This is a genomic window from Exiguobacterium sp. s64 (assembly GCF_018618035.1).
Taxonomy (GTDB): domain Bacteria; phylum Bacillota; class Bacilli; order Exiguobacteriales; family Exiguobacteriaceae; genus Exiguobacterium; species Exiguobacterium mexicanum_A.
The window spans coordinates 56,157-111,260 of sequence record NZ_JACSLH010000005.1; the positions used below are offsets into that span (position 1 = coordinate 56,157).

Annotated in this window: 63 protein-coding genes, 1 riboswitch and 1 other annotated feature (2 of these 65 running past the window's edge); of the genes, 30 read left to right on the forward strand and 33 right to left on the reverse strand. The window is 52.8% G+C overall.

What is annotated here, in order from left to right; genetic code table 11:
• Together KNP64_RS09025 and KNP64_RS09030 are read right to left on the reverse strand one after the other, a co-directional pair.
• Positions 1–40 carry the start of a sensor histidine kinase gene (locus KNP64_RS09025; protein ID WP_214788338.1) on the reverse strand. It extends 1,340 nt beyond the left edge of the window, so 40 of the gene's 1,380 nt are visible here — the first part of the coding sequence; it begins with the start codon at positions 38–40; the stop codon falls past the left edge of the window.
• Positions 37–729: a response regulator transcription factor gene (locus KNP64_RS09030; protein WP_034780802.1), complete on the reverse strand. Its 693-nt coding sequence runs from the start codon at positions 727–729 to the stop codon at positions 37–39. The genes KNP64_RS09025 and KNP64_RS09030 overlap by 4 nt, the downstream gene beginning before the upstream one ends.
• Before the next feature lie 123 nt (positions 730–852).
• Here KNP64_RS09030 and KNP64_RS09035 point away from each other — a divergent pair, with 123 nt between their 5' ends.
• Both KNP64_RS09035 and KNP64_RS09040 read left to right on the forward strand, forming a co-directional pair.
• Positions 853–1,674: a Cof-type HAD-IIB family hydrolase gene (locus KNP64_RS09035; RefSeq protein ID WP_034780799.1), complete on the forward strand. Its 822-nt coding sequence runs from the start codon at positions 853–855 to the stop codon at positions 1,672–1,674.
• Between the two features lie 36 nt (positions 1,675–1,710).
• Positions 1,711–2,700, forward strand: a complete 990-nt coding sequence (locus tag KNP64_RS09040) for an alpha/beta hydrolase (protein WP_214788332.1) — start codon at positions 1,711–1,713, stop codon at positions 2,698–2,700.
• Between the two features lie 40 nt (positions 2,701–2,740).
• Here the strand turns inward: KNP64_RS09040 and KNP64_RS09045 are convergent, their stop codons facing one another.
• The 4 genes from KNP64_RS09045 to KNP64_RS09060 form a co-directional block, all read right to left on the reverse strand.
• Positions 2,741–4,303 carry an aromatic amino acid hydroxylase gene (locus tag KNP64_RS09045; protein WP_214792993.1) on the reverse strand — a complete coding sequence of 521 codons (1,563 nt, stop codon included), beginning with the start codon at positions 4,301–4,303 and terminating at the stop codon, positions 2,741–2,743.
• A gap of 53 nt (positions 4,304–4,356) precedes the next feature.
• Positions 4,357–4,553, reverse strand: a binding site (T-box leader).
• Positions 4,554–4,675: 122 nt separating this feature from the next.
• The gene (locus KNP64_RS09050; RefSeq protein WP_214792990.1) at positions 4,676–5,353 is read right to left on the reverse strand and encodes a uracil-DNA glycosylase; all 678 of its coding nucleotides are present in this window, start codon (positions 5,351–5,353) and stop codon (positions 4,676–4,678) included.
• An 80-nt stretch (positions 5,354–5,433) separates the two neighbouring features.
• A complete protein-coding gene (locus KNP64_RS09055; RefSeq protein WP_214718468.1) occupies positions 5,434–6,069 on the reverse strand; it encodes an FMN-dependent NADH-azoreductase in 636 nt (211 codons plus the stop codon).
• A 121-nt stretch (positions 6,070–6,190) separates the two neighbouring features.
• Positions 6,191–6,622, reverse strand: coding sequence for a MarR family winged helix-turn-helix transcriptional regulator (locus tag KNP64_RS09060; RefSeq protein WP_021068116.1), 432 nt, complete (start codon positions 6,620–6,622; stop codon positions 6,191–6,193).
• Positions 6,623–6,781: 159 nt separating this feature from the next.
• Between KNP64_RS09060 and KNP64_RS09065 the strand changes: the two genes are divergently transcribed.
• The 3 genes from KNP64_RS09065 (at position 6,782) to KNP64_RS09075 (ending at position 8,717) form a co-directional block, all read left to right on the forward strand.
• Positions 6,782–7,156 (forward strand): hypothetical protein, encoded by a 375-nt coding sequence (locus KNP64_RS09065; RefSeq protein ID WP_138860066.1) that lies wholly within the window; start codon positions 6,782–6,784, stop codon positions 7,154–7,156.
• Between the two features lie 92 nt (positions 7,157–7,248).
• On the forward strand, positions 7,249–8,136 hold the full coding sequence (locus tag KNP64_RS09070; protein ID WP_138860067.1) for a diacylglycerol/lipid kinase family protein: 888 nt from the start codon (positions 7,249–7,251) through the stop codon (positions 8,134–8,136).
• 56 nt (positions 8,137–8,192) lie between these two features.
• Complete coding sequence (locus KNP64_RS09075) at positions 8,193–8,717, forward strand: GNAT family N-acetyltransferase (protein ID WP_138860068.1); 525 nt, start codon at positions 8,193–8,195, stop codon at positions 8,715–8,717.
• Between the two features lie 34 nt (positions 8,718–8,751).
• Here the strand turns inward: KNP64_RS09075 and cbpA are convergent, their stop codons facing one another.
• Complete coding sequence (gene cbpA / locus KNP64_RS09080; protein WP_214764052.1) at positions 8,752–9,387, reverse strand: cyclic di-AMP binding protein CbpA; 636 nt, start codon at positions 9,385–9,387, stop codon at positions 8,752–8,754.
• 187 nt (positions 9,388–9,574) lie between these two features.
• On the opposite strand from cbpA, the gene pdxK reads away from it, so the two are divergent.
• The 3 genes from pdxK to bshB2 are packed head-to-tail and all read left to right on the forward strand — an operon-like array spanning position 9,575 to position 11,474.
• A complete protein-coding gene (gene pdxK, locus KNP64_RS09085; RefSeq protein ID WP_034780769.1) occupies positions 9,575–10,399 on the forward strand; it encodes a pyridoxine/pyridoxal/pyridoxamine kinase in 825 nt (274 codons plus the stop codon).
• Positions 10,400–10,452: 53 nt separating this feature from the next.
• A complete protein-coding gene (locus KNP64_RS09090) occupies positions 10,453–10,824 on the forward strand; it encodes a YojF family protein (protein WP_034780768.1) in 372 nt (123 codons plus the stop codon).
• The gene (gene bshB2 / locus KNP64_RS09095; RefSeq protein WP_214788317.1) at positions 10,821–11,474 is read left to right on the forward strand and encodes a bacillithiol biosynthesis deacetylase BshB2; all 654 of its coding nucleotides are present in this window, start codon (positions 10,821–10,823) and stop codon (positions 11,472–11,474) included. Before KNP64_RS09090 ends, bshB2 begins: the two co-directional genes overlap by 4 nt.
• A gap of 165 nt (positions 11,475–11,639) precedes the next feature.
• On the opposite strand, the gene KNP64_RS09100 is transcribed toward bshB2, so the two are convergent.
• From KNP64_RS09100 to nhaC, 5 genes are all read right to left on the reverse strand, one after another.
• On the reverse strand, positions 11,640–12,473 hold the full coding sequence (locus KNP64_RS09100; RefSeq protein WP_214764053.1) for an undecaprenyl-diphosphate phosphatase: 834 nt from the start codon (positions 12,471–12,473) through the stop codon (positions 11,640–11,642).
• 93 nt (positions 12,474–12,566) lie between these two features.
• Entirely contained in the window at positions 12,567–13,706 is a 1,140-nt protein-coding gene (locus KNP64_RS09105; protein ID WP_251126387.1) for an MFS transporter, read from the reverse strand.
• A gap of 116 nt (positions 13,707–13,822) precedes the next feature.
• Positions 13,823–14,335 (reverse strand): type 1 glutamine amidotransferase domain-containing protein, encoded by a 513-nt coding sequence (locus KNP64_RS09110; protein ID WP_034780765.1) that lies wholly within the window; start codon positions 14,333–14,335, stop codon positions 13,823–13,825.
• A 69-nt stretch (positions 14,336–14,404) separates the two neighbouring features.
• Positions 14,405–14,995, reverse strand: coding sequence for a DNA-3-methyladenine glycosylase (locus KNP64_RS09115; protein WP_138860072.1), 591 nt, complete (start codon positions 14,993–14,995; stop codon positions 14,405–14,407).
• Positions 14,996–15,075: 80 nt separating this feature from the next.
• Positions 15,076–16,452, reverse strand: a complete 1,377-nt coding sequence (gene nhaC / locus KNP64_RS09120; protein WP_214764055.1) for a Na+/H+ antiporter NhaC — start codon at positions 16,450–16,452, stop codon at positions 15,076–15,078.
• Between the two features lie 208 nt (positions 16,453–16,660).
• On the opposite strand from nhaC, the gene queC reads away from it, so the two are divergent.
• From queC to queF, 4 genes are read left to right on the forward strand one after another with little or no spacing between them, the layout of a single operon-like run.
• Positions 16,661–17,305, forward strand: coding sequence for a 7-cyano-7-deazaguanine synthase QueC (queC, locus tag KNP64_RS09125; protein WP_034780758.1), 645 nt, complete (start codon positions 16,661–16,663; stop codon positions 17,303–17,305).
• The gene (queD, locus tag KNP64_RS09130; protein ID WP_021068101.1) at positions 17,302–17,757 is read left to right on the forward strand and encodes a 6-carboxytetrahydropterin synthase QueD; all 456 of its coding nucleotides are present in this window, start codon (positions 17,302–17,304) and stop codon (positions 17,755–17,757) included. The genes queC and queD overlap by 4 nt, the downstream gene beginning before the upstream one ends.
• Positions 17,757–18,452: a 7-carboxy-7-deazaguanine synthase QueE gene (gene queE / locus KNP64_RS09135; protein WP_240731270.1), complete on the forward strand. Its 696-nt coding sequence runs from the start codon at positions 17,757–17,759 to the stop codon at positions 18,450–18,452. The genes queD and queE overlap by 1 nt, the downstream gene beginning before the upstream one ends.
• 11 nt (positions 18,453–18,463) lie before the next feature.
• Positions 18,464–18,952: a preQ(1) synthase gene (gene queF / locus KNP64_RS09140; RefSeq protein WP_021068099.1), complete on the forward strand. Its 489-nt coding sequence runs from the start codon at positions 18,464–18,466 to the stop codon at positions 18,950–18,952.
• Between the two features lie 28 nt (positions 18,953–18,980).
• Here the strand turns inward: queF and KNP64_RS09145 are convergent, their stop codons facing one another.
• Positions 18,981–19,637 carry a TVP38/TMEM64 family protein gene (locus KNP64_RS09145; protein WP_138860076.1) on the reverse strand — a complete coding sequence of 219 codons (657 nt, stop codon included), beginning with the start codon at positions 19,635–19,637 and terminating at the stop codon, positions 18,981–18,983.
• A 115-nt stretch (positions 19,638–19,752) separates the two neighbouring features.
• On the opposite strand from KNP64_RS09145, the gene KNP64_RS09150 reads away from it, so the two are divergent.
• Positions 19,753–20,262, forward strand: a complete 510-nt coding sequence (locus tag KNP64_RS09150) for a hypothetical protein (protein WP_214792984.1) — start codon at positions 19,753–19,755, stop codon at positions 20,260–20,262.
• Between the two features lie 32 nt (positions 20,263–20,294).
• On the opposite strand, the gene KNP64_RS09155 is transcribed toward KNP64_RS09150, so the two are convergent.
• From KNP64_RS09155 to KNP64_RS09165, 3 genes are all read right to left on the reverse strand, one after another.
• Positions 20,295–20,783, reverse strand: coding sequence for a hypothetical protein (locus KNP64_RS09155; protein ID WP_214792981.1), 489 nt, complete (start codon positions 20,781–20,783; stop codon positions 20,295–20,297).
• Between the two features lie 90 nt (positions 20,784–20,873).
• Positions 20,874–21,329 (reverse strand): GNAT family N-acetyltransferase, encoded by a 456-nt coding sequence (locus KNP64_RS09160; RefSeq protein WP_021068095.1) that lies wholly within the window; start codon positions 21,327–21,329, stop codon positions 20,874–20,876.
• Between the two features lie 58 nt (positions 21,330–21,387).
• Complete coding sequence (locus tag KNP64_RS09165; RefSeq protein ID WP_214792978.1) at positions 21,388–22,152, reverse strand: TrmH family RNA methyltransferase; 765 nt, start codon at positions 22,150–22,152, stop codon at positions 21,388–21,390.
• Between the two features lie 221 nt (positions 22,153–22,373).
• On the opposite strand from KNP64_RS09165, the gene KNP64_RS09170 reads away from it, so the two are divergent.
• The 3 genes from KNP64_RS09170 (at position 22,374) to KNP64_RS09180 (ending at position 26,144) form a co-directional block, all read left to right on the forward strand.
• Entirely contained in the window at positions 22,374–24,002 is a 1,629-nt protein-coding gene (locus tag KNP64_RS09170; RefSeq protein WP_214792975.1) for a PTS transporter subunit IIBC, read from the forward strand.
• A 52-nt stretch (positions 24,003–24,054) separates the two neighbouring features.
• Positions 24,055–24,846, forward strand: a complete 792-nt coding sequence (locus tag KNP64_RS09175) for an endonuclease/exonuclease/phosphatase family protein (RefSeq protein WP_214709236.1) — start codon at positions 24,055–24,057, stop codon at positions 24,844–24,846.
• A gap of 116 nt (positions 24,847–24,962) precedes the next feature.
• On the forward strand, positions 24,963–26,144 hold the full coding sequence (locus KNP64_RS09180; RefSeq protein ID WP_251126388.1) for an MFS transporter: 1,182 nt from the start codon (positions 24,963–24,965) through the stop codon (positions 26,142–26,144).
• 34 nt (positions 26,145–26,178) lie between these two features.
• On the opposite strand, the gene KNP64_RS09185 is transcribed toward KNP64_RS09180, so the two are convergent.
• On the reverse strand, positions 26,179–26,883 hold the full coding sequence (locus tag KNP64_RS09185; protein ID WP_214792969.1) for an alpha/beta family hydrolase: 705 nt from the start codon (positions 26,881–26,883) through the stop codon (positions 26,179–26,181).
• Positions 26,884–26,958: 75 nt separating this feature from the next.
• On the opposite strand from KNP64_RS09185, the gene KNP64_RS09190 reads away from it, so the two are divergent.
• Positions 26,959–28,224, forward strand: a complete 1,266-nt coding sequence (locus KNP64_RS09190; protein WP_214792966.1) for a purine/pyrimidine permease — start codon at positions 26,959–26,961, stop codon at positions 28,222–28,224.
• 21 nt (positions 28,225–28,245) lie between these two features.
• Here KNP64_RS09190 and KNP64_RS09195 read toward each other — a convergent pair whose 3' ends face one another.
• From KNP64_RS09195 to KNP64_RS09210, 4 genes are read right to left on the reverse strand one after another with little or no spacing between them, the layout of a single operon-like run.
• Complete coding sequence (locus KNP64_RS09195; RefSeq protein ID WP_029596281.1) at positions 28,246–28,638, reverse strand: RDD family protein; 393 nt, start codon at positions 28,636–28,638, stop codon at positions 28,246–28,248.
• The gene (locus KNP64_RS09200) at positions 28,635–29,282 is read right to left on the reverse strand and encodes an NAD(P)H-binding protein (protein ID WP_021068087.1); all 648 of its coding nucleotides are present in this window, start codon (positions 29,280–29,282) and stop codon (positions 28,635–28,637) included. Before KNP64_RS09200 ends, KNP64_RS09195 begins: the two co-directional genes overlap by 4 nt.
• Before the next feature lie 34 nt (positions 29,283–29,316).
• Entirely contained in the window at positions 29,317–30,621 is a 1,305-nt protein-coding gene (locus KNP64_RS09205) for a nucleobase:cation symporter-2 family protein (protein ID WP_214710687.1), read from the reverse strand.
• Positions 30,618–31,199, reverse strand: a complete 582-nt coding sequence (locus KNP64_RS09210; RefSeq protein ID WP_214792963.1) for a xanthine phosphoribosyltransferase — start codon at positions 31,197–31,199, stop codon at positions 30,618–30,620. The genes KNP64_RS09205 and KNP64_RS09210 overlap by 4 nt, the downstream gene beginning before the upstream one ends.
• 77 nt (positions 31,200–31,276) lie before the next feature.
• A riboswitch (purine riboswitch) is annotated at positions 31,277–31,378 on the reverse strand.
• Between the two features lie 131 nt (positions 31,379–31,509).
• Between KNP64_RS09210 and KNP64_RS09215 the strand changes: the two genes are divergently transcribed.
• The 3 genes from KNP64_RS09215 to KNP64_RS09225 are packed head-to-tail and all read left to right on the forward strand — an operon-like array spanning position 31,510 to position 34,881.
• The gene (locus KNP64_RS09215) at positions 31,510–32,118 is read left to right on the forward strand and encodes an NAD(P)-dependent oxidoreductase (protein ID WP_214792960.1); all 609 of its coding nucleotides are present in this window, start codon (positions 31,510–31,512) and stop codon (positions 32,116–32,118) included.
• A 60-nt stretch (positions 32,119–32,178) separates the two neighbouring features.
• Positions 32,179–33,732 (forward strand): ABC-F family ATP-binding cassette domain-containing protein, encoded by a 1,554-nt coding sequence (locus KNP64_RS09220; RefSeq protein WP_214792957.1) that lies wholly within the window; start codon positions 32,179–32,181, stop codon positions 33,730–33,732.
• Between the two features lie 21 nt (positions 33,733–33,753).
• The gene (locus KNP64_RS09225) at positions 33,754–34,881 is read left to right on the forward strand and encodes a DUF418 domain-containing protein (RefSeq protein WP_214792955.1); all 1,128 of its coding nucleotides are present in this window, start codon (positions 33,754–33,756) and stop codon (positions 34,879–34,881) included.
• A 51-nt stretch (positions 34,882–34,932) separates the two neighbouring features.
• Here KNP64_RS09225 and KNP64_RS09230 read toward each other — a convergent pair whose 3' ends face one another.
• The 5 genes from KNP64_RS09230 to KNP64_RS09250 all read right to left on the reverse strand — a co-directional run bounded on the left by KNP64_RS09230 (position 34,933) and on the right by KNP64_RS09250 (position 37,744).
• Positions 34,933–35,862, reverse strand: a complete 930-nt coding sequence (locus tag KNP64_RS09230) for a manganese-dependent inorganic pyrophosphatase (RefSeq protein ID WP_214764068.1) — start codon at positions 35,860–35,862, stop codon at positions 34,933–34,935.
• A 96-nt stretch (positions 35,863–35,958) separates the two neighbouring features.
• Positions 35,959–36,096: a hypothetical protein gene (locus KNP64_RS09235; protein ID WP_214715087.1), complete on the reverse strand. Its 138-nt coding sequence runs from the start codon at positions 36,094–36,096 to the stop codon at positions 35,959–35,961.
• A 94-nt stretch (positions 36,097–36,190) separates the two neighbouring features.
• The gene (locus KNP64_RS09240) at positions 36,191–36,472 is read right to left on the reverse strand and encodes a HesB/YadR/YfhF family protein (RefSeq protein ID WP_021068075.1); all 282 of its coding nucleotides are present in this window, start codon (positions 36,470–36,472) and stop codon (positions 36,191–36,193) included.
• A gap of 67 nt (positions 36,473–36,539) precedes the next feature.
• Positions 36,540–37,499 (reverse strand): LacI family DNA-binding transcriptional regulator, encoded by a 960-nt coding sequence (locus KNP64_RS09245; protein WP_138860092.1) that lies wholly within the window; start codon positions 37,497–37,499, stop codon positions 36,540–36,542.
• 11 nt (positions 37,500–37,510) lie between these two features.
• Positions 37,511–37,744 (reverse strand): hypothetical protein, encoded by a 234-nt coding sequence (locus KNP64_RS09250; protein WP_214764072.1) that lies wholly within the window; start codon positions 37,742–37,744, stop codon positions 37,511–37,513.
• Between the two features lie 236 nt (positions 37,745–37,980).
• Here KNP64_RS09250 and KNP64_RS09255 point away from each other — a divergent pair, with 236 nt between their 5' ends.
• The 4 genes from KNP64_RS09255 (at position 37,981) to KNP64_RS09270 (ending at position 42,344) form a co-directional block, all read left to right on the forward strand.
• The gene (locus KNP64_RS09255) at positions 37,981–39,270 is read left to right on the forward strand and encodes an NCS2 family permease (RefSeq protein ID WP_214710179.1); all 1,290 of its coding nucleotides are present in this window, start codon (positions 37,981–37,983) and stop codon (positions 39,268–39,270) included.
• Positions 39,271–39,508: 238 nt separating this feature from the next.
• Complete coding sequence (locus KNP64_RS09260) at positions 39,509–40,246, forward strand: (Fe-S)-binding protein (protein ID WP_214764171.1); 738 nt, start codon at positions 39,509–39,511, stop codon at positions 40,244–40,246.
• Positions 40,247–40,248: 2 nt separating this feature from the next.
• The gene (locus KNP64_RS09265) at positions 40,249–41,652 is read left to right on the forward strand and encodes a LutB/LldF family L-lactate oxidation iron-sulfur protein (protein WP_034780929.1); all 1,404 of its coding nucleotides are present in this window, start codon (positions 40,249–40,251) and stop codon (positions 41,650–41,652) included.
• Positions 41,649–42,344 carry a LutC/YkgG family protein gene (locus KNP64_RS09270; protein ID WP_138860096.1) on the forward strand — a complete coding sequence of 232 codons (696 nt, stop codon included), beginning with the start codon at positions 41,649–41,651 and terminating at the stop codon, positions 42,342–42,344. The genes KNP64_RS09265 and KNP64_RS09270 overlap by 4 nt, the downstream gene beginning before the upstream one ends.
• 58 nt (positions 42,345–42,402) lie before the next feature.
• Here the strand turns inward: KNP64_RS09270 and KNP64_RS09275 are convergent, their stop codons facing one another.
• Positions 42,403–43,428 (reverse strand): DUF4097 family beta strand repeat-containing protein, encoded by a 1,026-nt coding sequence (locus KNP64_RS09275; protein WP_214764073.1) that lies wholly within the window; start codon positions 43,426–43,428, stop codon positions 42,403–42,405.
• Positions 43,425–43,745: a PadR family transcriptional regulator gene (locus tag KNP64_RS09280; RefSeq protein WP_214792952.1), complete on the reverse strand. Its 321-nt coding sequence runs from the start codon at positions 43,743–43,745 to the stop codon at positions 43,425–43,427. The genes KNP64_RS09275 and KNP64_RS09280 overlap by 4 nt, the downstream gene beginning before the upstream one ends.
• Positions 43,746–43,936: 191 nt before the next feature.
• Here KNP64_RS09280 and KNP64_RS09285 point away from each other — a divergent pair, with 191 nt between their 5' ends.
• Positions 43,937–45,892: a HAMP domain-containing sensor histidine kinase gene (locus tag KNP64_RS09285; RefSeq protein ID WP_214792949.1), complete on the forward strand. Its 1,956-nt coding sequence runs from the start codon at positions 43,937–43,939 to the stop codon at positions 45,890–45,892.
• Positions 45,893–45,933: 41 nt separating this feature from the next.
• Here the strand turns inward: KNP64_RS09285 and KNP64_RS09290 are convergent, their stop codons facing one another.
• Positions 45,934–46,731, reverse strand: a complete 798-nt coding sequence (locus tag KNP64_RS09290) for a glucose 1-dehydrogenase (protein ID WP_034780694.1) — start codon at positions 46,729–46,731, stop codon at positions 45,934–45,936.
• A 191-nt stretch (positions 46,732–46,922) separates the two neighbouring features.
• Between KNP64_RS09290 and KNP64_RS09295 the strand changes: the two genes are divergently transcribed.
• The gene (locus KNP64_RS09295) at positions 46,923–48,245 is read left to right on the forward strand and encodes a hemolysin family protein (RefSeq protein WP_034780692.1); all 1,323 of its coding nucleotides are present in this window, start codon (positions 46,923–46,925) and stop codon (positions 48,243–48,245) included.
• A 192-nt stretch (positions 48,246–48,437) separates the two neighbouring features.
• On the forward strand, positions 48,438–49,430 hold the full coding sequence (locus KNP64_RS09300) for a 5'-3' exonuclease (RefSeq protein WP_034780689.1): 993 nt from the start codon (positions 48,438–48,440) through the stop codon (positions 49,428–49,430).
• A gap of 14 nt (positions 49,431–49,444) precedes the next feature.
• Here KNP64_RS09300 and KNP64_RS09305 read toward each other — a convergent pair whose 3' ends face one another.
• Positions 49,445–50,245, reverse strand: coding sequence for a VOC family protein (locus KNP64_RS09305; RefSeq protein WP_214764075.1), 801 nt, complete (start codon positions 50,243–50,245; stop codon positions 49,445–49,447).
• A gap of 106 nt (positions 50,246–50,351) precedes the next feature.
• Here KNP64_RS09305 and KNP64_RS09310 point away from each other — a divergent pair, with 106 nt between their 5' ends.
• Both KNP64_RS09310 and KNP64_RS09315 read left to right on the forward strand, forming a co-directional pair.
• Positions 50,352–50,678: a winged helix-turn-helix transcriptional regulator gene (locus KNP64_RS09310; protein WP_034780682.1), complete on the forward strand. Its 327-nt coding sequence runs from the start codon at positions 50,352–50,354 to the stop codon at positions 50,676–50,678.
• A 64-nt stretch (positions 50,679–50,742) separates the two neighbouring features.
• Positions 50,743–51,750, forward strand: coding sequence for a S66 family peptidase (locus KNP64_RS09315; RefSeq protein ID WP_214792947.1), 1,008 nt, complete (start codon positions 50,743–50,745; stop codon positions 51,748–51,750).
• A 4-nt stretch (positions 51,751–51,754) separates the two neighbouring features.
• Here KNP64_RS09315 and KNP64_RS09320 read toward each other — a convergent pair whose 3' ends face one another.
• Entirely contained in the window at positions 51,755–52,945 is a 1,191-nt protein-coding gene (locus tag KNP64_RS09320) for a helix-turn-helix domain-containing protein (RefSeq protein ID WP_214792944.1), read from the reverse strand.
• Positions 52,946–53,055: 110 nt separating this feature from the next.
• Here KNP64_RS09320 and KNP64_RS09325 point away from each other — a divergent pair, with 110 nt between their 5' ends.
• On the forward strand, positions 53,056–54,309 hold the full coding sequence (locus KNP64_RS09325) for an MFS transporter (RefSeq protein WP_214792941.1): 1,254 nt from the start codon (positions 53,056–53,058) through the stop codon (positions 54,307–54,309).
• Between the two features lie 24 nt (positions 54,310–54,333).
• Here KNP64_RS09325 and KNP64_RS09330 read toward each other — a convergent pair whose 3' ends face one another.
• A complete protein-coding gene (locus KNP64_RS09330; RefSeq protein ID WP_029596302.1) occupies positions 54,334–54,630 on the reverse strand; it encodes a DUF3817 domain-containing protein in 297 nt (98 codons plus the stop codon).
• An 82-nt stretch (positions 54,631–54,712) separates the two neighbouring features.
• A protein-coding gene (locus KNP64_RS09335; RefSeq protein WP_029596303.1) for a DoxX family protein crosses the window boundary here: on the reverse strand, positions 54,713–55,104 show its 3' portion. Its footprint extends 112 nt past the window's final position; only the last 392 of its 504 coding nucleotides appear in the window; its start codon lies off the right edge, out of view — the gene reads right to left on this strand; its stop codon occupies positions 54,713–54,715.

Below are 55,104 nucleotides of genomic sequence, written 5' to 3' on the forward strand. Positions count from 1 at the left end.
TTATGACGAGCATAATCCGAATGACGAGCTGTTGCTTCATCCGTCATGTCTCCGCCATTTGTACCCGTGCCCCCACAGTGTCTCGATATAAGCCGGGTGGCTCGGATCATCTTCAATTTTTTGACGGAGACGACGAATGTTGACGTCGACCGTCTTTCTGTCCCCGAAGTAATTGATGCCCCAAACGGCATCTAACAGCGCATCACGTGATAAGACGACTTCCTCGTTTTGGACGAGGTGACAAATCAAATCGTATTCGGTCGGGGTCAAATCAATCGACTGCCCATACTTCGTCACTTGCTTCGCTGCCAAGTCGATGGCGAACGGTCCGGACTTCAATCGCTTCTTCTCTTTTCGTTTCACTTTCTCGACACGTCGGAGGAGTGCTTGAATCCGCGCCACGAGTTCGCCGGGACTGAACGGCTTGGCGATGTAGTCGTCCGCCCCACGGCCGAGTCCTTCGATTTTATCTTCTTCGAGTGTGCGCGCCGTCAGCATGATAATGCCGACATTCTCATCTAAATCACGGATGGCCGCACATGCCTCAAAACCGTCCATCTCTGGCATCATCACATCCAATAACACGACATCGAACGGTTCACGATCGAACGCTGTGACCGCCTCGCGTCCGTTCGTCGCCTCAAAGACGTCGAATCCGGCCCGCTTTAAATTAACGATGATAAAGCTGCGAATCGCATGCTCATCTTCGGCTACTAATATTCGATTCATCATTCCACCTCTTCTGAAATTCACTACTTCTTAATAGTTACGTTTTTGCGACAAGGTTGTCAATTGACCTCAAATCGTATTAGGATGGAGTCATTAGATTCTGAAGGAGGACTCCTTACCATTATGAGTTACAAGATGATTGTTTTAGATATGGACGATACGCTCCTCACGAGCGATCACACGATTTCCGCCAAAACGAAAGCTGCCTTGCTGGATGTACAAGAACGCGGACATAAAGTCGTGCTCGCGAGCGGACGTCCGACGTACGCGATGTGGGACGCAGCTCGAGAGCTCGAGCTCGCCAAATACGGTAGCTATATTCTCTCATTTAACGGTGCCTCAATCATCAACTGTGAGACAAATGAAGAAATCTTCTCAAGTACATTGCTTCCAGAGACGGTCGCCCATCTCCATGATATCAGTGTCCGGGAAGAAATCGCGATTCATACGTACATCGGTAACGAAATCGTAACCGATCAACCGAACCCGTATACCGATATCGAAGGTGAATTGACAGGGATGCCGGTCATCCATGTCGACGACTTCAAAGAAGCGGTCACGACGCCTGTCGTCAAGTGTCTCATGCTCGGTGATGGCGACACGCTTGCCCCGATTGAAACGAAACTGCAAGTCGAACTCGAAGGCAAACTCGCCGTCGCCCGTTCGAAACCGTTCTTCCTCGAATTTACGGAAGCGGGTGTGACGAAAGGGACGAGCCTCGCCTTCTTAGCCGAGCACGTCGGCATCGAGCAAGCCCACGTCATCGCTTGCGGAGACGGGAACAACGACTTGACGATGATTGAATGGGCTGGGCTTGGGGTCGCAATGGGCAACGCCAACACAACGGTCAAAGGCAAAGCCGACTTCATCACGAAATCAAACAATGAAGACGGGATCGCGCACGTTATCGAAACGTTCATGGGAACTGTCCTCGTCGATCGATAAACGGACAACTCAGGTTGAATTCAAGGAGGAATTACGATGAATAAAGGATTGAAACGGGCGGGACTCGGACTCGTCGGCACGGCTGTCGCCGGTGCCGCCTATGTATTCTTGTCCCCGAAACCGACCTCACGCCTCGTCAAAACCTCATTTGCCGGCGGGAACGAAGTGGCCATTAAAGGGTTCGAGGAAGTCGTACAAAAAACGTCGGTTCGTAAAGACATCGACTATCATTCGGCTTACGAGAACGGAACGTTCGACTTGATTCGCTACGAAGGTGAGAAGCAGATTGTCCCAACCATCTTTTGGGTGCACGGCGGTTCATTCGTCGGTGGCGATAAGGACGACGTCTTCAAGTATGCGACGTCGATCGCAAGCAACGGCTACAACGTCGTCAGCGTCAATTATGCGCTCGCTCCAGACGTCACGTACCCCGTCCCGCTCCAACAACTTGAAGAGGCATACACGTATATCGCTGAAAACAATGACCGCTTTCGGCTCGATCTCGACCGCGTCTTCTTTGCGGGCGATTCGAACGGGGCCCAACTTGTGGCCCAATTCGTCGGAATCCAATTGAACGATGGCTACGCACCGTCTGCCGAAGTGAAGCAAATCGTCCCGAAATCGTCGATTCTCGGCACGGTTCTCATGTCGGGTCCGTACGATTTGAAACGGAGCATCGTCGAGTCATCGAAGACGGTCACCCGCTTCTTGTTCAAACGGATTGGTTGGGCTTACTTCGGAACATACAATTGGGAAGACTTGCCGGTCGTCGCGGAAGCGTCGCCGCTCGTGAATATCCCGGCCACATTCGTTCCGACGTTTATCACCGATGGCAACACCGGTTCGTTCGAAACGCAAGCGAAAGAATTTGCGACGATCCTCTCAGGTCGTGCGGACGTCACGAGCGTCTTTTATGACCGAAACGAGCACACACTCGGCCACGACTACCATTTTGAAATGGATAAGCCAGCCGCCAGTGCCACGTATCGCCGTTTAATCACGTTCTTGCGTGAAACGACGCGTTAACAAATAATCCCCGCCCATCATTGGGCGGGGATTATTTTTGTCAGTTGAGCAATGCGAGCGCGCGGCCAATCAACTCATGCCGCGACGGTGACGTCTCACGTAACGCGTGCAACCGTTCCGTCAACGCCTGTCGAAGCGCATCGGACTCGACGAGCTCCAAACATTCGATGTGGAGCAACCAAGCATCGGGATGATCGGCAAGAATCGTCGGCACGAGCTCATCAATCGACTCGCCTTGCTCCCGCATATTGCGAATTCGATTGAACATCGGATCATCGTTCGTCCAAACACGGGCGTCACGTTCGATGCGGACCGGCTTCTCCAAGATGACGAGTTCTTCAATCTCGGTGCCTGGGAAGATCGATGGGAGCGTGTCTTGTCTCACTTCGAGTGTCTCCAGTTTAATCTGTCGTCCTTCGATGGTGACGACGACGTCTTCGAACTGTAACGCTTCCGTCGTCTCGCTGACGAGGCGTCCGTCCAGTCGAATCCCTGCCGTCGCCAATACGTCTTGAAGCGGTCCGTCGAGAACGAGTACGCCGTGGTTCTGTAAGTTCGTCAATTGACCGTGATTGACGTTCACACAGTCGTCCCACTGGACGAGCGCATGGGCTCCGGAGCGTGTCACGTGACGAATCACACCGACACGGTCCGTCCCGTCTTCAAGCCGGACAGTCGATTGACTGCCCGACGCGAGTGCTTTCTCGAGCGAGGCGATTCCACCTTGGTTGACCGCCATCCGTGACTCGAGTTCGTCTAGCGCGTCCTTCAACGCTTCAAAGTCCGGGATGACGAACAACTCGCGTTGCATATTCGTCACGTCCTGTTTCGTTTCGAGTGCGTGCTCTAAATTGAACGGATGTTTCGTGACGGCGTCAGTCAAACAATGACGGCTCTCCCCGACCGATGATAACAGTCCCGCCCCGTAGATGAGCGGGTTGTCCACCTCACCGATGAGACCGAACTCGACCGTCCACCAAAAAATGCGTGCGACTTGTTGCGCTTCAGAGAAGCCGGTTACTTGGGCTTTGGCCGCATGAACAGCCGCTTCGGCTGCCGCGATCTCCTCGTCCGTCGAGTTCGCATTCTCCTTCACGACGGTCAATCGTTTCAGTGCTGCAAACGAGGCGTGTTCTTCACGATTCATGAATGCCCTCGCCCCGAGCTGACCGAACCGCTTCACAATCTGTGAAAATTCAGGATCCATCAACATCGGTGCATGACCAGCCGCCTCGTGGATGATATCTGGTGCCGGACTGTACAAAATATTCTCGACTTTACGAATATCGGTCGCGACCGGCAACATGCCGTTGCCTTGGAAATCAAAGAAAGCGACGCCTGGGATGAGTCCATCGACCGCGACCGTCGACCAACCGGCCGCTCGCATCTCTTCAGTCATCTGTTCAACGTCAGGGAGACGCTCTGGCCCCATGCCCGTCTTTTTCAACCCTTCGATGTAGAACGGGTGTGCCTTCCCTTCAAGCGTGTGCAAGTTCAGTCGCAAGACGAAGCGCCAGACAGCATGATCGGTCGGCGTGTACTCGTCGTAGAACTGTGGCGAAATATGTGGGGCCAAATGGCGTGGAATGATTTGTGTGAGCATGATATTTCCTCCTTTGATTGACTGAACGTAAAAAAGTCCCTATCGATTCACTCGATAGGGACGACGATGCCGCGGTACCACCCTGATTACTAGACGGACGTCTAGTCACTCTACTCCGATAACGGGGGACCGCTCAACACGTGAGAGCTCGCGAACTGTAATTCGATTCATCCTATGGGCGTGTTCACAGCACCACACGCTCTCTGGGCCAGGGAAGATGTCTCTACTTCGGTTCGGTCATCGCTTTTATACTGTTATACAGTTATGCTTCTATGCACATGTGCTTTTAAGCGCTAAAGTATCTTGTTGGTAGTAACGATAACAGACCGTTTGAATGTCGTCAACAAAAAAACAATCCGCATCTGCAGACTGTCACAAACACCAATCAATTTCAGGTTGTCCCCACTCACTCAACTTCGCGTTCACTTGCGAGAACGGCTTCGATCCGAAAAAGCCGCGATGGGACGAGAGCGGGCTCGGATGGACCGACGTCAAGACGGCATGTTGCGGGCCAATCCATTTCTGTTTCTTCTTCGCGTCGTTCCCCCATAAGACGAACACGATCGGCTCTTCACGCTGCCCCAGTCGCTCGATGATGGAGTCGGTGAACTGTTCCCAGCCCTTCCCGCGGTGAGACCCGGCCTTGCCTGCCTCGACCGTGAGGGCGGTGTTGAGCAATAGCACGCCTTGTCGGGCCCATTTCTCCAAATTGCCGCTGGTCGGGACCGGACAGCCGATATCGTCCTGCAATTCTTTAAAGATATTACGGAGTGACGGTGGAAGGCGGACGCCGTCTCGGACCGAGAAACTGAGTCCATGCGCTTGGTTCGGTCCGTGATAGGGATCTTGCCCGAGGATGACACATTTGACGTCCTTGAACTTCGTATAGACGAACGCGTTCCAAATATCTTCTCGCTCCGGATAGACGGTCGATGTCTCGTACGCTTCATCGACGAACGCTTTCAAGTTAGTAAAATAAGGCTCGGCCATCTCGGATGCGATGATGTCGCTCCAATCCCCAAGCAGGCGATTTGATAACTGTTCTCCCATGTGTTTCTCCCCTTTCCGTCTTATCATACCCGAATTGATGGCACACAAAAAGACGAGCCCGATTGGACTCGCCTTGATCATTATACTGTGACTGCGCCTGCGACTTCTTTCGCAAGTGCTTCGGCTTTCGCTTTTGCGTCAGCAACGATTTCTTCGATTTTGTCTGGGTATTGGTTCATGCCTTCAACTGGAAGTGTCGTCACTTCTGTCACGCCTACGAATGCGAGTGCTTGACGAAGGTATGCGTCTGCGAAGTTGAGGTCCGTACCCGTGTAGATACCACCAGTGCCTTGGATGTGGATTGCTTGTTTGTTCTCGAGAAGACCGACTGGACCTTGCTCTGTGTAACGGAATGTTTTACCAGCCGTCAAGACGCTGTCGAGGAACATCTTCATGCGTGCTGGGAAGAAGAAGTTCCACATTGGCGTCGCGAACACATACATGTCAGCTTCCATGAACTTCTCGAGCATACCGTTCATTGTTGCGACTTTAGCCGCTTCGACATCAGTGAGTGCTTCGCCTGAAGCGAATTTGCCCCATGCGCTGAGGACGTCGCCGTCGATTTCTTGAACATCGACATCGTAAAGTTCAATCGCTTCGACTTCAAGTGCCGGGTTCTCGTTCGTGAGTGTCGTCATGAACGTTTCTGCGACTTGTTTGCTGTATGACAATTCAGTTGGTTTCGGGTTAGCCGATACGTATAATACCTTTTTCATAAATGGTTTCCTCCATAAGCGTAATCTCTATTTTTGTAACAACAGTTAGGACTATATCATCTGTATATCTCACAGTCAATTAGTTTAACTTCAAGATAAATGATAAAAAAACAGGCAGGCGTCATTTGCCTGCCGCGTTATAACCGACTCGCTTCAATAAATCGATTAACTGTTCCGTCTCTTGGTCGCTAAGTGGACCGTAGATGTCTTTAAAAATCTCGATATGCTCTGGATAGACGACGTCCATCAAGCGCTTGCCTTCTTCTGTCAACGAGGCGTATGTGACGCGCCGGTCAGACGGGCAAGCCACACGCTCGATTAAGCCACGTTTTTCAAGCTTATCGATCACGTACGTGACACTGCCGCTCGTAATCAAAATTTGGTCCCCGATTTGCTGGAGCGGGGTATCCCCTCGTTTATACAAGACCGATAAAACACCGAACTCTGTTGAATTCAATTGGTGGCGTCGTAAATCGTCCTTCACACGGTCACTGATCGCGTCCATCGCTCGTGCCAAGACGATCCATGCCTTCAATTCGAGTGATTCAATCATGTCGGTTTCACCTCAATTCGTTCATCATTTACTTTTAGTATAGCAGGACATGAGCAGTATACGGTCGGAAAAACGCTTCGTCAAGAAACTTCTTCATTGTCGCTCCTGTCGGAAACGTATAGAATGGAATTATTGCGATTTTTAGAAAGGATGGACGGTATGCGCGAGTATTATGAAATTTCATTGACGATTAAAGAAGCTTATTTGGGAACGGTCATCGAGTTGTTGAACCGGGAAGGGATTGCCCCAGACTATGCGCTCGAAAAAGAAGGCGCGGTCTTTTTACTGTTCAACCACTTGCCATGGCCGAACGTCACACGGGAACCCCATGCGGTCGAACGTTTCTTATTGACGTTGTCACGCGAGGACTATTTGTTCGTCAAAACAAAACGCAAGTCTCCCGTCCCTGACCATGAACCGGTCGCTTGCATGGGTGCGTTCGACTCACCGTTCCATGAACATTTGAAGATTGAACTCGCCGTCGACGAATCGGATGCGAGCCACCTTGATATGTCGGCGTTCCGCCATTACTGAACAACACGTCTGTGTTGTTTTTTTATGACTAGACCGACGCACGGACGGGAATACATGACAATATCTGAATGTGAAAAGGGGAATGTGCTTTGATGGATACAGTCATGTTAATCGTCAACCCGTCATCTGGGAAAGAGTTAGGGAAAGAACACGCCGCGGCTGCGGAGGACGTGTTACGCGAGCGTTACGGCAACGTCGATGTCCGCTTCACGGAGAAGGCTGACGATGCCACCCATTTCGCGAAAGAAGCGGCCTCGAAACAATATAAAGCCGTCATCGCGATGGGCGGTGACGGGACACTGAACGAGGCCGTCACCGGTCTCGCCGAAGCCGACCATCGTCCTGATTTCGGCATCATCCCGCTCGGTACCGTCAACGACCTCGCCCGCGCGCTCGGTGTCCCGAGCGATCCCGAAGATGCCATCGAGGCGCTCAAGACGGCGCAACCGACACCGATGGATATCGGTAAATACGAGAACGGCTATTTCATGAATGTCATCGCGATCGGGCTCATCGCCGAGGCCGTCGACGAGGTCAGTGTCGAGGAGAAAACGAAATGGGGCCCGTTCGCCTACTTGATCGAAGGCATCAAAGCGTTCCGCGAACATAGTCCGTATGCGCTGTCGGTCCAAGCCGATGAGCACACGTTCGACGGAGACGCCTATTTGGTCGTCATCGCCCTCACGAACTCGGTCGGCGGGTTTGAGAACTTTGAACCGGACGCTGAGTTGAACGATGGCTTGCTTCATGTCTACTTATTTGAAAACCTCGGCTTCAAAGACGCGGTCCAACTCGCACCGGCCCTCTTCACCGGCAAGTTGAAAGAAACGGACAGCGTCACGTCGTTCACGACGAAACGCGTGCATGTCGACTCACCAGAATCGCTTCCGGTCAATGCTGACGGCGACACGGGCGGGCAGCTGCCGCTCACGTTCGAGGTGCTGCCAAGCCATCTCAACGTCTTGAAGCCGACTCAATAAAACGCGGACTTTTTCAGTTCGAGGGCGAATGCGTCTACCTGAAAGGAGGAGATTCGATGCCCATCTCGCTCGTCCCATTGCAGGAAGCGTCCGACGCCATCGTCGCGACATTCAATCGCTGGAATAACGACCCCGCCATCGTCCATTTGATTCGTCCCGTCCGCTCGCAGGAAGAACTCGCCGCCGAACATCACATGACGGTCGAGGACTTGACGGACCGCCTCCGGACCCATGACATCTTCCTCATCTACGCAGATGACGTGCTTGTCGGTGAGGTGAATATCATCTATGATGCCCCGCATCTGTACGACAACGAACGTGGAAGCGCCTGGCTCGGACTCGTGATTGGAGAGCCGACCGGTCGCGGGAGAGGTGTCGGCACAACGGCCCTGACCCTGTTAGAAGAACGATTGCGTGCACAAAATGTGCCTCGCATCGAGCTCGGTGTGTTTGGATTCAATGAAGCGGCTCATCACCTTTATCGAAAGGTCGGCTACACGGAAATTGCCCGCATCGAGGCGTTCACTTATTGGAACGGTCGATTTTGGCCAGATATCCGGATGGAAAAACGATTGGACTGAATAAGACCTTCCTCGCATCGAGGAAGGCCTTTCGTCAGTTATTTAAATTCTCGACTTCGACGACGCGGAACCCTTTTTGTTCGAGTTTCGCGACGATTTTGTCTTTCTTCGGCTCGTCGCAATCAGGCGGCAACGTGATCAATACCCGGCGCAAGACTTTACTCTTGGCATCGAGCGTCATGAGACTGGCAATCGATGAGTATTTGCTGATGATTTTCGTAATCTTCTCAAGCGCCCCCGCTTGCTCACTGAGTGCGATTGTGACAACATAACTCCCCGTGTCACGACTCCATGCCTCTTCGAGCATACCGAGCATCTTCCCGTGCGGCAAAATCCCGTAGAATTCGTTGCTCTCATCTTTCAAGACCGCGATATACGGTAATTCTTTGATCGAGAAGAACACTTTGAAGAAACCGTCCGATTCATGGACGTACTTTTGCGTGTTCTTGATGAGCTCCATGACGTTGTCGTCTAGGCTCGCCCCACTCATCCCGTGGCGATAAATATGCATCTTATAGATATTACCGCGGAAAAACGTTCCCGTCTCATCGAGCACAGGGACACAGCGGTAGCCTGTCTTTTCGAGCGTTTCGAGCGCCTCGCGCAATGTCGCCTTTTCACTGATTGTGACGACATCTTTCTTCGGAATGCATAAGCTATGCACTAACATGCGGTTTTCCTCCTAGCCAATTGAAAGTGGTCTACACCCTATTCATTACTATTCCCCAAATATGATTGAAATCCTGCCATCAATTTTCGAAACTTATTCCGGCGCGAAAACGACCTCGGAATTTGTCGTAGCGTCAAAAAGTCGTTATAGTGAAACTATCCAAACAGACAAAGGGGATTGAACGACTATGACAATGAAAAAAGCGTTAACGATTGCTGGCTCGGATACGAGCGGTGGTGCAGGCATCCAGGCTGATTTGAAGACGATGGAAGAGCTCGGTGTTTACGGGATGACCGCACTCACGGTCATCGTGGCTCAAGACCCGCATAACGCGTGGCACCACGAAGTATTCCCGATCGACACGACGTTGATTGAGAAACAAATCGATACGGTCCTCGCCGGAATCGGTGTCGATGCCGTCAAGACAGGCATGCTCCCGACGCCAGAGATCATCGAACTCGCCGCTCGTAAAATTAAAGAATACGGCATCCAGAACGCGGTCGTTGACCCGGTCATGGCTTGTAAAGGTGCAGACGAGATTCTCAACCCGGACGTCGCGGTCGCGATGCGCAAACACCTCGTACCGGTCGCTAAAATCATCACACCGAACTTGTTCGAGGCGCGCATGCTCGCAGGTCTCGATAAAACACCTTCGACGATGGATGAAATCAAAGAAGCTGCTCGTTTGATCCATGAGCTCGGCGCTGAGATTGTCATCGTCAAAGTCGGCGGCAAGCTCGGGTTTGATACAGCATTCGACGTGCTTTACGACGGTAACGAGTATCGTCTCCTTGAGAGCGAGAAAATCGAGCCTGCCTTCACACATGGCGGCGGTTGCACGTTCTCGTCAGCGATCGCGGCCTCACTCGCGAACGGTCACTCGGTCGACGAGGCTATCCAAATCGGAAAAGAGTTTATCACTGAAGCGGTCCGTCATTCGTTCCGCCTCAACCAATACGTTGGCCCGACGAACCATACCGGTTACCGTAAAAAACTAGCAACACAATCTTAACGGGTGGCCCGGGACGTATGTCTCGGGTCATCGTTTCCATTGGAGGGAACCGCGTGAAATCGATTCAACCTACAACTATCCAGACATACTTGGACGCGCATGTATCCATGCCGCTCTATGTCCACGTCGAGACGACGAACGGGGCGTATGCGACGCATAACGACCCTGACTTTCATAACGCCGGCATGTTCATCCGGAACGTCGTCATCGAATACAGCATCGGCCAAATCAAAGGCAACGGTCCATATCGGGTCGGCTTGAAGCTCGATCACGGTTGGCTTTACGTCGAAGGATTGACCGATTACGAACAGCATGGGGACCAGCTCCTGCTCGCCGGGCATGACCGTCTCGGACGTCTCGCCTGTGCCTTACACTTAGATATCAAACCGCTCCCGCAAGGAGCCTCGGAGGTGGAAAGCCAATGAATGGACCATTACTCGTTATTTTTCCGCATCCCGATGATGAAGCGTTCAGCTCGGCCGGGACGATTATCCAACACCATAAGAACGGCTTCCCGGTCACGTACGTCTGTCTGACACTCGGTGAGATGGGCCGCAACATGGGCTCGCCGATTTTCACGACGCGTGAAGAGTTGCCGAAAATTCGTAAACATGAGCTCGAGGAAGCATGTGCCGTCATGGGCATCGACGACCTCCGCATGTGGGGACTCCGTGATAAGACCGTCGAGTTCGAAGACGAAGCGGAACTCGCTGGACGGTTCAGCGCGTTAATCGAAGAAGTGAAACCGGCCCGCGTCATTTCCTTCTACCCGGGCTACGCCGTCCATCCCGACCATGAGGCGACAGCACGAGCGGTCGTTCGAGCGCTCCAAGAGATGGATGAAGTGAGTCGTCCAGAGTTTTTAGGCGTCGCCTTTGACCATCGCACCGAAGCGGAACTCGGAAAACCGCACGTCCTCATCGAAGTCGGCGACGAGAGTGCTGCGAAACGCGAGGCGTTGCTCGCCCACCGCTCTCAGACGGAAGGATTGCTGCGGGCCATCGACAACGCAGAAAACGCCCACGTCATGGAGTTACTCCAACGTGAGCGCTTCTATCACTATCCGTTCTCATGATTCGTAAGCGAGACGTGTCATGTACAAGAGTGCACCGACAGCCCCGAGGCCGATCAACGTTCCCAATACGACAACGATATGTTCCATGTTCTCACCTCTACTTGGTTATACGAACTTGATGGATCATTGGTTTCAAAGCGCATGTGCTGACATGCGCTTTTTTTCTTAGAAGTACAAGAAGTAAATGACAGCCGCCAACGCGATGCGATATATGGCGAACGGCGTCAATTTGACTTTATTGATCAGCTTCAAGAAGAACTTGATCGACAACAGCGCGAATAAGAACGCGCTAATGAATCCGACGACGAAGACCGGGAGGGTCGCCATCGTGAAGTACTCCCATTTGCTGTAGAGCGAGAGCGCACTAGCACCGAACATAATCGGTACGGCCATGATGAACGTGAAGTCCGCCGCGGCCCGGTGACTCATCCCTAAGAGGACACCGCCCGAGATGGTCGACCCTGAGCGTGAAAAACCTGGCCAGAGCGAGAAACATTGAATCAAGCCGACACCGAGCGCTTGTTTATACGAAATCTCATCGAGCGTTGCTGTCGTTTGACGCTTCACGCCTGACAAATCCGCAGCAATCATGAAGAATGCTCCGATGACGAGTCCGATTAAGACGGTCTTGATCGAGAACAAGTTCTCATCGATATAGTCTTCAAACAATAGCCCGAGCACGCCTGCTGGGAGCAGACCGATGAAGATATGTAGCAAGTTCAGTTTCTTTGTCGGCCCGCTGCTGCGAATCGCGAGCAACTCCTTCGGATTCAACAACTCCTTGAACCGATTTCGAAATACGACGATAACCGCTAAAATCGAACCGAGCTGAATTACGATCTTAAATGTGTTCGCCACCTCTTGACCGAGGAAGCTACTCGAGTTGAGCCACAGGTCGTCCACGAGAATCATATGTCCCGTTGACGATACCGGAGCAAACTCTGTCAGTCCTTCGACGACGCCTAACAAAAAGCCAATAAATAATTCATACCATTCCATTGTTTATCTCCTACTCCAGTATTGTTTCTTATCATACACAAATTTATTCTCACCCGCCCTAGGTCTTGAGGCGTAAAAAAAAAGGATGCTCGCTTAAGCACCCTTTTTCCAAGTAACGAATATGATGAGCAATTGATGCATACAAACGACGATCCCAATCCATAAAAAGGCAGTGAAGAGCGTCATACCGGCCCCGACCACAAACACTAGTCCGATGAGGATGATACTAACGTGCAGCAACATCGAGACGGATGACTCGGTCGTCGCCCGGATGACAGACGGGACACGGTGATGCAATGCCCCGAGATAGAGCGGTTCGACGATGCCGATAAGAAACGCCATGCCTGCCATCCAGACGAGTCCGACTTGTCCTGGGAAAAAGCCGAGAATGACAAAACCGAGACCGATGCCCCAACCGATTCCGTGCAACCAACGATCGACCGTCGTGATGTGTAACAGGACCGGGGCGAGCAGTTGCCCTGGTATTTGAATGAGCAACAGGACAGTCGAAATCATTCCGAACCAATAGATGGGAACTTCGACGTCACGGGCGTACAACTGCCAAAACTCATCGATGAAGTTGAACGCACCGATTGTCACGATGAACACCGACGACAAGGTAAGTAGCTGGTGGTCGTGCCACACGAAGCGAAAACCTGCCCCGATGTCCGCCCATGTCATTCGTTCCTCTGTCACGACTCGTCTCGGCTCGACAAGGCCAAGGCTACATGCTGTCGCGATAAACAAACTGACAGTCGACAGCACATAGTTCAGTTCAAACGGGAAGCGTGTGGCCAGCAAGGCGCCGCTGATCGCCGCGAGAACGGCTGCAACGATTCCGATGACATTCAACCGGCCGACCCAGCGCTCGAACGCCTCCGTCTTCCCATCCTGTTCAAGCGTCTCATAGAGCAGTGCATTCTCCGCCCCGCTCCGGAGCGCCGCCCCAATGCCTGACAAGGCGATGGCTAAGGCGAAACCGCCGAACGAAAAGGACACAAGTAACACGACAAAGGAACCCCACTCGAGTGCAGTCCCGATTTGCATCAGACGTCGGCGTTCCAAGCGATCGGCTAACACCCCGGTCGGCACTTCGAGGATGACGACGAGGACGGCATAGAGCATTTCGAGATAGACGACTTCTTGCATCGTGATCGTCCGCGACTCCCAAAACAGACGCTCAATCGTGTAGGCCGGGACGAGTGCCTCGAACCAACGCATCCATCCAAGCAACGTAACGTTTCGACCGACTTAGCTAGGTGAACGTGCTCGTTTCATCTAAATCTCCTCCTTATTCACCTATTCCCGATTGCACAAAAAAAGCCACGGAAAATTCCGTGGCCAGACGATTATTTGAGCAGATTAAGGATTTCGCGATTGAACGCCGGGATGTCGTCCGGTTGACGGCTTGTCACCAGCTGTTCTTGGCAGACGACGACTTCTTTGTCCGCATACTTCGCACCGGCATACTCCATGTCGACTTTAATCGACTTATAACCGGTTGCATCGCGGCCTTCGAGCGTCTTCGCCGTAATCAACAGTTGTGGGCCGTGACAGATAGCGAACACAGGTTTCTTCGCGTCCATGAACGCTTTCGCGAATTGAACGAATCGCTCGTCTTCACGTAACAAGTCGGGTGAGAACCCACCTGGTAACAGCAACGCGTCGAAGTCTTCCGGCGACACGTCATCGATCGCTTTGTCGATCGTGACTTTCGACTCACCTTGTTTGCCTTCAACCGTGTTACCGGCTTTCTTTTCAATCGTGACAACTTCGTGCCCCGCTTCCACCAATGCGTCGCGTGGACCCGTGAACTCTACGTCTTCAAACATATCTGTGATTAGCGTTGCTACTTTTGCCATATTGAAAACACTCCCTCATTATTTTTATTCACATAAAGAGTGTTCCACGCCTAACCGGCCCATAAACATTCAACGAAACTTCGAGACGTACGGATTAGCTCGTTCGAAGAAGCGGTACGGGTAATCGCGTGCTTCGCCCGTATTCGGGATCCCTACGCGTGGACCGGCCTCGATTTCCGGGATGGCACTCCCTTCAACGATATAAAGCGGCTCATGTTGGAGCGAATGTCCGTATAGGTCCATCGTGATGCCAAGCGCTTTCGTCAGCTTTCCAGGTCCATTCGTCTGGTCGAATCGCTTGATGCCGGGACGATTCGCCTCAATGATGCCCTGTCCTTCAATCGGCTCGATGGCCCGAATGAGGACGGCTTCCGGCGTGCCGACCGGACCGCTCACGACATTGAGCAGCGTGTGTGTATGCATCTGATACGTATAGACGTGTCCAGGTAACCCGAACATCACCTCGGTCCGATTCGTCCGTCTGCCACCGAAACTGTGGGCCGCCCGGTCGATGGCACCGAGATAAGCTTCCGTCTCGACGATCTTTCCGACGATTTGACCGTCGAGATGATCATGGACGAGATAGTGACCAAGTAACGAACGGGCCAATTCGAGCGTCGGTTGCTCATAAAATGATGGATCGAGTCGTTTCATCGTCATCCCTCCTCGGTCTCATTTTCTCAAATGAAGACGGGAAGATACAAAAAAGATGCCCTGAACGATTCAGGACATCTGTTAAATTATGATGCGATCCGCATCGCCTCACGTTGCTTTCCCAATTTCACGTATCCGAGAATGATCGAGAAGATCGGGCTAAGCCAGAGGAAGAAGGCGAACGGTGCGTATTCAAGTACCGGTACCCCGAGCGTGGCCGCGAAGAATGCACCCGACACGCCCCATGGGATGAGCGGGTTGATCACCGTCCCGCCGTCTTCAAGAGCACGTGACAAGTAACGGGGATCGATGCCGCGATCGATGAACCCTTGCTTGAACGCCTGACCTGGAAGCAAGATCGACAAGTACTGCTCACCCGCGAGCAAGTTGACACCAATCGAGCTGAGGACGACCGACAAGACCGAGCTGCCTGGTGACTTCAACCGTTCGAGCAATGCGTCGACGATCGCTTGGAACACACCAAGTTCACGGAGCAATCCACCGAACGCAAGTGCGATCAAGACGAGGCTGACCGACCAGAGCATCGATTCGAGACCGCCACGGTCAAGTACGGCCGCAATCGTCTCATTCTCGACGCCCGATTTGAAGCCGGCCTGCATGACGCCGAACCAGTTCGTGACGTTCCAGTTGCCTTGGACAAATCCAGCCGTCAACACACCGGCGAACATGCCGACGAGCATCGTCGGCAAGACCGGCATCCGGCGGAAGGCGAGAACGGCAACAAGGATCGGCGCGAGCAAAGTCAGCCATGATAAGTTGAACCGCCCGGCGAGCGCCGCCTGTGCCTCAGCGATTTGTGTCGTATCCGCCGCTTGCCCGCTCCGACCGAGGATTGTGAACAAAACAAGGGTGATGAGAAAAGCTGGGACGGTCGTCCCCATCATGAAACGGATATGGTCGAACAGTTTGACACCGGCCACGGCCGGCGCGAAGTTCGTCGTATCTGACAACGGGCTCATTTTGTCGCCGAATAATGCACCTGAGACGATTGCCCCTGCGGCAAGCGCCGGAGAAATCCCGAGCGCCATCCCGATACCGAACAAGGCGACCCCGACCGTACCGACCGTCGTAAAGGCACTGCCCGTGAACGACGAGACAATCATTGTGATGAACAAGACGCTCGGCAAGAACCATTGCGCTGAGATTGTATCTAAACCGATGGAGAGGATCGTCGCCACCGTACCAGACATCTGCCATACACCAATCAACATCCCGATCAACAGTAAAATCAAGACCGGCATGATGGCTTCACGGATCCCGCTGATCATCGCGGCTTCGATTCGTTTAAAATCACGCGTGCGATAATACGCGTAACCCCCTATTAATACCATTGTGCCAAAGATCGCCATGTGTGGCGTCGCTTTGGCCAAAAACATCAGTGCGAGCAGGGAAATACCGCTCATCAGCACGACGAATACAGCCTCTTTTCCTTTCATCTGCATCGACGTCCCCTCCTTTCAGTTCCATTATTTTCTACCTAACCGCTTAAACGCTTTTATGCACGAAAGTGTTTCAGTGATGTTCTTTACTATACCTGCTTCTCATTTCCCTGTCAAACGTCTTTTTATGGTAAAGTAAACGCTCGAGGGTGACCTCCGGAGTTCGTAACCTCCTCCGACATCAAAACTAGCGAAAAAGGAAGTGTGCACGTTGCAACACGAAAAAGCATTGGTCGTCTTTAGCGGCGGTCAAGATTCAACCACCTGCCTATTTTGGGCAAAACAACAATTCTCTCATGTGGAAGCGGTGACGTTCGCCTACGGGCAACGCCATGACGCGGAAATCGAGGTCGCGAAAGAGATTGCGGCCGAACTCGATGTCCCGCACCACATCCTCGACTTGTCCTTACTCGGACAACTCACCTCTAACGCGTTGACGAGACACGATCTCGACATCGACAATGCGGACGTCCCAAACACGTTCGTCGATGGACGCAATCACTTATTCTTATCCTTTGCGGCCGTCATGGCCAAACAGCTCGGTATGCATCACATCGTCACCGGCGTATGTGAGACCGATTTCTCAGGTTATCCGGATTGCCGGGACCAGTTCGTCAAATCCTTGAACGTGACGCTCAACTTGGCGATGGACTATCCGTTCGTCATCGACACACCGCTCATGTGGCTCGACAAAAAGCAGACGTGGGAACTCGCGGACCGACTCGGTGCGTTCGATTACGTCAAAGAACGGACGCTCACGTGCTATAACGGCATCCTCGGATCAGGTTGTGGCGAATGTCCGGCGTGCGTGCTCCGTCAAAACGGCCTCGCCGCTTATGAGGAGGTGCGCGTATGAAGAACGCCCCATTCCTCGCCCCGACGAGTGTCGAAGCCAAACAAGACGGCTCGCTCATCTATTGTCCGCACCGCGTCCAAATCGTCAAAGAAGTGACGTTTGACGCCGCGCATCATTTGTTCGATTACGACGGTAAATGCCGAGCGCTGCACGGACATACGTATAAATTGCAAATGGGCATCAGCGGTTTTCTCGATAACCGCGGCATGACGCTCGATTTTGGCGATTTAAAAGCCATCTTTAAAGAAGAACTCGAACCATACCTCGACCATCGTTATTTGAATGAGTCGTTACCTTATATGAACACGACTGCCGAAAACATGTGCTACTGGATTTTCGAGCAGCTCGCCAAACACTTGCCTGACGAGCGCGACGTCCGCGTCGAATTCGTCAAACTGTACGAGACGCCGACGTCGTACGCCGAGTTCCGCCGCGAATGGTTGGTGGACTGATGAAAATCCCTGTCCTCGAAGTGTTCGGCCCGACGTTTCAAGGGGAAGGCCGCGCCATCGGACAAAAGACGATGTTCGTCCGGACCGCCGGTTGCGATTATCGCTGTTCGTGGTGCGACTCCGCCTTCACGTGGGACGGCTCGGAGAAACCCGACATGCTGACAGCCGACGAAGTGATCGAACGGCTCGACGCGCTCGGCGTGTACGACTATGTCACCATCTCGGGCGGCAATCCGCTCCTCATCGCCGCGATGAAAGACTTGGTGATGAAACTGAAGGCGCGCGACGTCAAACTCGCCGTCGAGACGCAAGGCAGCCGCTATCAGGACTGGCTCGCTGACATCGACGACGTGACGCTCAGCCCGAAACCACCATCTTCCGGCATGACGACCGACTGGGAGAAACTCGACGCCATCGTCGAACGGCTGCGCCCCGAACAGATGACGTTCAAAGTCGCCGTCTTCGACGAGATTGACCTCGCCTATGCGAAATCGGTACAGACGCGCTACACCCCGGACGTCATGTACTTATCGGCCGGCAATCCCGAGCCCGGTGCGGACGGTGACATCACCGACGCCCAGCTCCGTCGTTTGAAAGAACTGTGGGAGGACGTCGCCCGCGACCCGTCATGGCAAAGCGTCCGTGTCCTGCCGCAACTGCACACATTACTGTACGCCAACGAACGTGGCGTCTAAGGAGAATACTTATGAGACCAGAAGACTTACAAGACTTGTCGCTCCTCGGACAGAAGAGCGTCCCATACATTTTTGAATACGCACCGGACGTCCTCGAGGCGTTCCCGAACCGTCACCCGGAGAACGACTACTTCGTGAAGTTCAACGCACCGGAGTTCACATCGCTCTGCCCGATCACGAACCAACCGGACTTCGCGACGATTTATATCTCATATATCCCGGACGAGAAGCTCGTCGAGTCAAAATCGCTCAAGCTGTATTTGTTCAGCTTCCGCAACCACGGGGACTTCCATGAGAACTGCATCAACGTCATCGGAAAAGACCTCGTCAAGTTGATGGAGCCACGCTATCTCGAAGTGTGGGGCAAGTTCACGCCACGCGGCGGCATCTCGATCGATCCGTACTACAACTACGGCAAACCGGGCACGAAATACGAAAGAATGGCTGAACATCGCTTGTTCAATCACGACCTGTATCCTGAGACGGTCGACAACCGTTAACCAAAAAGTAGGCGCTCAACGGGAACGCCTACTTCTTTTTATAGCGATTAACTTGTCGTTTAATCGGTTCCCGGAACACCGTCGCGACGAGCGTCAGGACGACCAAGACGACGAGGGCGAGGATGATTAACTTAAAGTCTCCGCTCGCGAGGCTACTACCGAGGAAATTGTTGGCGAACGCACCTGGAATCATACCGACCGTGGTCGCGAAGACATAACCCGGGAGTCTCACTTTCGCGAGCCCTGAGGCGTAACTGACCAAGTCAAAGTTGACGAGCGGGATCAAGCGTAAAATCAAGACGTAGAAGAACCCGTCCTCTTCAATCTTATGCTGCACCTTCTCATAGTTGCTCGTCTCGAAATGGTGGAGAAAGCGGTCACCGAAGCGAATCGCGATATAGTAAGCGACGAGCGCGCTGAGCGTGGCCCCGATGACCGTATAGACGACACCAGGCAGCGTCCCGAACGCCAATCCACCGGCGACGGACAAGACCGACGTCGGAAATAAAATCAACGGGCGAACGGTGAACAGTAAAATATAGACGAGCGGGGCGAGCCACCCGAATTGAACGATATAATCGCGAATCTCACCCGGTCGCAAGTCGATCCACTGATAAAGGAACGTCGCGGTACCGAAGACGAGCAAGACGATGGCAATGATCCATTGCGTTTTCCACTTGTTCATCGGTCGACCTCCTCTCTTTCTTCCATCATATCGCCTCACCTCGAAAAAGTAACGCCTTCCTTTTTTTAGGAATCGCAGTATGGTACGGTTAAAAAAAGCAGAAGGAGGAATCCCTATGTACTTGGCAGATGCCATCAAGTTGAAACACCTGCTTCTGAAGCAGATTGATAAGTTGCTCGTAGAAGTCGAACGTGTCGCATTCATCGAACTCGAGAAAGATGAGCCGCTCCCGACGATCCAGTCCCGTTCCCTCGAGGATATCGAAGTTGAGCTCGAGGCGATCCGGACCGATTTACGCCGTCTTGATCGTCTCGTCTGTGAGGCGAACCTGCATACCGTCATCGAGACGAATGACGGACCGCTCCCACTCGTCGAAGCGATGGAGTTCGCCGTTCAATTACGAGCTCAGGCTCGGATGTATCAAGATTTGGCCGAGCGGCCGAAACGCGAGTTCCAAACGGGTTACGGGGAAGGGACGAGCGTCATCAAGCATGCGCTCTATGACCCGGAACTGTATCGGTTGAAAGCACGCGACGTCGAGAAACGGGCTAACCGCATCGCCAGCGCCATCGAGGCGGCCAATCATCGGACCGAAATCGAGTTTGACGCAAGTCGTTATATGTAACAAAAAACGTGTCGGGACGTTCCGACGCGTTTTTACATGTGATGGTTATGGTGGTCATGATGGTGCGAGCTCGAACGGCGTCGCGGTGCCGGCTCGTCGGCGAACTTCTCCCCGTCCAATATGCCGAGCCGTTTGTATTGACGGTCAATCCGCTCTTTCGTCTCGTCGTGCACGTGTGGCGACTCCATCACCAAATGATAGCTGCCGAGCGCGACCCGGAACGGTTCCATCTGTGTCCGTTCGACCGGGAACGACGTCACGTCACGTAAGTAGTCAGCGAGCCGGTTTGCCGATTCGTCACTCGGATGGTCGGCCAAGTCTGAAGCGAACTGTTGCATGTCTTTTAACAGACTGTTCGTCTTCACTTGCTTACCGATGCCTCCAATAACAGCGAACACGATAATACCGATAATCAGGAAAAAGAATATCGGGAAAATGATTGGTACTCCACTAAAAAACGAGTCCCCCATCCCTGTTGAATCGATGTATACTTCTTCCCCGAATGCAAACGTATGGACCATGATGTCTCCCCCTTTTTTCTATAATACGGATGCGTCCCCATTTGGTTTCATCTACACGAAAAAACCGTGGCATGCGCCACGGCTTTGCGGTCAGTTCAATTGTTTCTCCATCATGATGCGAGGTTCGTTATCCTCTGTGTACGCCCCCATGATGTCGTAGCCACACAACAGGTTCAAGATGATGACCCCTTTGTTCGTATTGCGTGCCTTCGTTCGAATTGAATGGAACCCTTGCGCCTTCACCCATTCGAGTTGCGTGTCCATCAGCTTGCGGCCGATGCCATGCTTTTGAAACTCAGGGTGGACGCCGCCGGCCCAGCTATAGAAGCGATACGGCTCGGCCTCGTAACCGATTTTGAAGCCGACCAGGCGCTCATCTGAAAATGCGAGCAACACGAGCGGATTCGCATGACGATACAGCCGTTCTTTAAAACGCAGTTGATCGATGTCCCCGTAAAGCGTGCGGTACAGGTTAAAGAATTCCTCTTCGTAGTCTTTGAAATTCGTCGTCACATCTTTCACGATAAATGAACTGGTCGTACTCATCTTTCCATCCCCTTTCAGTATATGGACAAGTTGTTCGTACGCCTGTACCTTTCGCCGTTTACTCCGTTTTTCCTGTCTCACGCGCAAAAGCAGTCAAACCTTTTTGCTTATACACGCCGAGCGACCGCTTCGGAAGGCTCTTTACCATCCAATTTTTTAAAATGCGCTGCTTGTCTTTCGCCTTCAGTCCGTAGCCGTCCGTCACGACATGGCGCGCCCGCGTCGTCACATCGTACAACGAGATGGCGGCAGCGACAGAGATGTTCAAACTTTGGACGTATCCTTGCATCGGAATCAAGTAATTGCCGTCTGCCTTGGCGAGCGCTCGTTCCGATACGCCGTGATGTTCGTTCCCGAACAAGAGCACGGTCGGTTTTGACACATCGATGTCCTCAAGTGGGACCGCCTCTTCACTGAGTGCCGTCGCGAGCACTTGGTAACCGTCCGCCTTCAACCGATCGATTGCGTCCTCGATCGAAGGATGTTCGACCACGTCGACCCAGCGATCGGCGCTTTTGGCGATAATCGAGTTCGGCTTGAACTTGGCCCGTCCCTCGACGACGTGCAACGTCTGGACACCGAACGCGTCCGCCGAACGGAGCACGGCCGACTGATTGTGCGGGTCATCGACCCCTTCCGTCAAAATCGTGATATGGTTCGTCCGTAACTCCAAAACTTCCTGCATACGCTTGACGCGGTCGGGCATCAACATGCTGTACAGCAGTCGATCCTCTTCTAATAACAGGCCCGACTGCAACAATTCATCGAGTAATGCCGCTTGCTCTTCTTTTGATAATGCCGATGTTGTCTGTCTCCATCCCATCGTTCTCGCCCCTTTCAATCTTTAGTATTGTAGCGAGATTCGTTCCGACTGACAAGCTAGGTGAGAAACGAGTCGAATATCCTCTCGTTATGAAAATCCATGAAAATTAGGAAAACGGTTGCACAAAGCTATGCAATCGATTACAATTATCTATGCAAGCGATTGCATTGATAGTCGCCATAGACAGATAAAAAGTTCCGTACAGGAAGGAAGCGTATAGAATGAAACAACTCATCTCGTTTGATTTTTGGCAAAAACTCGGTAAGGCCTTAATGGTCGTCATCGCCGTCATGCCAGCTGCAGGTCTCATGATCTCGATCGGTAAATTGATCGGTATGTCTGCCGGAGACGTCAGCATCTTGCTCACGACGGCTCGCATCATTGAAGATCTAGGTTGGGGAATTATCGTTAACCTACATATCTTATTCGCAGTCGCGATCGGGGGATCGTGGGCAAAAGATAAGGCTGGCGGTGCATTCGCAGCATTGATCGCGTTCATTTTGATCAACCGCGTCACCGGAGCAATCTTCGGCGTCAATGGTGCAATGCTCCAAGACCCAGAAGCGACAGTCCAGTCTCTCTTCGGAGCTGACCTTGTCGTCGCAGACTATTTCACATCCGTACTTGGTTCACCAGCCCTTAATATGGGCGTGTTTGTCGGGATCATTGCCGGTTTCCTAGGCGGTGCACTCTATAATCGTTTCTATAACTTTAACAAACTTCCAAACGCCCTCTCTTTCTTCAACGGGAAACGTTTTGTCCCATTCGTCGTCATTCTCGGATCAGTCGTGGCAGCACTCGCCCTATCGATTATTTGGCCGACGATTCAAGGCGCACTCAACAGCTTTGGTGAATGGATCGCGACGTCACGCAACACGGCACCTGTTCTCGCGCCGTTCATTTACGGGGCGCTCGAACGTCTCCTCTTGCCGTTCGGCCTTCACCATATGCTCACTGTGCCGATGAACTACACGGAACTCGGTGGCACGTACACGATTTTGACAGGTGCGACAGCCGGTTCGGTCGTTGCGGGTCAAGATCCGCTCTGGTTGGCTTGGGTCACAGACCTCGTTAACCTGCGCGCCGCTGGTGATACGGCTGCTTACAACGCCTTGCTCGCTGACGTCGTACCGGCCCGCTTCAAAGTCGGTCAAGTCATCTTGTCATTCGCTGCCTTGATCGGTGCGGCTTATGCGATGTACCGCAACGTCGACGAAGACAAAAAAGCGCAATACAAGCCGATGTTCTTGTCGGCTGGTCTCGCCGTCTTCTTGACGGGTGTCACAGAACCAATCGAATTCATGTTCATGTTCGTCGCTCCAGTCCTTTACGTCGTCTACGCGCTTTTGGCCGGTGCCGCTTTCGCATTAGCGGATGTCATCGACCTTCGTGTCCACGCATTCGGTGCGATTGAATTGCTCACACGCATCCCGATGATTGTGAAAGCAGGATTGCTCCAAGACTTGATTAACTTCTTCCTCGTCTCGGCTGCCTTCTTCTTCTTGAACTTCGGTGTGTTCAACTTCTTCATCAAGAAGATGAACCTTCCGACGCCTGGCCGTAACGGGAACTACATGGAAGAAACAACAGAGAAGTCGAATGTGACCGGCAACGAGCAGGTCATGGGGATTATCGCTCTACTCGGTGGGGAACAGAACATCGAAGACGTCGATGCCTGCATGACGCGTCTCCGTGTCACAGTCAAAGACATGTCGCTCGTCTCAGAAGAGAGCGAATGGAAAAAGAACGGCGCCATGGGTCTCATCTTGAAAGACCGCGGTGTCCAAGCAATCTACGGCCCGAAAGCCGACGTATTGAAGTCTGATATTCAAGACGTCATCGGTGCATAATCAACAGGCCAGCTCGTACGAGTTGGCCTGTTTTTTCTAAAGGAGGACTATCGTGAATATTTTAACGCTGAACTGTCACGCCTGGTTAGAGGACCGTCAACAAGAGAAAATCGACTCGATCGTTGAACGGATTGCGAGCAAGGAATATGACATCATCGCACTCCAAGAAGTGAATCAACATAAAGAGGCCCCACTCATCGACGGCTTGATTCGAGAGAACAACTTCGCCTATGTGCTCGTCGAGCGTTTGAAAGAGCAAGGCGTCGATTACTACATGACGTGGGACTTCGCCCATTATGGATACGACATCTACGAGGAGGGCGTCGCGATTTTATCGCGCACTCCGTTCGTGTCGACCGAATCGTTCTTCGTCTCCCAGACGACCGACCCGAACGATTACAAATCTCGGAAAATCGTCAAGGCGGTCGTGGACGGCATGGACGCGCCGACGGCGATTTACTCCTGTCACCTCGGTTGGTGGCATGATGCCGATGAACCGGTGCGCCATCAGCTCGATGAACTGTTGCGCCGCGTCGAGGACGACGACCGCGCCTTGCTGCTCGGTGACTTCAATAACGACGCCTTCATCCGTGGCGAAGGGTACGACTACTTGATTGAGCACGGTCTCCAAGATTTGTTCCATTTGGCGACCGAGCGTGAAGGCGATGCGACCGTCCAAGGCAAGATTGCCGGCTGGGACGAGAACAAGCAGGCGCTTCGCATCGACTTGATGTTGACGAATGCCCCGATCCATGTCTCACGCCATGCCGTCGTCTTTGACGGCGAGAACGGTCCGATCGTCTCTGATCATGCCGGTGTTGAAGCAACGGCATTTTGGCGGTAAATGGCACCCTTTTCTTTTCCTCACGGAAGGGAAAAGGGTTTTGCTTTGCGTGGAAATCCTGTATGGTTGAAAACGACTGAAGTCTAACAACCTTGAACGAAAGAAGTGATTTTATTTTGACGACTACCCCATCGCTCAGTCGGACCGACTGGACGCTTATCTTATCGCTCGCCTTGCTCACGTTCGTGCTCGGCACGAGTGAATTTGTCATCGTCGGGATTTTACCCGATATCGCCGATGGCTTATCGATTTCGATTGCCACGGCCGGAACGCTCGTCTCGGCGTTCGCGATCACCTTCGCCATCGGGACCCCGCTGACGATGTCACTGACGAGCCATTTGCCGAAACGAAAACTGATGCTTACACTCACCGCTGCGTTCATCGTCTTTAACTTGTTCAGCAGCCTCGCTCCGACGTACGGGATATTGCTCGTGCTCCGGATGATGACCGCCGTCGTGACCGGCGTGCTCATCTCGCTCGCCATGCTCGTCGCCAGTGAATCGGTGCCAACCGGGAAGCGCGGCATCGCTGTCTCATTCATCTTCGGCGGTTTCACGATGGCGAACGTTTTCGGCGTCCCGGTCGGTACGTTCATCGGTCAACGCGCCGGATGGGAAACGACATTCTTGTTGACGACCGCTTTAGGCGTCGTCGCATTTCTCGCCGTCTACCGTGTCGTGCCGAGCCATTTAACGAGCGTCAAAACGTCGATTGCCGATCAATTGCGGCTCTTGACGAACCCGCGGATTTTAATCGCATTCTTCATCCCGGCGTTCGGCTTCGGCGCAACGTACGTCGTCTATACGTATCTCGTTCCGATTTTGAAAAGTGTACTCGGCGTCCCGGTCGCCTGGATTAGCCCAATCCTGTTTGCCTACGGGTTCATCTCCATCTTCAGCAATATGGCAGCCGGGAAAATCGCCAGCCATAATCCGATCGGACGGCTCCGGTTCGTCTTCCTCATCCAAGCGCTCGTGTTGGCGGCCTTGTATGTGACGACGTCGAGCGTGACGCTCGGTCTGATCAATATCGCGCTCATGTCATTCATGGCGATTCTACTGACGACATCGACGCAAATCTACTTGATCGACTTGGCCGAGAAGTTCAATCCGGACGCCAAGGGCCTGGCTTCATCGCTCATGCCGGTCGCAAGCAACGTCGGCATCGGGATGGGCTCGGCGCTCGGTGGTCTTGTCTACGCGAACGCACCCGTCATGACGCTCGCCCTCGTCGCCGGCGCCGTCGCGCTCGTGACCGCCTTATTGACCGCGGTCAGTCATCAGCTCGACCAACGTTAAAACAGCGTGCCCCATGATGTGGGCACGCTGTTTTTTAGATCCACTCGATAATTTGGTCAATCGTCTCGTCGAGTTGTTGTTTGGCGCTGAGCGGGCTATCGTTATCTCCGTCCTGCGGGCCGTACATCCCGAAGTTGGCGTGATTGCCGTCTTTGATTTGATGGAAGACGGCGTCATCCGGGACGTTGTCACGGCTCGCCTCGATATCAGCCGGTGTGGCCAGACCGTCACGTTCACCGGAAACCGACAAGACACGCAGATTGCTATCCGCCATCGTACTGATCGGATACGAGGCAAGGAAGATGACCCCCTCGACTTGCTCCTCGTGTTCGAGCGCATAACCGGACGCCGCCGAACCGCCGAGTGAATGACCGCCGACGACCCAACGTTCGATGTCTGGATGGGCGTCGATAATCGTCTCCGCAGCATCAATATCTGCTATCCCGAGATTCAAGCACAACGATGTGATGGCGACGAAGCCACCTTCCTCTGCCGGTCTGGTACCATAGTAAGCGTACGCCTCTTTCTCGACTTTCGCTCCAGGATACAGGATGAACCCAACCTCGCTGTCTGTCTGCCCGAACTCGAGACGATTGTCCACTTCCGTCGCCTCAGCCGCGTAACCGAGCGCCTCTTCCGTCGGTCCGTACGTCAGTTGCGTCCACACGAGGAAGCCGATGATGGCGACCAAGATGACTCCTAATAGGCCGAGGCCAATCCACTTCAGTTTTTTCTTCATTATATACCTCCATTTGCATCAACTTCCCCGTCACGGTACACTAGTATTAAAAAAGGGAAATACCAGGGGGACACCATGACCAAAAGTTCTATAACCACGACGATTCAGTGGTTTATTTTTATTTTAGCTACAAACATTGTACCACCGCTCTCAATCGCCGCCTTATTTGAACTGTCGCCAGGCGAGACGATGACGTTCATCTCACGTTCACTGTTCGTCTTCGCACTCTTCAGCATTATCCAGACGCTGCTCGGCCACCGCCTGCCAATCTTAGAAGGACCAGCCGGGATTTGGTGGGGCGTGTTCACACTCTATGCCTCCATCGGTCCAGCACTTTATGGGAGCGGACAAGAGACCCTCCAAGCGCTCGGTTTCATGTTGTTCTTAAGTGGTGTGCTCGGTGTGGTCATGACTGTCACCGGCCTGTTGCGACGGATGCTGTCGTTGTTTACCCCGCAAGTCCTCGGGGTCTATATGATTTTGCTCGTGTTGCAATTGTCCGGTGCCGTCATCAAAGGCGGCTTCGGTGTGACCGAGGACGGCATCAACACAATCCAAGCCGTGGCGACGGCCGGCCTCGTCTTATTCGCGCTCACGCTCGAGCGGAGCCGGTTCAAGCAGTACGGCCTCGTCATGACGCTCATCGTAGGGTTTTGGCTATTCAACATGCTCGGTCTCGGGAACCCGATTGTCCGTTCTGAGTCATTTTTCCTCGTCCCTGAACTATTCCCGTTTGGTATGTGGGTATGGGATTGGAATTTGCTCCCGACTGCGTTCGTCATCACGCTCCTGCTCATGACGAACGTCCTTGCCAATATCAAATTGATTGAGCGCATCGTCAGCTCGCGCGAGAAGCGTCAAATCGAAGGGAACGTCCCGGCGTCAGGCGTTGTCAGCGGCATCAGCCAAATGGTGGCGGGCATGTTTGGGACACCGGGACCGGTCGCCATCTCTGGGACGGCTGGTTTCTTATCCTCGACGGAGAGCGTCCATCGCTCACCCCATCTCGTGGCCCATGCTGTGATGATGGTGCTCGCCCTCGTCGGTCCGTTCGTCTCGCTGATCGCAAGTATCCCAGCCGCTGTCGGATACGCCATCGTCACCCCACTCATCGCGACGATGATTATCATCGGAATTAACGAGGCAGCGTTCGAATTGAACCAAAAGACGGCGTCACTCACTGTCGGTCTTCCACTTGTGATTGGGGCCGGCGCGATGTTGCTCCCACCTGGGGCAATGAACGATTTGCCGCCGCTCTTGGCGACCGTGTTCTCGAACGGACTCGTCCTCGGAACAATCGTCGCCTTGACGACAGCCATCCTCAGCCGTATCAAAGACTAAAAAAACTGACCTCGCGTGAGGTCAGTTTTTTTCGGTTACGTGCATATGGAACGCAGCGTCGTGCGGCAAGACGGCACCGTCTTCGGCCTCGAAGTGTGCGCGGTCCTTGACGTAGGCGGCAATCGAGATCGTATCGCGGTGAAGCGCCCGTTTGAACGCTTGCTCGGCCGTCACCGGTGTCCCATCGTCATTTTTCAACTCGAGACCCATCAGCTTATAGCCGAGCGTCTGTCCGCCACGGCGCATCTGACATGCCTCGAGCGCGTAGGCGATGAGTGTCGGCGTGATGACGACGTGGACGAACTCGCTCTTCACTTTTTTGCGGACGAGCTGCTCGACACCAAAACTTAGCAATCCGGCAATGACACCGTCAATCAAGACGGCTTTGGTCCGTTTCTTCGTTAATGGGTTCATTGGCTCATCCTCTGCATCATGCCAGACGTCAATACTTCGATGCCTTGTCCTTCTTCCGCGGCCATAATCAACGCGCGCGCCACATGGAGCGCTTGAATCGGTGCAGCATCTGGTAATTTATCGAGCAATAATGGTTGGAGCGGACGGCTGACGACCTCGGCTGCTTTCTCGCCGAGACGGAACTCCTCGCGATCTCCGAGCAAGAGCGACGGACGGGCGATAATCAAGTGTTCGAAGCCAAACACTTTGAGCCCGTTCTCGAGCTCCCCTTTCACCCGATTGTAGAAGAAAGGTGACCGAAGTGACGCGCCTTGCGCCGAGACGACGGCGTAACGTGTCGCCCCGTGTCGTTTCGCGACACGTGCCACTTCAAGCGGCAAGTCGAGATCGACATGTTTGAACGCCTGACGTGAACCGGCGACGGCAATCGTCGTCCCAAGTGCGCAGTAGACGTCATCAATGTGCGGCAACGCCTCGTCCATTCCTTCGAACCCGACGACTTCATGCAGTTTCGGATGACTCCATCGTTTCGAGCGGCGGACGATTATCCAGACTTGATCATACCGTTCTTGTTCGAGCAACTGTTCGACGAGTTCGCGTCCAATCAATCCGGTGGCGCCAACGACAAGTGCAGTTTTCCCCATGCTTGTTCCCCCTAGTTACGTAGTTCCTTTCAGTCTAGCTGACTTGCCGGTTCTCGGCAACGACCTCGGCCGGACGGAACCGGTCGACGAGTCGGAAGAACCCGTTCAATAACAAGGCAGTGAACGATCCGGCGACGATGGCACTGTCCGTGAACAACTGCACCGCTTCCGGCATATTTGCGACGATGGCCGGGTTGGCCGTGATGCCAAGTCCGACACCAATCGACAAGGCGATTGTAATCAAGTTCTCATTTTTCGCAAAATCGACTTGGCTCAAAATCCGAATCCCTGACGCGGCGACCGTGCCGAACATGACGAGCATCGCCCCGCCGAGAACCGGTTTCGGGATCAATGTCGTGAACGTCGCGACTTTCGGCAAGAAGCCGAGCAAAATCAACAGACCGCTCGTCCAGAAGATGACACGGCGCGATTTGACGCCTGACAATTGGACGAGGCCGACGTTTTGACTGAACGTCGTGTATGGGAAGCTGTTGAAAATCCCACCGAGAATCGTTGCCACACCCTCGGCCCGATACCCTTTCGTCAACTCGTTCGAGCCAATCGGTTTTTTTGTGATATCGCTCAATGCTAAGAAGACACCGGTCGATTCAATCATCGAGATGATGGCCACGAGCGTCATGACGAGGATGGCCGAGACGTCAAACGTCGGCATCCCGAAGTAGAACGGTTGTACCATTTGGAACCAACCGGCCTCACGGACCGGGCTGAAGTCGACGAGACCGAGGAACGCGGCGACCCCTGTACCGATCAAGACCGCAAACAAGACAGCGGCCGCGCGCGTGAACACGGTACCGATTCGGTTCAAGACGAGAATCAAACCGATGGTCAAGCCACCGAGCGCCAAGTTTTGCATCGAAGCGAAGCCAGGCTCACCCGGCATCCCGCCACCGATGTCATTGACAGCGACTGGGATGAGCGAGAGACCGATAATCGTCACGACCGAGCCGAGCACGACTGGCGGGAAGAAGCGAGCCAGTTTCCCGACAAAGCCTGAAATTAAGATGACAATGATTCCGCTCGCGATGAGTGCCCCATAGATGGCGGTGATACCGCTCGAACTACCGATGGCAATCATCGGACCGACCGCGGTGAACGTACAACCAAGTACGACTGGCAGACCAACACCGGTGAAACGAGTCGTCCATACTTGCAACAGCGTCGCGACGCCGCACATGAACAAATCGATTGCGACGAGGTAAGCGAGTTCAGTCGGTCCGAGCCCGATGGCACCGCCGACGATGAGCGGGACGATCGCCGCGCCCGTGTACATGGCAAGTAAGTGTTGGAATCCGAGACTGGCTGTCTTGAACGTGTTCATCGGACTACCTCCATGAAGGAAATCTTATCTGCTTCAAGCTTGGCGATCCGAGCGAGTGACTCGACTTGATAGCCTCGCTCGAGCAACTTGCCCCGTCCCGGTTGGAACGACTTCTCGATGACGATGCCGACACCGGCGACGACCGCCCCGGCTGATTCGACGAGTTGCGTCAAACCGAGAGCGGCTTCCCCGTTAGCGAGGAAGTCATCGATGACGAGCACGCGCTCCCCAGGTTGGACGAAGCGACGGCTCAAACTGATGCGGTTCGTCTCTTGTTTCGTGAAGGAGTAGACGTCCGCTTCGACGAGGTCATCTTGAAGTGTAAGTGATTTGCGTTTACGAGCGAAGACGAACGGGATGTTCATCTCGAGCGCCGTCATCATGGCCGGAGCGATCCCGCTCGATTCCAATGTGACGATACGGTCGATTCCAGCGTCACGGAACCGGTCCGCGAACTCGCGTCCGATCGCCTGCATCAAGACAGGATCGACTTGATGGTTCAAGAAGGCATCGACTTTCAACACGTGTTCGGACAACGCTTGTCCTTCATCTCTGATTTTGTCTTCTAACTGCTTCATTGTTTTCCCTCCAATAAAAAAATGCGATTCGTCACCCCAACCCGGGGACGACGAACCGCATGGAAACAAAACGAATGCACACGACAAGCGTCACCCGTAGTCGAACCATTTACGGTGGTTCGGTAGAGACTTGTGAGCCATATTCTCACGGATATACGAGTGCGAATCTTTTATTTATATAAGATAGGACTTATTCTAGACGATATTTTATAAATTGCAACCCGTTTTGGAAAAGACGGCTAAAAGTTCGATTTTTCTGAAACTGCTGTATACTAGAGATACTGGAAAAACGAGAGGAGCTACGTCCATTATGAAGCTATTCGTATTAGGGGCCACAGGCCGGACCGGTCATCAGTTTGTCGACCAGGCCATCGAGCATGGCCACCATGTGACCGCCTTCGTGCGGGAACAGAAAAAACTCATCCGGACACCGCAACTTGAAATCATCGAAGGCGACGTCACAGACAGCGCCGCACTGACGAACGCACTCGCTGGTCATGATGCTGTCATCAGCTGTCTCGGGAGTGACTTGAGCGATCCCGACTTCTTGGCCCGCGTCACCGATGCGCTCGTCCCGGCACTGAAAGCAAACGCCATCAGTCGAGTCGTCTATCTCGCCTCGGCCGGAATCGACAAAGAGATTCCAGGTATCGCCGGCACGGTCGTCACGTTCATGCTTCGGAAGCCGCTCCGTGATCACCGGGCCGCGGTCGATTTGTGGCGCAACTCGTCGTTCGATTACACAATCGTGCGGCCGATGCAATTGACGGACGGTCCTCGGACGTCGGTGTATCGCACGTCCGTCGACAGCGTTCCAGACAACGGGAAACAGATTTCACGGGCCGATGTCGCCCAGTTCATGTTGAACGCCGTGGAAGACCAGCTCTTCATCCGTCAATCGGTTGGACTGGCGTACTAATTTTTTTGAATCCATGCTACAATATCGGATAGTCAACTTTGAAGGGAACGAATAAGAAATATGAGTATATTAACAGTACAAAACTTGAGCCACGGTTTCGGTGACCGCGCCATTTTAAATGACGTGTCTTTCCGTCTATTGAAAGGCGAACACATCGGCCTCATCGGAGCGAACGGTGAAGGAAAATCTACGTTCATGAACATCATCACGCGTAAGCTCCAGCCGGACGAAGGCAAAATCGAATGGGCGAAAAACGTCCGTGTCGGTTACCTTGACCAGCACGCTGTCCTCGAACGTGGGATGACGATTCGGGACGTGTTAAAAAGCGCGTTCCAATACTTGATTGACACCGAAACACGAATCGGTGAGCTCTATATGGAAATGGGCGATGCGACACCTGAACAGATGGACGACATGCTCGCCGAAGTCGGCGAACTGCAGGAAATGCTCGATTCGAACGACTTCTATATCATCGATGCGAAAGTGGAAGAAGTCGCACGCGGTCTCGGTATTTTAGATGTCGGACTCGACCGTGACGTCACGGACCTCTCAGGTGGTCAGCGGACGAAGGTATTGCTCGCGAAATTGCTTCTCGAGAAGCCGGACATCCTCCTCCTCGATGAGCCGACCAACTATTTGGACGAGGCCCACATCGAGTGGTTGAAGCGTTATCTCCAAAACTACGACAACGCCTTCATCTTGATTTCGCACGATATTCCGTTCTTAAACAGCGTCATCAACTTGGTCTACCATATGGAGAACCAAGACTTGTCACGCTATGTCGGGGACTACGACAAGTTCATGGAAGTGTATGAGATGAAACGCGCCCAGCTCGAATCGGCTTATAAACGCCAGCAGGCTGAAATCGCCGACTTGAAAGACTTCGTCGCCCGCAACAAGGCACGCGTCTCGACACGGAACATGGCGATGTCACGCCAGAAGAAACTCGACAAGATGGACGTCATCGAATTGAGCGCGGAACGTCCGAAACCAGAGTTCCGCTTCTTGCAGGCACGCACGTCAGGCCGTCTCATCTTTGACGCGAAAGGTCTCGTCATCGGCTATGACGAGCCGCTCTCACGCCCGCTCGACCTCCAAATGGAGCGCGGTCAGAAGATTGCTCTCGTCGGTGCGAACGGAATCGGGAAGACGACGCTCTTGAAGAGTCTGCTCGGCATGATCAACCCGCTTGAAGGAACCGTCGAACGCGGTGAGTTCTTGGAGATCGGGTACTTCGAACAAGAAGCGGCCGTCAGCAACAACACGTGTATCGAAGAGATTTGGAGCGAATTCCCGTCCCTCAACCAGCAACAAGTCCGTGCCATGCTCGCGAAATGCGGTCTCATGACGAAGCATATCGAGAGTAAAATCGCGGTCCTCAGTGGTGGAGAGAAGGCGAAGGTCCGTCTCTGTAAGCTCCAAAACAACGAATCGAACTTGCTCCTCCTCGATGAGCCGACGAACCACTTGGACGTTGACGCGAAGGAAGAGTTGAAGCGCGCGTTGAAAGAATATAAAGGCAGTATCCTACTCATCAGTCACGAACCGGAGTTCTATCAAGACATCGTCACCGACGTCTGGAACTGTGAATCGTGGACGACGAAAGTATTCTAATCCATGTAGAGGAAGTGGCGTATGGCTGGCCCGATTCAAGTAAACGAACGCATCGTTCTGTATGATATCATTCGAGGATTTGCCCTATGCGGCATCTTCCTCGTCAACATCCCAAGCATGCTCGGGAGCGACTGGATGTTCGGTCGCCCCGACTATTACGGGAGTGACCTCGTCGTCCGGACGCTGTTCGATTTGTTCATTCAGACGAAGTTTTACACGATCTTCTCGCTCTTGTTCGGGATCGGCTTCTCGATTTTCCTTGAGCGCTCGTATGCGCGCGGGGACTCGGTCGGCCGTTACATCCGACGCATCGCCATCTTGTTTCTATTCGGACTCGTTCACCTGGCCATTTGGTCGGGTGACATCTTACATACGTATGCGATGTGGGGCTTGTTGCTCCCACTGTTTTATGGATTAAGCAACCGGGCGATTTTGACATGGGCGTGGAGCTTATTGATTGGGAGTTTCTTTTTGTTTTATGTAACATTTTCGCTGACAGAATGGGCGAACGGCGGTGCTTTCTATGAAGGTGATCCTTTCCCAAGCGCCTATAATATGGGCTTTGGCGATTGGTTCGATTATCGTCTCAACGTCGAAATCTTTTCTGCCATCTCGAACTCCCTTCTCGTCGGAATTGAGATCTTTAGCCTGTTCTTGTTCGGCCTTTATATCGGACGGGAACGGAAACTCCTCACTTGGAGCATCCGAGGATTGACCCGGACGGCCATCATTTGTGCGGTGGCTGCTCTCCCGTTTTTCGCTGTCATCCTTTGGCATCATTACGGCGGCGGCTATATATATTATTGGGTCAACTTAACGGCCGTCCTCGTCTCTGGCAAACTGCTCGCGACGGCGTACGTCTGTCTGTTCACGATCGCCGTCCGTAACGGACGCGCATTCCGTCCGCTACAGGCGCTTGGCCGTATGGCGCTGACGAACTATTTGACGCACACGCTCGTCGTCGTCCTGCCGGTCATCGCCCTCGGCTACTACGGTCGCCTGTCGTTGACGGAAGGATTGTTCTTAAGTATCGCGATTTTGATTGCCCAAGCGTTCTTCTCAATGTGGTGGCTGAAATCGCATCGATACGGTCCGTTCGAGAAATTATGGCGCATCGGAACGTATGGACGACAAAAACAAGCATCTTAACCGCAAAAAAGGCTCGGAGCAGATTGATCTGCTTCGAGCCTTTCTCGTTTCTTAGTTCGTCGCCGCTGCTGTGAGCACCGGTACGATTTGCTTTTTACGTGAGACAACACCAGGAAGTGTCGCGAGACCCTCCACCAATTTGACGTTGAACGCCTGCTCGAATAGGTCAGTTTTCTTACCGACAACGAGTGCTTCTGAATCGTTCGTCAAGATGTTCGTGATGGCGAAGACAAACAAATCGAGTTCTTTGTCTAACATCTTCACGGCCATTGCCGCTTCGACTTCAGCTTTACGGCTCAATACATCGTTCGCGTCGACCGTGTTCACTTGAGCAATCTCGATGCGGTAGTCGCCCATCGCAAACTCTTTCGCGTCGAGCGAGATGAGTTCTGGGATCGTCTTTTGGCTAAGGTCCGCTCCGGCTTTCAACATCTCGAGACCGTATGTCTCGATATCTGTACCAGAGATAGCTGCGAGTTCTTTTGCCGCTTTGATATCCTCGTCCGTGCATGTCGGTGACTTGAACAAGAGCGAGTCCGAGATGATCGCCGATAGCATCAATCCTGCCATGTCAGGCGCGATTTCGACACCGTGCTCTTTATAGAGTTTGAGCAAAATCGTCGCCGTGCATCCGACCGGCTCCGCCCGATAGTAGAGGGCATCCGCTGTTTGGAAGTTGGCGATACGGTGGTGATCGACGACTTCGAGGATGCGTACGTCCGCGATGTCTTCCGCGCTTTGTTGGAACTCGTTATGGTCGACCAAGATGACCGAGTTCACTTCGTCCGAGACGCGTTCCACGAGGCGTGGTGCTTTGACGCGGAAGTGGTCGAGCGCATATTGCGTCTCCCCGTTCACTTCACCAAGGCGGATCGCCTCGGCGTCCATCCCTAACTTTTTCTTGAGCTCCGCGTAAGCGAGCGCCGAACAAATCGTATCCGTATCTGGATTTTTATGTCCGAAGACTAGTACTGTACTCATCATACATTCTCCTCACTATGATAGTTTTCCCTTATCCATTATACCGTCTATACTCATTCTTTCAATTCCCAAACAAAAAGAGCCACCAGGGGCTCTTTACGCTTGTTCGTCTTCGTCCGTCTTTTCGAGGTCCGAATGATCCCCTTTTGAATCTTCTTCGTGCGAAATATCCGGTTGGTCTCGTTTCAACTTCTCTTGTTCTTCTTGTTCACGCTTTTTATCTTGTTCTGACATCTGTCTCATCCTTTCGGTTTTGTCATGTCGTAGACTGTTCCCCGAGCTGGATGGCTTCAAACGGATGTATTCTTACTGTTAACAAACTGTGATGTCACGCTTGAACGAAGACGACCTCGTCGCCACGGATCTCGACGTTGACGTCTTGTCCTTGGAACAACCATTCATCCTGTTCAGCCACGACGAAGCGAATCCCGTCCGCTTCCGTTTCGACCGCCGCGTTGTCGATATCTTCCGTGATGACCCCCACTGAGAAACCGTGCGTCAAATCGGTCGAACCCCCATATTTAGCGAATAAACGCACCGTCTGGCCTGCCTCGACCTCCATCTCATCTTTAAAAAATTGGAGTGCTTCTTCTGTCACGTTAATCTTCATCTGTCATCCTCCTCTCGACTTCTGTCTCCATTCTAATCGTTTCAGAAAAGACGAGCGAGGAAGTTGCCTAGAGTGTCGTCCCCGGCAAATACGTGACCGTTAAACTGTTTGTGACCGAAGCTGCACCGTTCATTTCATCAAACGTCACGTCGAACAGCGTCCGGCCGATGTCTTCATTTGGCGAGTGCATCGTCGACAGACCGAATGCCTGACCGATCGGATGACCATCGAAGCCCAGGATGGCGACTTCATCGGGGATGCTGACACCGCGACGGCGTAATTCCCCTAAAAAACCGAGCGCCACATAATCCGACGAGAAAAAGAGCGCTCGAGGACGCTCTTGTTGACGCAGAAACGCATCGGCCAGTCCGATCCCGTCCTCGCTCGTCAAGTAACCGGTCCAAACCCATCGCTCACGCGCAAGTTCGACTTCATCGAAGTACGCCTGCTGACGCGCGATCGAGCTTGGACTGTCTTGTCTTGACAACACGATGCCGATTTCGGCATATCCCGCTTGCGCCAACACGCGCAAACCGGCGACGAACGCGGTGTAATGATCGACGTGGACCGAAGAAATCGTCTGCGGCGCCCCGACGGTCGCGACCGCGATCGGACCAAATTTTCGATACGTTTCCATCTCATCGAATGACATCGTATGGGATAACAGGATCGCCCCATCGACTTCACGGTGCTTCAATAGATCAAGCGCTTGCCGTTCTTGGTCGAGTTGATACTCTGTCTGCCACATGACGAGTCGATAATCTCTTTGGAGGGCAGCTTTCGCGAGCCCGTTGACGAACAGTCCATAATACGGATGATCCAAATACGGCAACACGACGACGAAACGTTGCGTGCGACCGGTCGATAACGTCAGCGCCTGCTGATTCCGTAAATAGCCAAGCTCGGCCATCGCCCGTCGCACCCGCTCCCGCTTCTCTTTCGACACATACGGATGCTCGTTGAGCACGCGCGACACCGTCGTCACGGATACGTCCGCGTATTTCGCGATATCTCGGATGTTCGCCATTCCGCTTCACCTCAATCTGTCAGTCTTTGCATATAGTGTACCCAGTCTGACTCCTGACTGTCACCTTTCGCAATCACTTGCTTTCGGATGGCTTGGACGAGGCGGAACCGTTCTTCGACGGGTAGATGAAGAAACTCGTCTTGAAAACGGGCGCACAACATTCTTCCGAGCGGCGTATACAACTGATTGATGACGAGTTCGTAGACGATCCCACTACACCATGTTTTCCACGTTATCGGATTCATGAGCTTTCCCTCCTTTGACTTAACCGTACAGTCTGAAACGCGTTTCAGAGCAAGTACTATTTTTATTTCATCTATTTCCGAACATTCAACGCTTACATGAGGATATTTAAAGTTTTTTCGCTCAAAATCATTGACGACAGCCAGCTCATTTTGTATAGTCATCAAGTTGATAACGTTAGTTCAACGATTGTCGGACATTATTGTTCGGAAATTACTAATTATAGGGAGTCCTACTCATGAACTTATTTCAATTGAAACAACATGGTACGAACGTTAAACAAGAAGTGATGGCAGGCATCACAACGTTCGTGACGATGGCTTATATCTCTGTCGTCAACCCGGCAATTCTGTCAGATGCCGGCATCCCGTTCGCCCAGGCATTCACGGCGACCATCATCGCCATCTTGATCGGTACCGGGCTCATGGCGTTCTACGCCAACCTTCCGATTGCCGTCGCCCCAGGGATGGGACTGAACGCATTCTTCGCGTATACGCTCGTCGCCCAGCAACAGATCACGCCGTCCGCCGCGCTCGGCGTCGTCTTCGTCTCATCGGTCTTCTTCTTGATTTTGTCGCTGTCACCGATTCGGACGAAACTGATTCAAGCCATCCCGGCCTCGCTCAAGCACGCCATCACGACCGGTATTGGTTTGTTCATCGCCTCGCTCGGATTGAAGTTGTCAGGACTCATCGTCGCCGATGAAGCAAACCTCGTTCGCCTCGGGGACTTGTCGTCGCCAAGCGTCCTGCTCGTCCTCGGCGGTTTGATCGTCTCGGCCCTCTTGTTCTCACGGAACGTGCCGGGCTCACTCCTCATCGGGATGGTGCTCACAGGCATCGCGGCCACCTTCATGGGTCTCTTGAAGATTGAAGGCGTGACGGCGATGCCGACATTGCCGGAAGGACTTATGGTCAATCCGCTCACGGCGTTCTCGGACGTCATCCAGTACGGTTTGTTCGGTGCCGTCTTGTCGTTCTTCCTCGTCACGTTGTTCGATACGACCGGAACACTCGTCGGTGTCGGAAAACAGGCCAACCTGTTGAAAGAAGATGGGACGATCGAAAACGGGCACCGCGCCTTGTTCGCCGATTCGCTCGCGACGATGGGCGGCTCGCTCGTCGGGACGAGCCCGTCGACGGCTTATATCGAGTCGGCCGCCGGTGTCGCCCAAGGCGGACGGACCGGTCTTACGACAGCGGTCGTGGCCGCCATGTTCGGACTGACATTGTTCTTCAGCCCGCTCATCGGTGCCATCTCTGGTGTTGCCGCCATCACGGCACCGGCCCTCATCATCGTCGGTGCGCTCATGTTGACGAACGTCCGTTACATCGACTGGACAGACTTCAGCGAATACTTCCCGGCGTTCATGACGATTCTCATCATGCCGCTCTCAGGCAGTATCGAACGCGGGATCGCCTTCGGTTTCATCCTGTATCCGATTTTTAAAGCGATGAACAAAGAAACAGTCCACCCGCTCATCTACTTGTTCGGCGCGCTATTCATCCTGGAAATGTTTTTCTTATAAGTTAGATTCGAGCCCTCGTCGACCGATGAGGGTTTTTCTGTTATCGGGCAGGGTAATGCTGTTTTATAGCAGTCATCTTCTGAATATTGATTCATTATCATTTAGTTCTCAATTAGACAAGATTTGACATTTTTTTGTGAGAATCGTTCCATTTTTCTGTTTTGAACTCGTTTGTTATGGAATAATAACTGTGAAACCGTTTTCGATTTTGACTAAGAACAGGAAAGAAGGAATGGACATGCCTAACGTGGCGCTGTTCGTCACTTGTCTCTCCGATACGTTGTTCCCATCGGTAGGACAAGCGACGGTCGAACTATTAGAACATCTAGGTTGTGACGTCAGTTTCCCATTTGAACAAACGTGTTGCGGGCAGCCCGCTTACAATAGCGGCTACCATGAAGAGACGAAAAAGATTGCGAAACATATGATTGAGACGTTCGAGAAGGCGGATGCTGAGTATATCGTCGGTCCGTCTGGATCTTGTGTCATGATGATGCGCGACTATCCACATTTATTTAAAGATGATCCCGTTTGGAAGGCGCGGGCCGAGGCTCATGCGGCGAAGACGTTCGAGTTGACGCAGTTCATCGTTGACGTGCTCGAAGTGACGGACGTCGGGGCCAAGTTCCCAGCCAAGGCAACGTATCATGCGTCTTGTCATATGACGCGCCTCCTCGGAATCGAGGCGGCACCGGGCCAACTCCTTAAAAATGTCGACGGATTGACGATGCTCCCGCTCGACAATGTCCACAACTGTTGTGGCTTCGGGGGGACGTTCTCCGTCAAGATGCCAGACGTCTCGGTGCAGATGGTCGATGAGAAAGTCGAGTCGATCTTGAACTCGGGAGCCGAAGTGTTGATTGGGGCTGACGCTTCATGTCTGATGAACATCGGGGGACGTTTGCATAAACAAGGTCATCCGATCAAAGTGATGCATATCGCGGAAGTGTTGAACGAAGGGGTGAAACAAGCATGAGTATGGGGATTCGGTTAGATGAGAAGTTTCAGGATCGACGTAAAGACGGAATCGACAATCCGTTCATGCGTCAGGCCGTCAGTTCGGCGCAAAACCGTCTGCGTGACGGTCGTTTAAACGCGGCAGGTGAACTCGGGGATTGGGAAGCGTTCCGGGACCATTCGGAAGAGATTCGCCAACACGTACTCGAACATCTCGACTATTACTTATATCAATTGAGCGAGAACATCTCGAAACGAGGCGGCAACGTCTTCTTCGCCGAGACGCCGGAAGAAGCAAACCGTTATATCCGGGAAGTTGTACGCGCCAAAAACGCCAAACATGTCGTCAAATCGAAGTCGATGGTGACAGAAGAAATCGGGCTGAACGAGGCGCTCCATGAGGAAGGTTGCACGGTCGTCGAGTCCGACCTCGGGGAATGGATCCTTCAACTCGATAATGATCCGCCGTCGCATATCGTCGCCCCGGCCCTCCATAAAGACCGGAACGCCGTCCATGAGACGTTCACGGCCCACGGCTACGAAGGGACGAACGACCCGACCGAGCTCGGGCGCTATGCACGCCGTGAGTTACGAAAAGACTTTTTGAAAGCGGAGGTCGGCATCACCGGCTGTAACTTCGCCATCGCCGAGAGCGGTGCCGTCGGACTCGTCACGAACGAAGGGAACGGCCGCATGGTGACGTCGCTTCCGGACACTGTCATTTCCGTCATGGGGATGGAACGAATCGTCCCGTCGTACGAGGAGTTCGAAGTACTCGTCAACATGTTGTGCCGGAGCGCCGTCGGTCAACGACTCACCTCGTACATCACGACGTTCGCTGGCACGCGCGATCACGGCGAAGTCGATGGGCCTGAGGAGTTCCATCTCGTCATCGTCGACAACAAACGTTCCGGCATCCTCGGCACACAGTTCCAATCTGTCCTTCAATGCATCCGTTGTGCGGCCTGTATCAACGTCTGTCCCGTGTACCGCCACATCGGTGGTCATGCCTACGGCTCGATTTATCCGGGTCCGATCGGCGCCGTGCTCGCCCCGCTCCTCGACGGCTACGAGAATTATAAAGAGTTGCCGTATGCCTCGAGTCTATGCGGTGCCTGTACGGAAGCCTGCCCGGTCAAGATTCCGCTCCACGAGCTATTGATCGAACATCGCCGTGTCATCGTCGAAGAGAAAAAACAGTCACCGTTCGTCGAGCGCATCGCCATGAAAGGCTTTGCGGTCACGTCGTCGAGCCCGTTCTTGTTCGAAGCGGCCGAACACATCGCGCCGTTCGCATCGTCCCCGTTCACGAAAGCGGGACAAATCGAGAAAGGCTTGCCGGCCTGGACGGATTCGAAAGACTTGCCGCAACCCGCCAAGCAGACGGTACGGGATTGGTTCAAGAAACGGGGGAATGTAGAATGAATCCAGGAACGATCACCAATCGCGAAGACTTTCTAAAACGAATCGCCGGACAGCTCGGACGTGACGTCGACTTGACGCCGCCGAAACGCGTGTATAAGCACCGCCCGCAAGACGAGGTGCTGAAAGACGCCTCTGACGAGGAACTGCTCGAGACGTTCCGGATGGTCGCGACACGCATCCATACTGACGTCGTCGAATGCGAGTCGGCTAACCTCGATGATACACTCCGTCTCTTGATTGAACGGTATGACGGGCAGAGCATCATCGCGGAACGTGACGACCGAATCCAGGCATGGGCGCCCCAAACGAGCGAATCGTTCGACTGGTGGGATGCGGAGCGGCCAGAAGACAGCCGTGCCCTCGCCGTGAAGGCCGATATCGGTATCACGATTGCCGACCAGGCCCTCGCCGAGAGTGCGACGATCGTCCAGTACGCGGCTCCAGGGAAGTCACGCACAATCAGCTTGTTGCCGCGCGACCATATTGCCATCATCCCGAAATCGGTGCTCGTGCCGCGGATGACACAGGCAGCCAAAAAATTAGCCGAACTTGACCGCACCGGTGACCTCGCCTCGCCAAACGGTGTCAACTTCATCTCCGGCCCATCGAACTCAGCCGATATCGAGATGAATTTGATTGTCGGCGTCCACGGACCTGTCCGTGTCGCCTACTTGCTCGTCCATGACTTATAAGGAAAAAGACTCGCCGCGTGATGAAGCCATTCACGTAGCGAGTCTTTTTGTGTTCAGTTTATTCGACCGTGATACTCCCGTTTGAGCTCGTCAGTTTGACTTCAACCGCTCCGTCCCCGAACGTCCGCTCGTTCGCCCGATCCCCGAACAGCTCGACTTTGCCGTTTCTCGTCTTAGCCCGAATGACGGCGTCACGCGGATCTTGCTTCAGACGCATATCGATGCGGCCATTGTTCGTCTTCAGACGGATTGGATGCTCAATCACATCAATCACACAGTCGATGCGGCCATTCGAGGTTTTCCCCTCAATCGCTCCTGTCACGTCGTTAATATCGAGGCGACCGTTCGACGATTGAATTTCGAGGCGGTCGACGTTCGAGGCGCCCACTTCCACACTACCGTTCGATGATTGCGCGTCAAGGATCTGTCCTGTTATCGACGTCAAACTGACTTTTCCGTTCGAGGAACGGAATGAGGCACGATCGGCGCGAACTGTGTGGGCCGTGATGCTCCCATTCTCACTCTCGACGTCGACCGACGTGGCGTCAACATTGCTCATATTGCACGAGCCGAGACGGTTTTTGATCATGACTTTTTCATACGCATGGCGCGGCAGCTCGACGTGTAACACCGGTGCTTTCGTGACGATCCAGGAAAATAGGTTCGACAGACCGAAACGACGTTCTGACTCAATTCGGATTTCGAGCGTGTCCCCAACGATATCCATCGTCACCCCGTGATCCCGTTCCGTCTCGAGCGTCGCGTAGGCAAAGCCGTCATCAGATGGGACGACTTTGACGTGTGCTTGCAGGACGTTGATCGAGACGTTTCGGAACGCCACGTTCGGACTTTTCACAATAGCCAGTTCCTTTCGCTCTGCAGTGAGTGGCTCGACCGTGCCGAGCAACTCGCTCGCGAGTGCGCTTGGTGTCCCGAGCTCTTCGACCATTGCCGCATCACTTTTCCCGTCGAGTCGTCCGCTCGCAAAGTACTCCGACACATCCCGTAAAACATCAACCCGATCGATGACGCTCATTCCCATCAGTAACCGTTCGAGTTCCAATAAATACTGTTCTTCTGTCATTTGTCCGTTCCCCCTTCGATCAATTCGTTGACGCCGGTCGTGAACGTCTCCCATTCTGCGCGTAGTTCCACCAAATGAGCTTTCCCCTGCTCCGTGATGGCGTAGTACTTTCGCGGTGGTCCTTCTGCCGATTCTTTTAAATACGTCGTGAAGTACCCGTCTGACGTAAGCCGCCTTAGGAGCGGGTAGACGGCTCCTTCTGAGATGGCGACTTTTGCCGAAATGGCTTGCACGAGCTCATACCCGTAGCGGTCATGCGTCTCGACGAGCGCGAGCACACATAAATTGAGTACGCCTTTCTTGAACTGAGGGTTCATTTATTCGCCTCCTCTATTATACATTAAACAATAGCTTATCATTCACTATTATTCAATAGATAATAGTTAAATTTCCGCTTATTTCTTGATTGGTGGAAACAACTGGTTCAAATCTGTACAATGAAGGAACAACACTCGCAGGATATTTGTCATAGTAGGAACGTACGCAGTTCCAGGAAGGACCGATCTTTATGAAAGCATGGATTGACCAGCGGATCGGAAGACAGTTTTTATTCGTCTTCTATTTATTCATCGGACTGATCCTCCTTACCTCACTCGCCGTGTACATGTATACGGAAAACCGAATCGAACAGACGACGTCATCGCTCGAAAACATTAGCGAACGGCGCACAAATGCGACCGAGCTATTCGAGACGTGGCAGTCGATGCAATATGAAATGCGTGGCTATGTCATCCTCGGCGACGAGGCGATGCTCACTCGCGTCAAAGACAAACAAGAATTGATCGAAACCCAGACCGCTTGGTTCGAGACGAACGCGGTCACTGAAAAAGAAAAGACATATGCAAGTGATGCTCGGACGCTCTTCTCGGCCTATCAACAACGCGTCATGCCTAGCCTTGAGCGTTACGTTGTCGCCAAACGCGAAGGAACGATCACTGAACCGTTCTTGAAAATGCCGACGCTCGGTAAAGTAAATCCGCAAGCGGAACCACCTGCCGATCGCAAATTCAAGATCAATTCGAAAAGTGCCGCTGACATGAGCGCGAGCATCGTCGACATGGAGACCGTATTCACGGAATATCGCAACTCATTGAATGAAGAAGAGAATCTGCTACGGGAACAACTGGCCACACATACGAAGTGGGCCCAAGTGTTATGGCTCCTCTCTCTCTTAGCGGTCTTGCTCGTCCTCTTCATCGCCGCCCGTCCTTACGTCCAACGACTGACCGGTCAACTTCATGAGTTGATCATCAACAGTGAACGTTTGGCGGACGAACGGATCATCCCGATCCCGGCGGCTGTGTCGTCACGAAACGAGGTTGGACAATTGACGAACTCCTTCCGTCAAATGGCCTCTTCGCTCGCGACTCAACGCAATCAAGTCGAGGAAGAACGTGAGAAGACGGCGCGGCTCCTTCACTCGATTCGTGATGCGGTCATTTATGTGGAGCATACGACGCATGAAAAATTCGCTAACCAGGCCCTCTTTATCATGTTCAATCAAGCCGTCACGAAACGGAACGAGATGGACCTGTATCGCTTGGATGTTGATTTAGAAGAACTCGGCCTCCAAGTCGATCAAAAAGACTCGTTCTTCTCGTTCATGCGCCGTGCGTTTGACGGTGAGAGCATGGAGGAAAGCGTGACGTTCTCGATGAATCAAGAAGAACGATTCATCCAAATGTATGCGGAGAAAATCCACTTGCGCGGTACCCGTCATGGCACGATGCTCGTCTTCCGGGATGTGACGCAAGAGACCGAGGTCGATCGATTGAAGACAGAGCTCGTCTCGACCGTGTCGCACGAACTGCGCACACCGCTCACGAGCATCATCGGCTTCACCGAGCTGCTTCGCTATCGGACGATGGCCGCGGAGCGCACCGATCAATATTTAGGGATGATTCACCAAGAGACGCTACGTCTCGAGGACTTGATTTCAAACTTATTGGACGTGCAACGGATGGAGTCCGGCAAACAGACGTACCATAGCCAACCGGAGAGCCTGCATGACATCTTGAAAGAGACGATTGCCGTCCACCAAGGCGCGAGCGAACATCATCAACTCGCCCTCGAATGTGACACAAATCTCTATGTATATAGTGACCGGGATCGGCTCAGTCAGCTGTTCACGAACTTGCTCCACAATGCGATCAAGTACTCGCCGGATGGCGGGAAAGTGGCCGTCTGCGTTACAAATGATAAATCAGACGTCATCGAGATTTCCATTCAAGACACAGGCATCGGGATTCCGATGGCGGCATTGCCGAAACTGTTCGACAAGTTTTATCGCGTCGACAATTCGGCCAGCCGTAAAATCGGTGGCACGGGCCTCGGCCTCGCCATCTGTAAAGAGATTGCTGAAGGGCACGGCGGCTCGATTCGAGTCGATTCGAGCGTCGGCCATGGCTCGACGTTCACGATTATCTTGCCAAAGTATAGTATGGGAGACCAGATGAGCAGCTAACGAACAAGGGAGGACTCGCGTAAAGCGAGTCCTCCCTTTCGTCATTGTACTTTATTTTCAGGTCCGAAAGCCGGGTACAGCGATAGACCGCCATCCGCGAAAATCGTCGCGCCTGTGACGTACGACGACTCGTCAGAAGCAAGCCAGGCCGCCACGGCCGCAATCTGTTCAGGACGCCCGATCTCATGCGTCGGGATAAGTGCCTCAAGTCCTTTTTTCTCTTCCGGGTCTTGCATTGTCTCTTCGTTGATCGGTGTGTCGATCGCGCCCGGCGCGATGCCGTTGACACGGATCTTGTTCGGTGCGTACTCGAGCGCGACCGATTTCGTGAACATCTTGACGCCACCCTTACTCGCTGCGTAATGGGTATAACCAGGACGCGGAATCACTTCGTGCACCGACGACATGTTGATGATGTTCCCTTGGATTTTGTGCTCCACAAAATATTTGAGAGCGGCCCGCACACCAAGGAACGTTCCAGTCAAGTTCGTGTCGATGATTTTCTTCCAGTTGTCGAGTTCCATCTCATGCGTTTTTGCTTCGACCTGCACCCCTGCATTATTGACGAAGATGTCCATCTTCCCGAACTCGGACACGGCCGTTTCAATCATCTTCTCGGCGAGTCCTTCTTCCGCGACGTCACCTTTCACCGCGACTGCCTTGCCGCCAGCCTCTTCAATTCCTTGAATCACTTTCTTCATCTCGTCTTCACTGCTACGATAGTTCAGGACGACATGGACCCCTTCTTTTGCGTAACGCTCTGCAATCGCTCGACCGAGTCCTTTCGAACTGCCGGTGATGACTGCGACTTTGCCTTTCAGTTCTGGATAGTTAGCCATATCAATTCCTCCTTCGTCTCTTCTCGATTTGTAGTTCCCTCATTCCCCTCTTCGTGAAACCTTTTAGGCTGTTTTTTGAATATTTGTGGCAAATCTACTATACTGAAACAAACTATTCGTTTTCAGGGATTCTCCTGAACGACATACAACTTATTCTAATGGAGGTGACTCCCCGATTTTTGGGGGAATTTTTGGACAGTCCCATGTTATTCAGCTTATTGATCGTCGCCCTGCTCATTTTCATGACCGCCTTTTTTGTGGCGGCTGAATTCTCGATTGTTAAAGTGCGCGGCGCCCGTCTTGACCAACTCGTGCTCGAGGGAAACAAACGGGCCTCTGTCGCCAAAAAGGTGATTGAAAACCTTGATGACTCGCTATCGGCTTCACAGTTCGGTATCACGCTCGCCGCACTCGGTCTCGGTTGGATCGGTGCGGATCAAATCGAAGGGATGATTCAACCGCTTGTCGACCGCTTGAACGTATCGACATCGCTCGCTACCGTCCTATCCTTTTTGATTGCCTTCTTACTGATTGCCTTCTTGCACGTCGTCATCGGGGAACTGGTCCCGAAAACACTGGCCGTGCACGAAGCCGAGCGCTTGACACTGCTCGTCGCCCGACCGCTTTATTTCTTCACGAAATTATTGTATCCGTTCATCCACGTGCTAAACGGCACAGCCCGGCTGACACTTCGCTTGTTCGGCGTACAGACGACGGCACAGGAGACGGCGCACTCGGAAGAAGAACTCAAAATCATCATGACCGAGAGTTTCCGCAGTGGAGAAATTAACGAGAATGAGCTCGCCTACGTTCAAAATATCTTCTCTTTCGACGAACGTGTCGCCAAAGACGCGATGGTCCCACGGATGAACATGGTGACCATCGACGAAGAAGACTCGATTGAGACGATTATCGCTACCGTCCAAGAGCACCAATATACGCGCTATCCGGTCACCCGTGATGGTGACCGCGATGATGTGCTTGGCTTTATTAACGCTAAGCAGCTATTCACCGCTCAACTCGTCAAGAGCGACGCCCCGTTCGAATCGTTCATCCATCAACTCCCGCTCGTGACGGAGTTCACGCCGCTTCAAGAGGCAATGGTGAAAATGCAGAACGCGCGGACGATGATGTGTCTCGTCATCGACGAGTATGGGGGTACGGCGGGACTTCTCACGATTGAAGATATCCTCGAGGAAATCGTTGGGGAGATTCGTGATGAATTCGACCGTGACGAGCAAGCTGAAATCACCGAAGTCACACCCGGGCATTATCGCCTGTCCGGTCTCGTCTTGACGCAAGAGATCGAAGAACGGTTCGGCATCGAAATCGAGGATGATGTCGATACGATCGGCGGCTTCGTCTTATCACAAAAAGCGAATGCACGTACTGGAGAACGCTTCGTCTTACCGGGCGAACATGAGCTGATTGTTCGTGAAATCGACAATCACCGCATCGTTTTCGTCGATTTGATTTTGGCTCATAAAGACGAGATTCAACCTGAACTCGACTGACCTATTAGACCGCTCTCCCCGAAAAATCGGGGAGGGCTTTTCGTAGACGGTCCGAACTGTCGCTATATTTTCAGACCTTGTCGTGATATACTGCACATATGTTGCTTATTTGAGTGCGTGTCACTCATTGACACAACATCACCGAACAGTTCATGAATGTTCGGTCCAACAACTACAGAAAGAAGGTTACGCATGGAACGTAAACTATTTTTAATTGACGGAAACTCCATGCTGGCCAGTGCCTATTACGGTGCCGCCGCGAGCCGAACGAAAAAAGGACGCGAGGTATCTAAAAACGATCGGAGTGCCGTCATCGGTATGACCGGCCTCATCCGGACGATTCTACGTAGACATCGTCCGACTCATTTTGTCGTCGTGTGGGACGTCTCACGTGAAACATTATGGCGCCGCGAGCTTTATCCAGGCTATAAACGCCGTCGCCGCCAGACACCACCCGAGTTGAAAGCTCAAATGGAACTCATGCGCCAATTGCTTGAAGATAGCGGGATTCCGCAATATCAAGTCGAAGGCTATGAAGGAGAAGATTTGATCGCTCATATCGCTCGGAAGTTTAGCTGTAGCGCTCCTGTCGTCATCATGACGAAAGACAAGGACTTGCTTCAGCTCGTGAGCCCACGCATCACCGTTTGGCTTCAAACGCAAGAGTTGCAACAAATGCAGGCTCGTTGCGACATCAAAGACAATCGCCCGCTCCCGCTCAAGCGACATCTCGAGATTCGTCCTGAGGAGATTGCGGCGTTGTACGAAGGATTGAAGCCAAAACAGCTCTCAGCAGTCAAAGCATTGACAGGAGACCGTTCAGACGGGATCCCGCCTGTGGCCGGATTGGACGAAAGCCAATCGGTCCAGTTGATCAAACGCTTTGGTTCGCTTGATAAGCTCTATACGGCGCTAAGCGTCAAAGGCGACAAACGACAATTAATCAATGAAACGATCGCGGCACTGACGTCAGAAGAAGTGCCCCGTAACTTGAGACGCACACGTAAAAAGGCCGAGCGCAACATGGAGCTCGTCCGTCTCGATGTCACGGTGCCAGAACTCGAACACTTGAAACTCGCTCATCTTGAGCTCAGTATCAATTCAAAACGTGTCGAACAAGCGTATCAAAAACGCGGCATTCGCCTCTCGTTTGATTCGAGTCAAAAGAAAATTTCAGCACGCTAAAAAAGCGCGGACAATTAGTCCACGCTTTTTATATTTACCTTGATGCCATCATCGTCGGTGAGCGACCATTCCGGTGTCGTCCCGCCAAGCGCGCGGTTTGTCTCTGCGTCGACCAAAAGCGTCCACGCCTCCAGACCGGCCTCTTGTCCCATCGCCTGGCTCGGCCGGGCCCAGACGTTCGTCCCGATATGGTGATGATACCCGTCGGCCGCTAAAAATAAGGCGCCTGGATACGAATCGGTCGTCACCGTGAAACCGAGACGATCTTGATAGAATAATTTTGCCGCTTCTAGGGAACGTACTTTGAAGTGGACATGCCCCATCGTCGTCCCGTTCGGAAGGCCCGTGAACGGACGGTCGGCCGCCGCCTCGAGCATCGATTCATATTCAACCGGGTCCGTCGACATCTTCACATGACCGTTCGCTTCATATTCCCACTGCTCTCGGGGACGATCCGCGTAGAGCTCGATGCCGTTGCCTTCCGGGTCGCTCAAATAAAACGCCTCGCTGACCAAATGATCACCTTGGCCGACTTCAATCCGTTGCTCAATCAAATGACGAAGAATCCGTCCGAGTTCGACACGGTCCGGCAATAAAATGGCCATATGGAACAAGCCGGCTGCTCGTGGATTCAGACGAACACCCTTCACTTCATGTAAGACGACAAGTGCCATTTCATGCGTTCCGAGCGTGACGCGATTCTCTGTCGTCTCGAGCACATCCATTCCGATGACGCGCTCATAATACGTTTTCATCGTTTCTAAATCATTGACGCGCAGCGTGACAGCGCCGAGTTGTATGTTTGTTAATTTCATAGTTGATCACCTCTGTCCTCAGTATACTCGCTAAGTAGGATCGACAGAAGACGGCACAAAAAGGTGGTATAGTTACCTAAAGGATACTTAGAGAGGAGTGAGACAGATGCCACTGATTTCAAGCTGTGAGGTCGATACCGCACTCGAGATGATCACGGGAAAATGGAAACCATCGATTTTACTCGCACTCATCAACGAAGACACGTTGCGGTTCAGCGAATTGAAACGTTCCCTTCCGAACATCAGTCAAAAGATTTTGACGGCCCAGCTCCGCGACTTAGAAGAGCAGGACCTCATCATCCGGACCGTCTATCCGGAGGTGCCGCCTCGTGTCGACTATCGCTTGAGCGAGTATGGGAAGACGCTCATCCCGGTGCTCGAGACGATGAACGCTTGGGGCATTCAACACGCCGAACGCATGCGCAACAAATAAATTGTCCACATGTGGATAACCCATTTCCGTAACATCATCTATCACTTATCCACAGGAGGCTCACATGATTCGTTATCCACAGTTAACCGGTCATCACTTCGGTGTGACGGCCCCTTCATCGGGTGTTCCTACTGAACTGCACAAGTTGCTCCACGAGGCCGAAGCCACATTCACTCGCCATGGCTTCACGCTTCAATTTGAACCATCGGTCTGGACGCAAGACAAAGCGAAATCGGCACCGGCAGAAGTCCGGGCCGATGAGTTGACGCGCTTGTTCCATGACGAGGCCATTGACCTGATTATTCCGCCATGGGGCGGCGTCTTATTGATCGAGCTATTAGACACCATCGACTGGGATGCGCTCCCGCCGAAATGGATGCTCGGATATTCGGACGTCAGCTTATTTTTATTCGTGTACACGCTCAAGACCGGCATCGCCTCGGCCCACGGCACAAACCTCGTCGACCTGCGCGGCGAAGAATGGGACGCGACGAGCTCGCGTTGGCTCGACGTCGTATCGACGAAAGAAGGCAAGACGGTCATCCAGCTCGCCTCGGAACAGTTCCAAAAAGAGTGGCAGCATGAGAACCCGAGCCCTCATGTGTATCACTTGACCGAGCCGACCGAATGGAAATCACTCGGTGGGACGGAAGCGACCGGACGACTGATCGGCGGCTGTATCGACGTCTTGTTGCATACGATCGGCACACCGTATGGCGACGTCGCTACGTTCCAACAGACCCATTTGAACGGGGAACCGATCCTTTGGTATTTCGAAAACGCCGAGCTCGATGTCCCGGCACTCAAACGGACCCTGCTTCAAATGAAGTGGGCCGGTTGGTTCAATCATACGTCTGGCATTCTGTTCGGGCGTAGCGCGGCCCAACAGCCCGTCCAAGGCTACACGGCAGAAGACGTGTATGCGGAACTGCAGTACTTGCTCGACGTCCCTGTCATTTACGATATCGACTGCGGGCACGTCCCGCCGCAAATGACACTCATCAACGGTGCCCACGCCTCGATTCAAGTCGAGGACGGCAAAGGTACACTCATTCAAACGTTCAAGGGCTGACGCGTCAGCCCTTGATTTTTTTGATGAGCGACATCAGATGGCTGCGGAAACGACCTTCCGGGAACAGACCCACTTCTCGTTCGATCAACGGGACCCATTCATCCCCACACCCGTGACTCGTTCCAATTAATAACCCTTCGAAATAAATCGCTTGATCGACAAATCCATGCTTCGACCATTGATCATGATGCTCCAACAGTTTCAAAAACGATTGCCGGGCTGCCTCTGTCTCACCGGTCAAGGCGAAATAGACACCTTTACTCATCTCGAACGCCGCGATGAATTCTGTATTTCCGTCTAGCAGTTGGTTCATGACCACAATCTGTTGATGGAGCAGCTCCGTCTTCCGATATTCAATCGCATAGAGCGCTTCCGTCATCGCCAAGCGTATTTTCATCGTCACGTCGTCCGTGAAATTCGTGTATTGTTTCGCTTTTTGCAGCGCATCGACAATCGCCGCTTCATCTTTCAAATAGAGGGCACAAATCGCAATCGTTCGATACACATCGTCGACCCGATAATACATTTTCGTTCGTTTCATATAATCGAGCGTGTCCTCGAGACGACGAATCGCGCCCGGTAAATCGTCGTCATACAACATATTTCGGAACACCATCAACATGCTGAATTCGACGCGGGTCTTCGTCTTCATGCTTCTCGAATCAATCAATTCAATCGTATCGATCCGTTCAATTGCCTCATCAAACCGATTCCACATAAGCAGATAAAACGCTTGGCTGATGCGGGCCATAATCAATTCTTCTTTCTCCTCGAGCCGCTCAAACACCGCGATTGCCCGATCATACCACTCCAACAGTTGTTGTTGATTCCCACTATAAAATACACTGTCCGCGAGTAACGTGTACGCCTTCCCTTGCCATACCGAGTTCATCTCAACGTCCACGTAAGGGAGGAGCGCCTTCTGAACGGCCTCGTCTTCCCATGAGTGGAGACCTCCTTGCGCATATTCAATCTCCTCGACGATTTTCTGGAGTTCCGCCTCGCGCGGATCGACGAGCAATGACTGTACCGACACGTCCAGTCGTTTGGCGATTTCACGAAGGCTGCGCATCGACGCCTCTGCTTTGCCGTTCTCAATCATACTGAGCATCGATTTTGTAATGATGCCTTCTGCAAGTTGACTTTGCGTCAACTTTTTTTCTTTTCGTAACGCTTTAATCCGTTGTCCAATCATAGGCCACCTCTTAAAAGTTAAATTTAATTGAACTTATTGTATACAAATCGGTTGTCATCGTTTACTATAAAGTTAAATCAGGTTGAACTTAATTGTAAAGGAGAATCGATATGACGACCACCTCATCAAACTTGTATGTATTGTTGCTCGGAAAATTCATGTCGTTGTTCGCATCCAGTCTCTTCACGTTCGTCGCGGGATTGACCGTGCTGACAACATCTGGCTCAGGGCTCCAGTTCGCGCTCGTCTTGCTCGCCGGCACAGTGCCCCGCGTTTTATTATCTCCGTTTGCCGGGGCATTCGCCGACAAACTGGATCGCAAACGCGTGATTATCACGATGGAGTCAGTGAACGCCTTATTATTTTTGGCTGCTGGCATCGCGAGTCTCGTCTGGACGTTCGGCGTCCCTGCTTTCTTGATTATCACATGTCTGCTCTCTGTCGTCTCGACTTTCTTATCGGTCACGTTGTCGAGCTCGATTCCGCTCTTGTTTGACGAAGACGGGCTCCAACGCGCAAACTCGCTCATTCAAAGCACCATTTCCATCTCTAGCATCAGCACGCCATTGCTCGCCGGGGCACTGTTCACTTTGCTGCCCGTCTCGGCATTTTTGTTCAGTTCGTCGCTCTTGTTTGTCATCGCCGCCTTTCTCGCCTCTCGTCTCCACTTTAAAACGTATGACCATGTCCCCACCGAGCAATCGACTTGGAACGAGGTCCAATCTGGCTTCCACTACTTGAAACGCCAGCGCGTACTTTGGACGTTGACCCTTTTAGCAGCATTGCTCAATTTCTTCTTCGTTGCCGCAGAAGTACTATTCCCGATTGCCGCCCTACAAGAAGTCGGCGTCAGTCCGCTCCAGTTCGGCTTTTTAGAAAGCATGTTCGCCGTCGGCTTTTTAGTCGCCTCGCTCGCCCATGCGTTACCGGTCTTTCAAATCAAGCATCGGCTAGCCACGACCCGAACCGCGCTAATCATTATCAGTTGCCTCTTTATCGGACCGGCCGTCCCGCTCTATTTTGACTTCTCAGTCACACCAGCTATCGTCTTCTTCGCTGGTTTCGCCTTATTAAGCGGATTCTTCATCATCCGCGTCAATATCCCCATCCAGCTCTATTTACAGACGAACACGGAACCAAGTTATCTCGGTCGCGTGATCGGTGTTCTCGAATCCCTCGCCATGGGCATCACACCGTTCGGATTCATCGTGTTTGGCCTATTGAGCGAATGGATGCCGGTCGCTTCACTCTATACGATTTGTATGCTCTGCCTGCTCACCATTACGTTGTTCGCGATGTATCGGATCCGTCACGACATCGCTGCCGAAAAAGCAAATGTGTCAGCGAAAGCAGAAAGTGCGTGAACACAAAAAGACATCGAACGTTTTTCAGTTCGATGTCTTTTCTGTTGATGGAAGGACGCGTTTCTCTAACAAGAACGGTCCGAGTGGGATGACCGACGCCATGACGGCGAGGACCAACACTTTGAAGCCCCAGTTGAAACGCCATGCCATATAGACGGCTGCCGCCACGTAAGCGACGAACAGGAAACCATGGGCGGCGCCGACGATACTGACAGCGAGCGGCATGCCCGCCAAATACTTGAGCGGCATCGCGATGAGCAACAAGAGTAAGAAAGACACTCCTTCTGTGTATCCGAGCCATTTAAAATGTGTCGCGTTCATATTCGTTCTCCTTTTCAATCGATGCTACGTTCATCGTAGCCGAAAGTGGTGAGGTTTGTCACAGGAGAACGTCATAAAGTCGTTACGCTATTTGACGATTTGGTGAACGATGCATGACTTTTGTTTCCACGAACTTGCGAAGGAACAATCCATCGACGCCAAGTTTACCAGCATTGTAGCCTGCGACGAGAATGAGGACTGATACGATTAACATCGTCGGGTTCGTGCTGACCGTACCTGAGAGCAAGAACGCCATGTTCATGACGAGACCGAAGAAGGCTGCGCTACGTGTGAGGGCACCCACTAAGAGTCCAAGACCGACTAGGAATTCACCGTATGGGATCAACACATCGAACAAGGCTGCGTTCGGGATGGCGAAGTTTTCAAGGAATGCTGCCCACCAACCGGCAACGGCTGGGTGATCACCCGTGGCGAGAGAAGCTGCGTTTTGAAGATATCCTTCTGAACCAAATC

Coding starts and splice junctions, on each gene's coding strand:
- KNP64_RS09210 (WP_214792963.1), bottom strand. CDS start 31,199: ATGAAGCAGTTAGAAGACAAAATCAGAGATGAAGGACAAGCGTTGTCC.
- KNP64_RS09260 (WP_214764171.1), top strand. CDS start 39,509: ATGCCTAACGTGGCGCTGTTCGTCACTTGTCTCTCCGATACGTTGTTC.
- pdxK (WP_034780769.1), top strand. CDS start 9,575: ATGACAATGAAAAAAGCGTTAACGATTGCTGGCTCGGATACGAGCGGT.
- KNP64_RS09030 (WP_034780802.1), bottom strand. CDS start 729: ATGAATCGAATATTAGTAGCCGAAGATGAGCATGCGATTCGCAGCTTT.
- KNP64_RS09315 (WP_214792947.1), top strand. CDS start 50,743: ATGATTCGTTATCCACAGTTAACCGGTCATCACTTCGGTGTGACGGCC.
- KNP64_RS09190 (WP_214792966.1), top strand. CDS start 26,959: ATGACCAAAAGTTCTATAACCACGACGATTCAGTGGTTTATTTTTATT.
- cbpA (WP_214764052.1), bottom strand. CDS start 9,387: ATGTTAGTGCATAGCTTATGCATTCCGAAGAAAGATGTCGTCACAATC.
- KNP64_RS09300 (WP_034780689.1), top strand. CDS start 48,438: ATGGAACGTAAACTATTTTTAATTGACGGAAACTCCATGCTGGCCAGT.
- KNP64_RS09070 (WP_138860067.1), top strand. CDS start 7,249: ATGGATACAGTCATGTTAATCGTCAACCCGTCATCTGGGAAAGAGTTA.
- KNP64_RS09100 (WP_214764053.1), bottom strand. CDS start 12,473: ATGGAATGGTATGAATTATTTATTGGCTTTTTGTTAGGCGTCGTCGAA.
- KNP64_RS09320 (WP_214792944.1), bottom strand. CDS start 52,945: ATGATTGGACAACGGATTAAAGCGTTACGAAAAGAAAAAAAGTTGACG.
- queF (WP_021068099.1), top strand. CDS start 18,464: ATGAGACCAGAAGACTTACAAGACTTGTCGCTCCTCGGACAGAAGAGC.
- KNP64_RS09145 (WP_138860076.1), bottom strand. CDS start 19,637: ATGAACAAGTGGAAAACGCAATGGATCATTGCCATCGTCTTGCTCGTC.
- KNP64_RS09055 (WP_214718468.1), bottom strand. CDS start 6,069: ATGAAAAAGGTATTATACGTATCGGCTAACCCGAAACCAACTGAATTG.
- KNP64_RS09045 (WP_214792993.1), bottom strand. CDS start 4,303: ATGCTCACACAAATCATTCCACGCCATTTGGCCCCACATATTTCGCCA.
- KNP64_RS09215 (WP_214792960.1), top strand. CDS start 31,510: ATGAAGCTATTCGTATTAGGGGCCACAGGCCGGACCGGTCATCAGTTT.
- KNP64_RS09035 (WP_034780799.1), top strand. CDS start 853: ATGAGTTACAAGATGATTGTTTTAGATATGGACGATACGCTCCTCACG.
- KNP64_RS09195 (WP_029596281.1), bottom strand. CDS start 28,638: ATGAACCCATTAACGAAGAAACGGACCAAAGCCGTCTTGATTGACGGT.
- KNP64_RS09155 (WP_214792981.1), bottom strand. CDS start 20,783: ATGGTCCATACGTTTGCATTCGGGGAAGAAGTATACATCGATTCAACA.
- KNP64_RS09235 (WP_214715087.1), bottom strand. CDS start 36,096: ATGTCAGAACAAGATAAAAAGCGTGAACAAGAAGAACAAGAGAAGTTG.
- bshB2 (WP_214788317.1), top strand. CDS start 10,821: ATGAATGGACCATTACTCGTTATTTTTCCGCATCCCGATGATGAAGCG.
- KNP64_RS09285 (WP_214792949.1), top strand. CDS start 43,937: ATGAAAGCATGGATTGACCAGCGGATCGGAAGACAGTTTTTATTCGTC.
- KNP64_RS09310 (WP_034780682.1), top strand. CDS start 50,352: ATGCCACTGATTTCAAGCTGTGAGGTCGATACCGCACTCGAGATGATC.
- KNP64_RS09220 (WP_214792957.1), top strand. CDS start 32,179: ATGAGTATATTAACAGTACAAAACTTGAGCCACGGTTTCGGTGACCGC.
- KNP64_RS09160 (WP_021068095.1), bottom strand. CDS start 21,329: ATGAGTACGACCAGTTCATTTATCGTGAAAGATGTGACGACGAATTTC.
- queE (WP_240731270.1), top strand. CDS start 17,757: ATGAAAATCCCTGTCCTCGAAGTGTTCGGCCCGACGTTTCAAGGGGAA.
- KNP64_RS09270 (WP_138860096.1), top strand. CDS start 41,649: ATGAATCCAGGAACGATCACCAATCGCGAAGACTTTCTAAAACGAATC.
- KNP64_RS09115 (WP_138860072.1), bottom strand. CDS start 14,995: ATGACGATGAAACGACTCGATCCATCATTTTATGAGCAACCGACGCTC.
- KNP64_RS09230 (WP_214764068.1), bottom strand. CDS start 35,862: ATGAGTACAGTACTAGTCTTCGGACATAAAAATCCAGATACGGATACG.
- KNP64_RS09065 (WP_138860066.1), top strand. CDS start 6,782: ATGCGCGAGTATTATGAAATTTCATTGACGATTAAAGAAGCTTATTTG.
- KNP64_RS09040 (WP_214788332.1), top strand. CDS start 1,711: ATGAATAAAGGATTGAAACGGGCGGGACTCGGACTCGTCGGCACGGCT.
- KNP64_RS09225 (WP_214792955.1), top strand. CDS start 33,754: ATGGCTGGCCCGATTCAAGTAAACGAACGCATCGTTCTGTATGATATC.
- KNP64_RS09110 (WP_034780765.1), bottom strand. CDS start 14,335: ATGGCAAAAGTAGCAACGCTAATCACAGATATGTTTGAAGACGTAGAG.
- KNP64_RS09170 (WP_214792975.1), top strand. CDS start 22,374: ATGAAACAACTCATCTCGTTTGATTTTTGGCAAAAACTCGGTAAGGCC.
- KNP64_RS09240 (WP_021068075.1), bottom strand. CDS start 36,472: ATGAAGATTAACGTGACAGAAGAAGCACTCCAATTTTTTAAAGATGAG.
- KNP64_RS09245 (WP_138860092.1), bottom strand. CDS start 37,499: ATGGCGAACATCCGAGATATCGCGAAATACGCGGACGTATCCGTGACG.
- KNP64_RS09330 (WP_029596302.1), bottom strand. CDS start 54,630: ATGAACGCGACACATTTTAAATGGCTCGGATACACAGAAGGAGTGTCT.
- nhaC (WP_214764055.1), bottom strand. CDS start 16,452: ATGCAGATGAAAGGAAAAGAGGCTGTATTCGTCGTGCTGATGAGCGGT.
- KNP64_RS09255 (WP_214710179.1), top strand. CDS start 37,981: ATGAACTTATTTCAATTGAAACAACATGGTACGAACGTTAAACAAGAA.
- KNP64_RS09185 (WP_214792969.1), bottom strand. CDS start 26,883: ATGAAGAAAAAACTGAAGTGGATTGGCCTCGGCCTATTAGGAGTCATC.
- KNP64_RS09290 (WP_034780694.1), bottom strand. CDS start 46,731: ATGGCTAACTATCCAGAACTGAAAGGCAAAGTCGCAGTCATCACCGGC.
- KNP64_RS09165 (WP_214792978.1), bottom strand. CDS start 22,152: ATGGGATGGAGACAGACAACATCGGCATTATCAAAAGAAGAGCAAGCG.
- KNP64_RS09265 (WP_034780929.1), top strand. CDS start 40,249: ATGGGGATTCGGTTAGATGAGAAGTTTCAGGATCGACGTAAAGACGGA.
- KNP64_RS09275 (WP_214764073.1), bottom strand. CDS start 43,428: ATGACAGAAGAACAGTATTTATTGGAACTCGAACGGTTACTGATGGGA.
- KNP64_RS09050 (WP_214792990.1), bottom strand. CDS start 5,353: ATGGGAGAACAGTTATCAAATCGCCTGCTTGGGGATTGGAGCGACATC.
- queD (WP_021068101.1), top strand. CDS start 17,302: ATGAAGAACGCCCCATTCCTCGCCCCGACGAGTGTCGAAGCCAAACAA.
- KNP64_RS09150 (WP_214792984.1), top strand. CDS start 19,753: ATGTACTTGGCAGATGCCATCAAGTTGAAACACCTGCTTCTGAAGCAG.
- KNP64_RS09205 (WP_214710687.1), bottom strand. CDS start 30,621: ATGAACACGTTCAAGACAGCCAGTCTCGGATTCCAACACTTACTTGCC.
- KNP64_RS09250 (WP_214764072.1), bottom strand. CDS start 37,744: ATGAATCCGATAACGTGGAAAACATGGTGTAGTGGGATCGTCTACGAA.
- KNP64_RS09075 (WP_138860068.1), top strand. CDS start 8,193: ATGCCCATCTCGCTCGTCCCATTGCAGGAAGCGTCCGACGCCATCGTC.
- KNP64_RS09305 (WP_214764075.1), bottom strand. CDS start 50,245: ATGAAATTAACAAACATACAACTCGGCGCTGTCACGCTGCGCGTCAAT.
- KNP64_RS09280 (WP_214792952.1), bottom strand. CDS start 43,745: ATGAACCCTCAGTTCAAGAAAGGCGTACTCAATTTATGTGTGCTCGCG.
- KNP64_RS09325 (WP_214792941.1), top strand. CDS start 53,056: ATGACGACCACCTCATCAAACTTGTATGTATTGTTGCTCGGAAAATTC.
- KNP64_RS09200 (WP_021068087.1), bottom strand. CDS start 29,282: ATGGGGAAAACTGCACTTGTCGTTGGCGCCACCGGATTGATTGGACGC.
- KNP64_RS09060 (WP_021068116.1), bottom strand. CDS start 6,622: ATGATTGAATCACTCGAATTGAAGGCATGGATCGTCTTGGCACGAGCG.